Origin of the sequence: Pseudomonas sp. 3MA1, from assembly GCF_029237275.1 — a bacterium.
GTDB classification, from domain to species: Bacteria; Pseudomonadota; Gammaproteobacteria; order Pseudomonadales; family Pseudomonadaceae; genus Aquipseudomonas; species Aquipseudomonas fluorescens_AP.
The window spans coordinates 110,499-152,787 of the sequence record NZ_JAACFX010000013.1; the positions used below are offsets into that span (position 1 = coordinate 110,499).

Genomic DNA, 42,289 nt, shown 5'->3' on the forward strand with positions numbered 1-42,289 from the left:
GAAATGACTTTATTGGAAAATAATTTCTATATCAACTCATTTTAGAATTTTATTCTAAATCAGTTTACCCCCTGTAAAACCGGCGCTGCGACGACTGCTGGCCCAAGACCTGCGCTTCCCGCAAGGGCCCCTTCCGACAATCCTCACACCTCCCCCTGCAGGAGCTGGCTTGCCAGCGAAAGCGCCCCCCAGCCCTGCGCCTACTCCAAGCCCCGCGTCGCCGGCCAGCCGGGAATCAGGCGTAGAAGCCCGGACGCTGGGGCAGCTCGATCTTGACGATCTGGCCGCTGTTCTGCGCTTCGATACAGGCATCGGCCGCCACCGCCGCGGCAAAGCCGTCCCAGGCCGAAGGCCCGCCCACCTGGCCGGCGCGCACGCCGTCGATAAAGGCCTGCAACTCCACGTCATAGGCGGCGATAAAGCGCTCCTTCCAATCCATCAGGATGGCGTTGGACAGCTTGGCTTCGCTGCGCAATTGCACCTGGGACGGCTCCGGCAGCCTGGCGATGCCGCTCTCCCCCACCACTTCGCACTGGATGTCGTAGCCGTACTGGCAGTTGACGAACACTTCGACGTCGATCCGCGTGCCACGGGCGGTTTCCAGCAGCACGATCTGCGGGTCGCGCAAGTGGGCCAGGGCCTTGCTGGTCTTGCGCGGGAACACCACCTGCACCGACACGTAGTCGTCGGCCAGCAGCCAGCGCAGCACGTCCAGTTCGTGGATCAGGGTGTCGGTGATGGCCATGTCGGTCTTGTAGTTCTCACCCACCCGCGGGTTGCGGTGGGCGCAGTGCAGCATCAGCGGCTCGCCGATCCGGCCGCTGTCGATCACCGCCTTCAAGGCCTGGTAGCCGGCATCGTAGGGGCGCATGAACCCCACCTGCACCAGGCGCTTGCCGTGGGCGATTTCGGCCTCGACGATGCGCCGGCAACCCGCGGCGGTCACCGCCAGGGGCTTTTCACAGAACACCGGCTTGCCCGCGGCAATCGCCGCCAGCACGAACTCCTCGTGGCTCGGGCCCCAGGAAGTGACCAGCACTGCCTCGACGTCCGCCGCCTTGATCAGCGCATGGCCGTCCGGGTAGACCTCGGCGCTGAGCTTGAGGTCGCCGAGCACCTTGGCCGCCGACTCAAGGTTGATGTCGGTGACCGCCACCACCCGGCTGCCCAGCAGGGTCTGGCTGCAACGACGGATGTGATCCTGGCCGATGGCGCCAGTGCCGATAACACCAAGTTTCAAAGACATGCAGATACTCCTGTGGTTGTGCGTTGCAGAGCAATCAGTACTGCCGGGCCTGGGCCAGGCGTTGATTAAGGGTCTTGGCCGCCGCATTGGTGCGTTCGCTGGTGGACACCTGGGCCACGCCCACCCGCCACCAGGACAGGTAGCCGTGGATCATGGTCTTGGGCAGGACCTTGATATCGATCAGGGTCGAGACGGTCTGGGTCCGGGCATCGGCCAGGGCCGCCAGCAGTTGCTCCTCAGTGCTGACCTTGTAGGTCTTGCAGCCGTAGGCGGCGGCGCTCATGGCGAAGTCCACCGGCACCAGGCCACCGTCGAGCTTGCCGCTCTGCGGGTTGCGGTAGCGGAACTCGGTGCCGAAGCTGTCCATGCCGTGGCCCATCTGCAGGTTGTTGATGCAGCCGAAGGCCATGTTGTCCAGCAGCAGCACATTGATCTTGCGCCGCTCCTGGATCGAGGTGACCAGCTCCGAATGCAGCATCAGGTAGGAGCCGTCGCCCACCAGGGCGTACACCTCGCGATCCGGCTCGGCGAGCTTGACCCCCAGGGCCGCGTTGACCTCGTAGCCCATGCACGAATAGCCGTATTCCACGTGGTAGCTGTTGACCGCCTTGCTGCGCCAGCTGCGCTGCAGGTCGCCGGGCAGGCTGCCGGCGGCGGCGACGATGATGCCGTCCTCGGGCAAGGCCTGGTTGAGCAGCCCGAGCACCCGGCTCTGGGTCAGGCAGGAGCCGGTCAGCTCGATGAATTCGCGCAGCAGCGCCGGGTCCATGTGGTCGTTGATCTCCGGCACGAAGTCCTGGTCCTGGTATTGCAGCTGGTAGAGCCGATCCACCTCGGCCTCCAACCGGGCCTTGGCCTCAGGGATCTGCCCGCCCCAGTCCGCCTGATAGCCGCTGCGGCCCAGGGCTTCGCCGAGGGCCTGCAAGCCGACCTGGGCATCGGCCAGCAACTGCACGCCCTCCAGCTTGAGGCTGTCGCCAGGGCAGACATTGAGGTTGAGAAATTGCACCCCGGGGTGCTGGAACAGCCATTTCGACGAGGTGGTGAAATCGCTGTAGCGAGTGCCGACGCCAATGATCAGGTCGGCCTCCCTGGCCAGCAGGTTGGCCGCCAGGCAGCCGGTTTCGCCGATCCCGCCGACGTTCAGCGGGTGCGCGGAAACCACCGCGCTCTTGCCCGCCTGGGTTTCCGCGAAGGGGATGCCGAAGCGTTCGGCAAAGGCCTGCAACGCCCGGTTGGCCGCGGAATACTTGACCCCGCCGCCACAGATGATCAGCGGCTTGCGCTTGCCCTGAAACAGCGCCAGGGCATCGCCGAGCATGGCCTCGGTGGCCGGGCGGCGGTCGATGCGATGCACGCGCCTGGCGAGAAAGGCGTCCGGGTAATCGTAGGCTTCGCCCTGCACATCCTGGGGCAAGGCCAGGGTCACGGCGCCGGTTTCCGCCGGGTCGGTGAGCACGCGCATGGCGTGGATCGCCGCGCTCATCAGTTGCTCGGGGCGGTTGATCCGGTCCCAGTATTTACTCACGGCCTTGAAGGCATCGTTGGTGCTGATGCTCAGGTCATGGAACTGCTCGATCTGTTGCAGCACCGGGTCCGGCTGGCGGCTGGCGTAGACATCCCCCGGCAGCAACAGCAAGGGAATCCGGTTGGCGCTGGCGGTGGCCGCCGCGGTCAGCATATTGGCCGCACCGGGGCCCACCGAGGAGCTGCAGGCGTAGATCTTGCGCCGCAGGTGCTGCTTGGCAAAACCGATGGCGGCGTGGGCCATGCCTTGCTCGTTGCGGCCCTGGTGCACCAGCAGCTCGCCGCTGTCCTGCTCCAGGGCCTGGCCCAGGCCGAGCACGTTGCCGTGGCCAAAAATGGTGAAGACCCCGGCGATGAACTTGCTCTGGACCCCATCCACCTCGACGTACTGGTTATCGAGGAATTTCACCAGGGCCTGGGCCATGGTCAAGCGTGTCGTACTCATGGTTTGCACCTTAATGTTGATGTGTCTGCCAACACGTCCGTAGGAGCTGGCTGGCCAGCGAAAGCGCCTTGGAGACTTGCGCCCCGCTGTGGCGCCTCTTCGCCGGCAAGCCGGCTCCTACGCGAGGGCGGCGTCAGGCCAGGGATTGCTGCAGGTGGGCCATGCTCGCCTCCAGCGCCTGCCGGATATCCGCCAGCCCGTGCACGCTCTCGGCAAAGGGCTCGAACGACAGGTAGCCGCGGCAGCCACCGCTCAACAATGTGTCGATCTGCGCCGCAGTGCCGAGGATGTCCGCCTCGCCCACCAGCACCCGATGGCCATCGCGCATGCTGTCGAGAGGAGCCTGTCGGTCCTCGACCCCGGAGATGTGCACCAGCCCGGTCAGCTCGGGGAAGTACTCCTCCTCACCGGCCAAGTGGTGGTGGAAGGTGTCGTGCACCAGGCGCAGCACGTCCAGGCCGTCGCTGGCACGGATCGCCTCCAGCGCCGTGCGCTTGCGCCGCAGCGAACATGCTTCGAAGCCCAGGGGCTCGATAAACCCCAGCAGGCCGTGATCCCGCAGGATCGGCGCCAGCTCGCGCAACGCGCTGTGCAAAGCGCTGCTGCGCTGGGCCTCGGTGCGTGGGTCGGCACGCTCATTGAGCGGGCACAGCACCAGCCCCTCGGCCCCGCAGGCACGGGCATAGGCGGCGAGTTTCAGGGCCTGCTGGCGACGCTCGTGGTTCCACACATCGAAGGGGTACAGGGCGTTGATCGACAACACCTTGATGCCCTGGGCCGCGCACAATTCGCGGACCCGCTGCGGCGGCGTGCCGTCCTCGATTTCCACGCCCGCCAGGTCATTGCGGATCTCAATGGCATCGACCTTCAGCGTCCGCGCCAGGTCGAAAAACGCCGGCAGCGACAAACGCGGTGCAACCATACGATTCAGGGCGAAACGCAGGGGCTGGCTCATTCTTCTTGTTCTCCAAAATCCATCGCGTCGAGACAGTTACTGGGCCGTCGGCATGCTGAATTCCGGGCCCTTGGCGATGCTCTCGGGCCAGCGCTGCATCACGCTCTTGTAGCGGCTGTAGAAGCGCACGCCCTCCTCGCCATAAGCGTGGTGGTCGCCGAACAGCGAACGCTTCCAACCGCCGAAGGAATGCCAGGCCATGGGCACCGGGATCGGGACGTTGATGCCGACCATGCCCACCTTGATGCTGCGGGCAAAGGCCCGGGCCACGCCGCCGTCGCGGGTGAAGCAGGACACGCCGTTGCCGAACTCGTGGGCGTTGATCAACTGCACCGCGCTGGCAAAGTCGGGCACCCGCACAATGCCCAGCACCGGCCCGAAGATTTCCTCGCGGTAGATGCTCATCTCGGGGGTGACCTGATCGAACAGGGTGGCGCCGACAAAAAAGCCCTGCTCCGCCCCCGGCACCTTGAAGCCGCGCCCGTCCACCAGCAGCTGCGCACCCTGGGCCACGCCCTGATCGATAAAACCCTCAACCCGGGCCTGGTGCTCGGCGGTCACCAGCGGCCCCATGTCGCTGTCGCCGTGCAAGCCGTTGCCGACCTTGAGCCGGTCGATGCGCGGCAGCAGCCTGGCGATCAATTCATCAGCCACCTCACCCACCGCCACGGCGATGGAGATCGCCATGCAGCGCTCGCCGGCCGAGCCGTAGGCCGCGCCGATCAGTGCATCGGCGGCCTGGTCGAGGTCGGCGTCGGGCATCACGATCATGTGGTTCTTGGCCCCGCCCAGGGCCTGCACGCGCTTGCCCCGGGCGCTGGCCTGCAGGTGGATGTACTGGGCAATCGGCGTCGAACCGACAAAGGAAATCGCTTCGATGTCCGGGTGCTGGAGCAAGCCGTCCACGGCGCTCTTGTCGCCCTGGACCACGTTGAACACCCCTTCGGGCAACCCGGCTTCGGTCAGCAGGCGCGCCATCAGCAGGCTGGCGGACGGGTCGCGCTCGGACGGTTTGAGGATGAAGCAGTTACCGGTGATCAGGGCGATGGGGATCATCCACAGCGGCACCATCACCGGGAAGTTGAACGGCGTGACCCCGGCGCACACGCCCAGGGGCTGGCGCAGGTTCCAGTTATCGATGCCGCCACCGATGTTGTCGCTGAAATCGGTTTTCAACAGGTTCGGCGCGCCACAGGCGTACTCGACGATCTCGATGCCGCGGGTCACTTCGCCCATGGCGTCGGACAGCACCTTGCCGTGCTCGCGGGTGATGATCTGCGCCAGCTCCTTGTGGTGCTGGTCCAGCAGTTCCTTGAACTTGAACATCACCCGCGCGCGGCGCAGGGCCGACTGCTCGGACCAGGCCGGGAAAGCCTTCAGTGCCGACGCCACGGCTTCATTCACGGTCTGCTGGCTGGCCAGGGCCACGCGGGCCTGGACCACCCCCGTGGCCGGGTTGAACACCGGGCTGAAACGCTCGCCGGCCGCCCGCTCCTGAGCGTCGATGTAATGGCCGATTACCGGGGTGTCGCTCATTGTTCTTGTTCTCCGTAAAGGGTTGCCGTCTGGGTTCGGGGCTTCAGAGATCCAGCAGCCAGCTGTGCTGCGGGTCGTTATGGAACTGCCAGACCCGCTTGGGCCCGGCCATGACGTTCAGGTAATAGGACTCGTAGCCGTAAGGCACGCTGACCGGGTGATAGCCCTTGGGCACCACCACCAGGTCGCTGTTTTCCACGGCCATGGCCTGGTCGATGCTGCGGTCGTCGGTGTAGACCCGCTGGAAGACAAAGCCCTGGGGCGGGTTGACCTGGTGGTAATAGGTCTCTTCCAGAAAACTCTGGTGCGGCAGGTCATCGGTGTCGTGCTTGTGCGGCGGGTAGCTGGAGGAATGCCCGGACGGCGTGCGCACCTCCACCACCAGCAGCGAATGGGCCGGCTCGCTGTCGGGCAGGATGTCGCAGACATAGCGGGTGTTGGCGCCCTTGCCGCGCACGCTGCGCTTGCATTGTTCCGGGCGGATCAAGCGCGGCCCGAGGCCGGCGGCGGCATCACCCGGGGCGGCGCACAGGGCAATCTGCACCTCGCTCAAGGCGCTGACCTGGGCCTGACTGCCCGGCGGCAGATAGACGGCAAAGGGCGATTTGTCTTCGAACACCGATTGCCGGTCGCCCAGGTTGTCCCACTGGAAGGCGCCCTGGGGCGACTCGCCCTGCACGTCGATGCGGCCGCTGAGCAGCACCAGGCACAGCTCCTGGTCGCCGGCGCTGAGCGGCAGGCTGTCCCCCAGGCTCAGGCGGTAGGCACTGAACCCCACGTATTCCAGGGCGCCCTCCGGCAGTTGAACCAGGGTCCGGCCCTGGGTCGCGCTTTTAACCAACAGATTCATTGGCCTGTCCTCGACGATGGCAGCGTGGCGTCCAGTAACCCGCGCAGGGTGTCGTAGCCTTTTTTCGCGTAGACGTAGCTCGGCGCCACGGCCGGGTCCTGCTCGGCTTCCACCACCAGCCAGCCCTGGTAGTCAGCGGCCAGCAGCACATCGAGCAAGGCGGCAAAGTCGAGGTCGCCATCGCCGGGCACGGTGAAGGTGCCGTTGACGATGCAGTCCGGAAAGCTCCACAGGTTGTTGCGCGCCAGTTGCACCACCGGCTTGCGCACGTCCTTGAAATGCACGTGGCAGACCCGCTGGATATGCTTGCGCAGCACCTCCAGGGGCTCGCCGCCGCCCATGTAGCAATGGCCGGAATCGAACAGCAGGCCGACTTCCTCCCCCGTCAGGCGCATCAGCGTGTCGATGTCCGCCGGGGACTCGACGTAGGCCCCCATGTGGTGGTGATAGGCCAGGCGCACGCCCTGGGACAGGGTAAAGCGCGCCAGTTCCGTGAGTTTGTCGGCGTAGTCCTGCCAGGCCTGTGCGCTGTGGAAGCGCGGGCGCTCGATCAGGCGCACCGGTGAGCCCTGGATCGAGTCGGCCACTTCGCCGTAGACCAGCACCGAGGCACCGTTGTGCTTGAGCAACTCGACATGGCTGGCGATGGCGTCGATTTCCTCGGCCGCCGAGCGCCGGGCCAGACGCCCGGAATACCAGCCCGATACCAGCGCCAGCTCATAAGGGCGCAACACATCGCCCACGCCCTGGGCGTCCTTGGGGAACTTGCCGTTGAGTTCAAAGCCTGCGTAACCGATCTCACGCCCTTCGCTGAGGGCGGTGTCCAGGGGTGTTTCACCGCCCAGGGCCGGCAGGTCGTCGTTGCTCCAGGAGATCGGGTTGATGCCAATTCGGATCGCGGGCATGGCTGCACCTTTTATTGTTGTTCCAAGCAATGGTGAAAACGGCCCCTGCCGGCAGGGGCTTCCCGTGGCGAGGGAGCTTGCTCCCGTTCGGGGGCTCAGCCCCCGCAAATCGCCTGGCGCGGTGTATCTGTTGCGACGGGTCGGCCGGGTTGGGGCCGCTGTGCGCCCCAGCGGGAGCCAGCGCCCTCGCCACACAGTCGGCGGCGATTAGCCACGGGCGCTGCGCCAGGCGTTGATCAGTTGTTCGAAGGTGCCCTGCACCTGCCGGATCAGGGTTTGGTCGTCGATCTCCCGCGCCAGCCACGCTCGGCTGGGTTCCTGGAAAATCGTCCGGCCCACGGCAAACCCCCGGCAGGTGCGGCTGGCGGCCGCTTGCCGGAAGCCCTCGGCGAGGGCTTCGGCCGAGGCGTTCAGGCCCAGCAGCACCACGCCACGGCAATACGGATCACGCTCCTGGATCAGCTCATCGAGCTTTTTCCATTCCTCGGCCGACTGCGCCTCGATCTTCCACCACGCGGGGTAGATGCCCAGGTTGTACAGGCGCTTGAGGCTGCGGTAGAGCACCTCGGGATGAGCGCCGGGCAGGTCCTTGGGCGGGATGATCTCCAGCAGCAACTCATGCCCGCTGACCTGGGACGCCTGGTACAGGCCACGGATCTGCGCTTCCTGTTCCAGGCGCAGCAAGGGCTCGTCGTCCGGGTGAAATTGCACCAGGCACTTGATGATCTGCTCCTGGGGCCAGGCGATCAGGTTGCTGCCCACCGAGCGCCCGTGTTCGAAGGCCAAGGGCCGCGAGCCCTGGACTTCCACCGGCCGCGCCACCCACCAGCCGCGCCCGGTGGCGGCGTTCAGCGCGTCCTGGCCGAAGCGCTGGTCGGCCAGCAGACCGACATCGGCCTCGATGCCCCGGCGCCGCAGGTCGGCCTCGACCCGCTGCACCGCTTCTATAAAGAGCTGCTTGAGCTGGGGAATGGCCGCAAGCTCGCGACCGCCCTGCTGGGCCAGTTCCACCAGTTGCCCACGATGATCGAAGGCAAAGACGAACAGTGGCTTCCAGGCCTTGCGCGGCACGCTGACCTGATGCAGGCGTTGCAGCACCGGGTCCTGGTCGGGACGGGTGATCGGCACCGGGCTGCTGAACAGGTAGTCCAGTTCGGCCCGGGTCGGCATCGCCGGGGCGCAGGCATGGCGCGACACCACCAGGCCGCCGCAGGCGTTGGCCAGCTGGCAGCAGCGCTCATCGCTGGCCTCTTCCAGCCAGCCACTGAGGAAGCCGGACATAAAGGCATCGCCGGCGCCCAGTACGTTGAGCACTTCCACGCGCACGCCGGGGTAGAGCGCCGCATCTTCCAGGCGCGGCGGAATCGCGCCGTGGATCACCGTGCAGCCCTGCGGGCCGAGCTTGACCACCAGGGTCGCGGCGCTCAGGGAGCGCACGGTGCGCAGGGCCGTCAGCAGGTCGTCGCTGCCACCGGCAATCAGGAATTCCTCTTCGGTGCCGACGATCAGGTCAAAACGCCCGAGGATGCTCTGCACATGCTGGCTGACCTGCGAGTCGGCGACGAACCGGGTCTCGCCGTCGGCCTTGCCCGCCAGGCCCCAGAGCACCGGCCGGTAGTCGATGTCCAGGACCCGCCGGACCCCGTGCTTTTCGGCGTAGTCCAGGGCCTGCAGGCTGGCACGGTAGACGCCGTCGGTGGAGAAATGGGTGCCAGTGATCAGCAGGGCCTTGCTGGAGGCAATAAAGGTTTCGTCGATGTCGGCGGCGCACAGCGCCATGTCCGCGCAGTTCTCGCGGTAGAACACCAAAGGGAAGGTTTCGCGGTCCTTGAGGCCCAGCAGGACCAGGGCGGTGAGGCGCTGCGGATCGACCTTGACCGCGCTGACGTCACAGCCTTCGCGCGCCAGCGATTCCACCAGGAAGCGCCCCATGTGATCGTCGCCGACCCGGCTCAGCATCGCCGACCTGAGGCCCAGGCGCGCGGTGCCGAAGGCGATGTTCGCCGACGAGCCGCCCAGGTACTTGGCAAAGCTTGCGACGTCCTCCAGCCGCGCCCCGACCTGCTGCGCGTAGAGATCGACGCCCAGGCGTCCGAGGCAAATCAGATCCAATTGACGCCCACTGGCAAAACGAGTCTGGCCCATGCTGGCTCCTGTTATTTTTATCAGCCTGCGCTCGTCGCCGTGGTCAGGTGCCGAGCACTCTTGGTCGGCCCAGACTAAAACGTCTCCCAGCCTCAATCAATATTTTTTCTATATATTTTTTACATGGAATATATTTTCCATTAAACTTTTTTCAAGCCTGAGCCAGACGCCCTGCATCGTTTCAGCAACGCCGCGGCCGGCAGGGGCCCGAAGATTTTATCGGCCCCTACCCTGTAGACTGCCGGCTGCCCACCTATTGTCAGGGGACGGCCCCACAGCCTGCCCCACCCGTACAAGCCAGAAGGATTGTCTATGTCCCGCACCGATCAGCCGGCCTTGTCCGAGAGCACGCCCGAGCGCGACCTCGCCAGCCCTCCGGCGAATGCCGAGCGGCTGCTGCAGTTGATCACCGAGGAATACGAAGGCCTGCCGCGCCAGCTCAAGCGCATCGCCAGCTACATGAGCCAGCAGAGCGACCGGATCATGGTCGACCGCATCAGCGACATCGCCCGGGAGTGCGAGGTCCATCCTTCGGCCATCGTGCGTTTCTCCCAGCGTTTCGGCTTCAGCGGCTTCAGTGAAATGCAGGCGCTGTTCCGCCAGGCCTACACCCACAAGGCCACGCCGGTGCAGAACTACCAGCAGCGCATCCGCAGCATGATCGCCAACAAGTCGCAGAAGGCCAGCGGCGGCGACCTGGCGCGCGAATGCATCAATGCCACCCTGTCGGGGATCGAGCGCCTGGGCCTGGAACTGGACGACGCCGCCTTCGAACAGGCGGTGGAGCTGGTGGTCAATGCCGACAACATCTACGTGGTCGGGGTGCGCCGCTCCTTCGCCGTGGCCGACTACCTGGTGTACAACCTGCAGCACACCAACAAGCGCATTCACCTGGTCTCGGGCCTGGGCGGCAGCTACCGCGAGCAGATGCGCAGCATCCGCCCCAACGACCTGGTGATCGCCATCAGCTTCACCCCCTACGCCAAGGAAACCCAGCACTGCCTGCGCATCGCCCAGCACAACCAGGCCCAGACCCTGATCATCACCGACAGCACCCTGTCGCCCCTGGCCAAGCGCGCCAACAGCGTGCTGCTGGTCAATGAAGGCAGCTCCTTCGCCTTCCGCTCACTGAGCGCCACCCTGTGCCTGTGCCAGGCGCTGTTTATCGCCGTGGCCTACCGCCTGGAACTGAAGATGGACGAGATTCACGAACAGGGCGGCTTCGACGACTAGCCGGACGCCGGCCCATGACTATGGGCCTGCAGGGCATCGGGCACGCCCCGGCGCTGCAGGCCGCCCTGCTCGACCCAGTCCAGGGTCTGGCGGTACGCCCGCTGCAGCAGCGCTTCGGTCTGGTTGAAGTCGAACACCGATACCCCCAGCGGACACAGGGGGTCGACCACATGGATCGCCACCCGCGACGCGTAGAGTTCGATGTCGCGCACCAGCTGGCGCATGCTCAACAGGTTCAGGGTGTGCAGGGCCAGGGCCAGCATCCCCGACGGCGGCGCCGGGCAGGCGCAGCCGAAACCGGTGGGCAGGACAATCACCCGAGTGGCCCCCAGGCCCACCGCGGCGGCAATCGGCGTATTGCTCGCGACCCCGCCATCCACCAGCAGCTTGTCGCCGATGCGCACCCAGGGAAACACCAGGGGAATCGCCGCGCTGGCCAGCAGCGCCTGTTCGGTGTCGCCACTGGAGAGCACTTCCTGGGCGCCGGTCAGCAGGTTGGTGGTGACGATATGCAGGGGCAGCCGGCTGTCTTCGATGCGCTTGACCGGCAACGCCCGGCGCACCAGCCGGGACAGGGCCGTGGACGGCAGCAGGCAGCCGCGATGGCGTAGCAGGCCGGTCAGACTGTCGAACCAGGAAAACGGAAACACGTCGCCCTTGCGCAGGCCGCGCCAGAAGTCCGCCAGCTCGGCCACGCCCCGGGCATCGGGCCGCGCGGCGAAATAGGCGCCATTGATGGCGCCCACCGAGGCCCCCACCACCAGATCGAATTCCAGTCCCAGTTCCACCAGGGCTTGCAACATGCCGACCTGGACCGCCCCGAGACTGCCGCCTCCGGAAAGCACCAGCGCGGTTGTGTCCTGACTCATGGCTGATCTCCCGCGCCGTTATCGACGCTCTAGAAGCTCAGCATAGTCGCCCGTCAACTCGCCCCAGCGGCGCTATTGGTAGATCTTGCCGCAGTAGAGGAACACAGCGAAACGCTGTCAGGGCGAGGCCTGTGCCAGGCCCTGGGTGGCGCCCATGCCGGTGGCTTCGGCCCGGTTCAGGGCGTTGCCTGCAAAGCCAGGCCCTTGCGCAGCAGTTCCTTGCGCAGGATCGGCCGGGCCAGGCAATGCACGCCGTCCAGGGTGCTGCACTCCAGCAGCCGCTCAAGCTTGCGGGCACTGCCCGGGCTGCCGGTCAGCAGGTAGCTTTTGCCCTCGCTGAGGCTGATCAGGTTCAGCAGCCAGTCATCGCCCCACTGCCCCAGCACCTGCTCGATCAGGCTGCGCTGGCGCGCCAGCAGGTCCTCGCCATTCCACAGGGTCAGCTGGGCAAAGCGCCGTGGCAGGTTGCTGGAAGGTTCAAGAACCTTCAGGTCCTTGAGCAGTGCTTGCGCCAGTTGCGCTTCGATCTGTTGCTGGCATTGCTGGAAATACGCCTCGGGCCACTGCGGCCCCAGGCCGGCATGGGCGGCCAGGGCGGCATAGGCCTGGCGGTCCGCTGCGGTGCATCCCTGATCGGTGAAGTTCAGGGTGTTGTCGAGAATCCCCGCCGCCAGCAATTGCGCGCTGTCGCGGCTGATCCTGGGCAGCAGCCCGGAATCGCGCCAGCGCTCATAGACCTGGGTGCAGGCGGCGCCGATCGGGCGGATATCGGCGTATTTGCCCAGGCGCTCGTCCCAGAAGGCCTCGAACCCCGGGTGATGGTCGATGACCTCCACCACCCGCGCGAGGTCCACCAGCGGGTCCAGGTGCAGGTGGTTGGAAATGTCCACCAGCACGAACTGATCGGCGCCCTCCGGGACGTGGCTGTCCAGGCCCTTGAGGGTGTCCCTGAAACGCTGGGGAATGCTCTCGTTGAGCGGCGCGCTGCTCAGGGCCCGGGCCGGGCGGCCGCTGAGGTTGAGCAATTCGGCGTAGGCGATGCAGCCGGCGTAGGCGTCGATATCCAGATAGGCCGCGCCGGAAGTGACAATGAGCATGACGTCCGTGTAATCCACAAAGGCCAGGGGCCGGGGCGGCGAGAGTGCCCCAGCGACATGACAGGCAGATGACAGCCCCTGCTCAGGGTTCTTGCCCCTGCCGCGCCTCGGCCACCAGCAGCGCCGCCAGCCGCGATCCACTGAAACGGATCTGCGCCAGGCTCAGGGCCGCGTAGCCGATGATCACCGCTGGTGGCCGGCGCACGTCCTGGCAATGTTCAATCACCCCTTGCAGCAGCAGCCCCTGCTCTGCCGCGCGCTGGCGAAAGCCCGCCTCGTCGCTGCCCGGCGGCAGCTCCAGGAGCAGATGCAGCCCGGCCTGCTGGCCACTGATGCGGTAACAGCCGGGCGCCTCCCGCGCGAGAATCGACAGCAGCAGGTCGCGGCGCTCCTGATAAGCCTGGCGCGCCGCCCGCAGGTTGCGCAGGAAGGCGCCGCTGGCGATGTAGTCGGCCAGGGCCAGTTGCTCGATCACCCCCACCGAGCGCCCGGTGTTCTGCAAGGTGGCCAGCAGCCGGGCACGCAGCGCCTCGGGCAGCAGCATGAAGCCCACCCGCAAACCGGCGAACAGGGTCTTGTTGAAACTGCCGCAGTAGATCACCCGGTCATCCCGATCCAGCGACTTGAGGGCCGCCAGGGGCGCGCTCTGGTAGTTGAACTCGCTGTCGTAGTCGTCTTCCACCACCCAGGCCTGGCTGTGCCGCGCCCACTCCAGCAGCGCCAGGCGCCGCGACACCGGCATGGTCATGCCCAGGGGCGCCTGATGGGCCGGGGTCACGTAGACCATGCGTGCATCGCGGTGCTCTTGCAGTTGCGCCACGTCGATGCCCTGGTCATCCATCGGGATCGGCACCAGGTGCGCCCCGGCCAGGGCAAACAGGCTCTGGGCCGAGAGGTAGCCGGGGTCTTCGATACAGATCTTGTCCCCCGCTTTGAGCAGGCTGCGGGCCAGCAGGTCGAGGCCATGGCGGATGCCGGTGGTGATCATCACTTGCCCGGCATGGCAGGCGATGCCCCGGTGCTGCCCCAGGTACTCGGCGATCTGCTGGCGCAGGGCTGGCAGGCCCGCGGGGTCGGCATCGCACAGCGATTGCGCCGTGGCACTGCCCAGGGCTCGGGTCAGGGAACGGGTCCAGCGCTGCAGGGGAAACAGCGCCGGGTCGGCCAGCCGCGCGACAAAGGGCTGGCCGGCGCGCACGCTGAGCGCTGGGTACGGCGGCTCGCTCTCACTGACGGCGGGCGCTAGCCCCTGTGCCGGGGCGCTCAGGTAGAGGTCCGGCACCACGGCGCAGACCCGGGTTCCGGAACCGCTGGCCCGGCTCACATAGCCTTCGCTGCGCAGGCGGTCAAAAACCACCTCCAGGGTGCCCCGGGACAGGCCCCAGCGCTGGGCCAGGGTGCGGGTCGAGGGCAAGCGGCAGCCGGCCGGCAGGCGTTTTTCCAGGATCGCCTGGCGCAAGGCAGCGTAGGCGCTGTCCTGCTTGCCCAGGGTTTCATCCATGCGCTCCGGCAGCGGCAGGTCGAGGGGCACGGGGTGTTTTCCACGGCTCATTGTTTTCCACGACTCATAGTGGTCCAGTCAAAAGCGCTCTAAACGGTGCTCGGCATTAAACCATAAAGACCTTAATTTCAGCGCCGTCCCCCCTTGCGCCGAGCCTGACATGCCACCCGTTGCCCCCTCCACCACCCGTTCCATCGCGATTGAACCCGCCCTCGCCCCCTGGCTCTGGACCCTGTTGCTGCTGGTGGTGGTCTGCCTGCCGCGGATCAGCATCGACCTGTACCTGCCGGCGCTGCCGGCCATGGCCGACGACCTGGGCGCCAGCGACGCCCAGCTGCAACTGACCCTGAGCCTGTACATGCTCGGCTATGCCCTGTCGATGCTGCTGGGCGGGCCGCTGTGCGACCGCTATGGCCGGCGCCCGGTGCTGCTGGCGGGCACCGCGCTGTTCCTTGTAGCCAGCCTGGCTTGCATGCTCGCCACCAATGTCGAAATGCTGATGGCCGCGCGCCTGCTGCAAGCGTTGGGCGGTTGCTGCGGCACCCTGGTCGGCCGGGTCATGGTCCGCGACCGCTGCGCACCCGAGGAGCAGCCGCGCCTGCTCGGGCTGCTGTCCATGGGCATCGCCCTGTCGCCGATGCTGGCGCCGCCACTGGGCAGCCTGATCGACCACCTGCTGGGCTGGCGCGGGTTGTTTCTGTGCCTGAGCCTGGTGGCCGCGGCGGCCTGGTTGCTGATGTACAAACGGCTGGCCGAAACCCGTCCGCCGCAGCTCGCCCCCCTGCTTGGCAAACACCTGCCACGCCTGTACCTGCGCCTGCTGGGCGAGCGCTACTTCATGCGTTATTCCCTGGCCATCGGCTGCCTGTACTGCACCTATTTCCCCTTCATCCTGCAATCGTCGGCGCTGTTGCAGCGCCAACTGGGGCTGTCACCCACGGCCTACGCCCTGGTATTCGCCGCCACCGTCGCCGGCTACCTGCTGGGTTCGCGGCTGTTCCAGCGCCTGGGGGCCCGCCACGGCGCCGACCGCCTGATAGCCCGGGCCTGCCTGTTGAACCTGGCCGGCGCCGGCCTGTTGCTGCTGGCTCGCAGCCTGTGGCCCGACAGCCTGTGGGCGATCGTCCTGCCGATGCTGGCGCTGATGTTCTCGGTGGGCCTGGCGATACCCGCCTGCCAGCTGGCGATCCTGCAACCCTATGCGGCGGTGGCGGGCAGCGCCTCGGGGCTGTTCTTCTTTATCCAGATGGCCCTGACCGCCGGCTGCGGGTTGCTCGCCAGCCTGCTGGCGGACAGCCTGGCCGGCTCGCTGCAGGCCCTGACCGGCCTGTTCAGCCTCGCCCTGAGCCTGGTCTGGTGGGGCCTGCGACCACGGCAGCGCTAGGCGTCGGCGCAGAACGCCTTCCTGCACGCCTGTAGCCGCTGCTGAGCCTGCGAAGCTGCGAAAAGGCCCGCAGGGCCTTGCTTGGCGGCCTCCTGCCGAACCTCTGGCGCCCTCAAGCGCCCCGCGTCTCCTTCGGAGCCGTTCGCAGCCTGCGGCAGCGGCTACAGGCTTGCACTGTGCAAGGCCGCTTCAATACCGCTAAATTGGCCGCGCCGTTCCCATCCGTTGTGCCGTTCAAGACAAGGAAATACGTGATGAAGCTTATTGGAATGCTCGATTCACCCTATGTGCGCCGCGTCGCCATCAGCCTCAAGAGCCTGGGCCTGCCCTTCGAGCACCACTCGGTCTCGGTGTTCAGCACCTTCGAGCAGTTCAAGGCCATCAACCCGGTGGTCAAGGCCCCGACCCTGGTCTGCGACGGCGGTGAAGTGCTGATGGATTCGAGCCTGATCCTCGACTACCTGGAGGCCCTGGCCGGCCCGGAGCGCAGCCTGATTCCCAGCGCCCTGCCCCATCGGCTGCACGAATTGCGCCTGATCGGTCTGGCCCTGGCGGCCTGTGAGAAGTCGGTACAGATCGTCTATGAACGCAACTTGCGCCCGGCGGAGAAACAGCACGGCCCCTGGCTGGAGCGGGTCGGCGGCCAATTGCAGGCCGCCTATACCGAGCTGGAGCGCGAGTTGCAGAAACAGCCCCTGCCCCGGGATGGAACCCTGAGCCAGGCCGGCATCAGCCTGGCGGTGGCCTGGAGCTTCAGCCAGATGATGGTGGCGGACCAGTTCGGTCCCGAGTCATTCCCGGCGGTGCGCGGTTTTGCCGAATACGCCGAACAGCTGCCGGTGTTCCTCGACACCCCCGCCGCCTGACCTCCACACCGCCCTCACCGTAGGAGCCGGCTTGCCGGCGAACAGGCCCGTGAGCCTTGCGGCGCCCTTGAGGCCGCCTTCGCTGGCGAGCCAGCTCCTACGCCAGTCCGACCGATCCCCGTGGGGATCTGTCAGGCCGGTTCGGGCTGTTTCTTCACCGGGGCGGTGGCGAAACGCCGGGCCAGGAACGGGGTGATGTCCAGCGGCAGGGCTTCCTCGTTCACCAGTTTGTCGAGCAACACGCCGGTGATCGCCGAGGTCAGGATGCCGGTGCGGAAGTGCCCGCAGGCATTGAGGTAACCCTCGACCCCGTCCATCGGCCCAAGAATCGGCAGCTCGTCCGGCGAGCCCGGGCGCAGGCCGGCCCAGCAGCGCTTGAGGTTGACCTGGGCCAGCTCGGGAATGCAGCGCACCGCGCCCTGCACCAGGCCGTTGATTTCCGGGTAGGTGGTGCTGACGTCGAAGCCCTTGTCCTCGGTGGTGCTGCCAATCAGGATCTCGCCGTTGTCCTTCTGCGCCATGTAGCAGTCGCTGGTGGTCAGGCAGCCATTGAGCAGCTTGGGCATGCGTTCGGTGAGGAGGATCTGGCCCTTCACCGGCTTGACCGGAATCTCCACCCCGGTGGCCTGCAGGCTCAGCTCCGCCGCCCAGGCACCGGCGGCGTTGATCAGGGTCGAGCAATGGAACAGCCCGGCCTCAGCGGTCTGCACCCCGCTGACCCGGTTGCCCTGGTGCAAGACCCCGGTGACGTTGGTGTTGAAGTACACATCCACGCCGTTCTGCCGCGCCCCTTCGGTGTAGGCATCGGTCAGGCGGAACGGGTTGACCTGGTGATCGCAGAGGAACTCCAGGGCGCCCTGGGCCTCGTGGCTGACCTTGGGTTCGGCGGCGCGCAGGGCCGCCTGGTCGAGCCAGCGCACTTGATCGGACAGGTGCGGGATGCAACCGACAATGTGTTCGGCGTACAGGCGGTCCTCGTCGTCATAGATGACGAACTTGAGCCCGGTCTGTTCGAACTTGAAATCCATGCCGTGCAGGCCGATCAGCTCGCGGTGCAGGCGCGGGTAGATCTCGTTGGACTGCAGGGCGAAGTCGAAGAACGACTGCGGCAGGATATGCGGGGTGCTGGAGTCGACCACCACGGCCGAGCCCTGGGCCTCGCGCTTGCGGTTGGCCGACATCATGCGAAAGAAGATCACCCCACAGCCCAGGCCCACCGACTCGCCGATGGCCCACAGGCCGCCGGCCGAGGCGCGGCTGGCGTTGCCCGGACGCTTGGCGTCGATCAGCGCCACCTTGAGGCCTTTGCGCTTGGACAGCTGGTAGGCGCAGGACGCCCCAATCACGCCGCCACCGGCGATCACCACGTCGTAATACTTACTCATGTTCGGGGACCTCCTGGTCGGGTGCGACAAAGGCGGAAAACGGAATCGGGTCCAGCGGGAAGCGCGGGCGAATCCAGCCCACGTCCTTGCGCCCGGTGGCCTGGCGCAGGCGGTCGCTGCAATAGCCCACGCACATGCGCCCCTGGCAGTCGCCCATGCTCACCCGGGTGCGCATTTTCAGGCTGGCCATGTCCTGCACGCCCTGGGCCAGGGCGCGCTCGATATCGTTACGGGTGGTGTGTTCGCAACGGCAGATCACCGTGTCGCCCTTGGGCAGTTCTATCTGCCCGGTGCCACGCGCGGTATAGCGGTCCACCGCACCGCGAAAGCGCAGGATCGAGGCCAGCTTGCGCTCGTAGCCCTCGCGCCGCTGCAGGGCGGCCTCGTTGCTCAGGACGTTGCGCTGCATGAGGATCGACAGCGCGGCGATACGGCCGCTGAGCATCGCCGCTTCACCGCCGCGGATCCCGCCCATGTCGCCGGCCAGATGGATGTGCGGCTCGCTGCTTTGCTGCCAGACATTGGCGTTGGCCCGCAGGTAGCCGTCGTCGCTGAAACCGTGGTCCAGGCCCATCTGCTGGCTCAGCTGGGTGCGCGGAATGAAACCGTAGCCCAGCGCCAGGGTCTGGGCGGCTATGCGCTGGGCCTTGGACATGTCCGGCTGCCAGTCGCTGGAGTACGGCGCCACGGTGACCACGCTCAGTTCGTCCTGCCCCTGGGCCTCCACCACGCCCCAGCCATAGCGCAGGCTGATGCTATGCAGCTTGAGGTAGGCCAGCATGCTCAGGCCGTCGAGGAACAGTTGCGGCTTGTTCAGCAGGGCCAGGCTCTGCTTGGCGATCTTGCTCAGGGCGCTGGCTTCAAAGACCCCGGCCACGCGCACGCCCGAGGCATGCAGCTGGCAGGCCACCAGTGGCAGCAGCGGCCCGGTGCCGGCGATCACCACCGGCCCCTGAGGCTTGACCACCCCGCTCTTGATCTGCAATTGCAGGCCGCCCAGCAACTTGACCCCCGGCAGGGTCCAGCCGGGAAACGGCACGCTGCGCTCATGGCAACCGGCGGCCAGGAGCAATTGCGCGTAATCGACCTGCTGCACCTGCTCGTCGGCGTCCAGCAGCATCAGGCTGTGCTGGCCTTCGGCGCCGATCACCCGGCTGTTGAGGCGCACCTCGATCATGTGTTCGTGGTCGGAAAAATCACCGTGCAGCTTGGCCAGCATTTCGCAGTAGCGCGGCCCCAGGTAATCCAGTTGCACGCCATCGCGCAGCGGCCCGCGATAGACCACCCCGCCCAGGCGCGAGGCTTCTTCGATCAGGGTGCTGCGCACGCCGTGCTCGGCCAGTTCGATGGCCGCCGCCATGCCCGCCGGCCCACCGCCGACGATCACCGGGTTCTGGCTCATAGGCTGGGCTCCGTTTCAGCGATGCGGTTGCTCAGGGTCTGCACCTGCATCCCGGGCTTGACCAGGGTCTGGCAGGCGCGGCGCTTGTGGCGACCGTCGATCTGCACCAGGCAGCAATGGCACACGCCCATGCCGCAGTAGGCACCGACCAGCTGCCCGTGATCGTTGCGCGCCACCTGGCGCAGGCCGGTGGCCTGGATCACGCTGAGAACTGTTTCACCCAGGGCGGCAGTGACCGGCTGGCCATTGAGGCTGATGGTCATGTCCGCATGCTGCAGCGGCTGAATATCAAAATTGCGGTCTATCTGACGCATTGCGGTTCATCCGTGAGAAGTGAGTGGAGTTGCCGGCATCCTGCCGCTCAGAGTCCTGGCGCGAGGACGTGGCAACACCGCGGTTCCGAAAACTCTGTCAGAACCGAGCGCGGGCCAATCTAGTGCTTTTGTCCGACAGGAATATTGATCTGGGCCAAGCAAAAGGCCGGCGCGCATCCCGGCACTGTCCCCCTCTCCCAGACTTGCGACACAAGCCACAAAAAAGCCGCGGCCGGCACAAGCCGGCAGCGGCGCATGGACAACGGGCAAGCCGTGTCGCCAGGGTGCTAAGTGGATCAAGAGTGCTTAGTGCACGAAAAGGGCGATCAGGATAATCACCGGGATCGGCACACCAAGGAACCACAACAGTAATGAGCGCATGGGAAATCTCCTGGATCAGTGAACGGGGGTCGGGGCCACGGTGCGCGGCTGCAGGTCGGTTTCAAGGCTGATCACGGCGTCCCGGCGACGGCCACCGAAGGTCGCCGCCAGGCTGGCGAAGAACGCCCCGCACAGCAGCGCGATGAACATCCACAAGGACGACCAGGCGGCCAGCTTGGCGGCGCTGTCGGCGGCCTCCCTGGCGGCTTGCTTGGCTTCATTCACGGCTTGCTGGGTCTTGGCGAACACCTCGTCCACCCGCTGCTCGGCTTCGGCCTGGCTGAGGTTGGTGCGCTGGGCCACCACTTGCGCCAGGTAACGGCGGTCCTCAGGCAGGAGCTGACCGCCGTTGCTCAAGCTGCGCACGAAGATCCGCGACACCGTGCCCCGCGCCGCATCCTCACTGACCGCCACCGGGCGATCGTCACGCAACAGGCTGTCGACGAAATAGCCGTAGTCGTCCGGGGCGCCCTGGGCAGCGGCGTGGCCGGCCACCTGGGTGGCGGCGCCGGCGGCCGCGGAAGCAACCTGGGCCCCGGCCCGCACACCACCGCCAATGACGCTGCTGACCGAGCCCACCACCAGGGTCGCGGTGACCAGGGTCGCCACCGCCCAAGCCAGGAAACCGTGGGCGGTGTCGCGGAAATACACTTCATCGCCGTGCAGGTTGGCCCACTTCACCCGCAGGCGTCCGGCGATGTAGCCACCCAGGCCGGCGGCCAGAATCTGCGTCAGGGCCAGCCAGAGGATGCTGGAGATTCCCAGGCCCTTGGCGCTGATGCCGTTGCCGGCCCAGGGCGACACCGCGGAAAAGCCCAGGCCGAAGCCCAGCAGCAAGAGGATCAAGGACAAGGCAGCGGCCGCCGCGGCGCCGGCGAAGATCGCCGCCCAGGACACGCCCGAGTGATGACTCGAAGCGTCCGCGGTGGCCAGCAGGTGTTCAGAGGGTCTGTTCATTGTTGTTCTGCTCCAGGCATGAAAAAGGCTGTTGCACGTCTCCAGGGGACCAGTGCAGTCAGCGTGCCAGTTGCACGAACTTTATAACTCGATGTATTTCAATGACTTGCGATCAACTCATAGGCCAGGCTCGTGCAATTTGCCGACCTGGGGGTTTTGTAGCGGGCGTTCTGCACGGGGTCCCTTCAGGCACGCTTGCTCAGGTAAAGCTCCCGGCCCCGGGTGTAGCACCAGTGCAGCAGCAGCCCAAGGCCCCACAGCGCCAGCAGCAGGTGGCCCGCCAGGGTCAATGGCGCGATGCCCTGCCCCCACAAGATAAAGATCGGCAACGCCAGCCAGGCCGAACGGCGAAAATCCAGCAGGCGCATGATACCCGGCACGATCACCGCGATCAGCGCGATGACCAGCACGTCCAGCCCGCGATACCCCAGCATCCAGCGCGCATAGCGGGGATCGGCGGCATAGGCCTCCAGATAGCCCGGCAGGCGCAAGGCCAGATCCATGGCCAGACTCAACAGCAGGCTGCCCACCAGCAACCACAGCAGCCCCTTGAAACGTGATGCGTATTTCATTGCATGACACCTTGATCCAGAGAAGCTCAATCGGGGGCTTCAACGCCGCTTGTAGCTTTTATTGCCGCTGGGGGTCAGGCAGTAGACCCCGCCCCGCGGCCCGGTGCAGAAACTGCCGCTGCCGCAGGTGCAGCCCTGGGCGTCGCGCAGCAGCGGTTCGGCGCGGGGGGTGGAGGCTGGCTGGCCGAACATCAGCGCGCAGTTTTTCTTCGAGGCGCTGATGGAGCCGTCGTTGCACAGGAACAGCTCGCCATCGCAGCGGTCGATGCCGCCTTTCTTTCCGGAACAGGGTTGATTGGCCGCCTGGGCCGCCGCGCTGCACAGCAGCATCAGGCACACAGTGACAAAGGGCTTCCAGCCGACCCGAGTCAGGGCACTCATGGTGACGCCTCCTGGCAAAAAAGTGGCCGGATGATATCAAGCTTCAACGCTGCTGACTCCAACTGCGCGGACCAGACGACCGGCCAGATGAAAGTTTTTTTAGAATCCCGCCGCTGGTTTCTTGGCAAAATGCCCGCCTGTGTCACGAACCGCTAAGCAGGTAACGCCTATGACCCGCATTCTGACCATCGAAGACGATGCCGTGACGGCCCGGGAAATCGTCGCCGAACTGAGCAGCCACGGCCTCGACGTGGACTGGGTGGACAATGGCCGCGAAGGCCTGGTGCGCGCCGTGAGCGGCGACTACGACCTGATCACCCTGGACCGCATGCTGCCGGAGCTGGACGGCCTGGCCATCGTCACCACCCTGCGCACCATTGGCGTGTCGACGCCGATCCTGATGATCAGCGCCCTCTCCGATGTCGACGAACGGGTGCGCGGCCTGCGTGCCGGCGGCGACGACTACCTGACCAAGCCCTTCGCCTCCGACGAGATGGCGGCCCGGGTCGAGGTGCTGCTGCGGCGCAAGGACACGGTCAAGGATTTCGCCACCAGCCTGCGGGTGGCCGACCTGGAGCTGAACCTGATCAGCCGCGAGGCGACCCGCGCCGACCAGTTGCTGAGCCTGCTGCCCACCGAATACAAGCTGCTGGAATTCCTCATGCGCAACACCGGGCAGATCCTCTCGCGGATGATGATCTTCGAAGAGGTCTGGGGCTATCACTTCGACCCGGGGACCAACCTGATCGACGTGCACATCGGCCGCCTGCGCAAGAAGATCGACCCGCCCGGCATGACCCCGTTGATCCGCACCGTGCGAGGCTCGGGTTATGTCATTGCTGAACCCCTCTAAGGGCTGGCGTTCCTCCAGCAGCCGCCTGCTGGCGCTGTACAGCACGCTGTTCGTGGCCTGGAGCTGCATCCTCATGGGGGTGCTGTACTACGAAGTCTCGACCTACCTGGACAGCCTGGCCAAGCACTCGCTGATGCAGCGCCAGCACCTGTTCGCCCGCTTCGAGGGCGAACAGCTGGTGGAAGCCCTGGCCACCAGCATGACCTTCGACATGCGCGCCATCGACGCCTACGGCCTGTTCGACGAACAGCGCCGGCCCTTGAGCGGGCCGATCCGGCAGATCCCCGACGACCTGCCCCTGGACGGGCAGATCCACGAATTGAAGAACTGCATCGACTCCGACGACCCGAGCCTGCCCCGGGACAGCTGCGACGCGGTGGCCACCCACACCCGCGACGGCCGCTGGCTGGTACTGGTGCGCGACAACGGCTCGCTGTTCGCGGTGACCCGGATCATTCTCCATGCGCTGCTGTGGGGCATCTCCCTGACCATCATTCCCGGGGTCGCCGGCTGGCACCTGCTGCGCCGCCGGCCGTTGCGGCGCATCCGCCAGATCCAGGCCAGCGCCGAAGCCATCGTCGCCGGCGACCTGACCCGGCGCCTGCCGCTGTCGGACCGGCGCGACGAACTGGACATGCTGGCGGCCATCGTCAACGCCATGCTCGAACGTATCGAGCGGCTGATGCACGAGGTCAAGGGCGTGTGCGACAACATCGCCCACGACCTGCGCACCCCGCTGACCCGCCTGCGGGCCCAGCTCTACCGCCTGCAACAACAGGCCGAGGACGGTTCGCCCCAGGCCCTGCAAATGGACCAGCTGCTGGCCGAGGCCGACACCCTGATGGCGCGTTTTCGCGGCTTGCTGCGCATCTCCGAACTGGAGGACCGGCAACGGCGCTCGGGGTTTCTCGAACTCGATCCCCTGCCGCTGCTGCAAGAGCTGTACGACTTCTACCTGCCCCTGGCCGAAGAAGGCCGCCTGACCCTGCTGCTCGACGTGCCGCCGAGCCTGCCGCGGCTGACCGGCGACCGCGCCCTGCTGTTCGAGGCCCTGGCCAACCTGCTGAGCAATTCGATCAAGTTCACCCCGCCGGGCGGCGAAGTGATACTGCGCGGCCTTGACGATGGCGGCAGCCCGCGCCTGGAAGTGCTGGACTCAGGCCCCGGCATTCCCCCGGCGGAACGGGCGGCGGTGTTCCGACGCTTCTACCGGGTCGACGAAAACAACGCCCAGGGCGGCTTCGGCCTCGGCCTGTCGATCGTCGCGGCGATTGTCAGCCTGCACGGCTTCAAGCTCGAAGTGGGCAGCAGTGAACGGGGCGGCGCACGCCTGAGCCTGGATTGCCGGCCAAGCCTGATCGCCGACAACTGACCCACCCAGCCCATCCCGGTAGCCGCTGCTGAGCCTGCGAAGCTGCGAAAAGAACCGCAGGGCCTTCAGGCAGCCTCAAAAGCAGCGCCTCCTGCGGCAGCGGCTACGGCTGGCCCAGGGAGTTGCTGTCCAGCTCGTAGAGCAACTCGTCGATAAGCCGCAATACGTCGGCCTCGCTCTGCAAGGACTTGATGCGCAACCCGCTGACCACCAGGTCGACCCGGCCGCTGTCGGGCTCGAACACCCGCAGGGTCAGGGTGCCGTCGCCGGCATGGCTGAAACTGCAGGCCAGGGGCGCCAGGCGCTGTTCGATGCAGGCGCGCCATTGGGCCTGGGTGAGCACCGCCGGTGCCTGGTCGGTCGCGGTGCCCTTGCTCTGTTCATCACCCATGCGGGCTGTCCTTGTGCTGTGGTTGTGCTCTGCCACAGCCCCATTGACCGGACCTGTGGCGGCTCACAGGGTAGAAAACCCCCACCAGGCAAAGAAGGCGCATTTGCACGGGTTGCCCTGGTGCATTTGCACCGGTTCAGCGTCCCCGGTTGCCGGCCGTACCGACGAACAGCCCGCGCTCCCGGGCCCAGACGATGGCCTCGCCGCGGCTGTGCACGCCGAGCTTGGAATACAGGGTGGCGACATGGTTGCGCACGGTGTTGGGCGCCAGTTGCAAGCGCGCGGCAATCTCCTTGTCCGCCAGTCCCTGGTAGATCAGCCCGAGCACGTCGCGCTCGCGAGCCGTCAGGTCGGCGGAGGACACGCCAGGGCTGTCCAGGGTTTTCGGACGTCTGACGTTGGCCAGCCTCTCGATCAGCGTCTGGCTGAACCAGGAGGCGTCGCGCATCACTTCCTCGATGGCGCTCACCAGTTCCAGTTCCGAGCGCTTGCGCTCGCTGATGTCCATCAGCACCAGCAGGTAGCAGGGGCTGTCCTGGATGACCAGGGTGTCGGCATAGGCCGCGCAGTCGAGCAGCTCGCCGCCCTTCTTGCGGACCTTGAGGTCCAGAGCGTCGACCTTGCCGTCCTTCTCCAGGCGGCTGAACAGTTGCCCGCTCGCCGCATCGGCCATGCAGCCGGTGGCGTCGATGGTCTTGCCCAGCAGTTCTTCGCTGCTGTAGCCAAAGGTGTTGAGAAAGGCATCGTTGACATCGACGATCTGCTGCTCGGCGCTGCACACCAGGGTCGGCACCGGAGTCAGGCGGAACGACTTGGCAAAGCGCTCCTCGCTCTGGCGCAGGGCAATCTCGATCTTGCGCCGCGGCTCCAGGTCCATGAAGGAAAACAGCATGCCGTCTTCATCGTTGATGTCCAGGGGCTGGCCGGCGACGATCACCAGCTTGCTGCCGCCGTCCGGCAGGCGCAGCTCGGCCTGCATCTGCGGGATGGTCGCGCCCTGCCCCAGGCGCTCGATGGCCAGGTCCCTGTGCTCGGCATCCTCCAGCACATCCAGCTCGTACACCGAACGGCCGATCACCTGATCCCGGGCATAGCCGGTCATTTCCAGGAAGCCCTGGTTGACCTTGATGTAACGCAGGTCGCTGAGGCGGCAGATCACCGCCGGCGCCGGGTTGGCATTGAAGGTCTTCTCGAAGCGCTGCTCGGCGCCGGCCCAGTCGCTGGCGTCGCTGAGGATCAGCACCAGGGACTCCGGAGCGCCGCTGCGATCGGTGAGGATCATGCTGCGCACCCGGTGCACCCAGTGCCGCTGCTCGCCGTCGATCTCGGCCTGTACCTCGACCACCACGTCGCTGAAGGTTTCCCCGGCGGCCACCCGGTTGATCGGGTAGGCGTCCAGGGCCAGGGGATGGTTGTTGCGGTAGCGCAAGGCATAGCGCCGGGCGTACTCGCCGACATTGGCCCCCAGCTCACCGACCTCGCTCACCCCGTGCATGGCCAGCGCCGCCTCGTTGGCCCAGAGCAGGCTGCGGGCCTGGTCGGTTTCGATCAGGATCACCCCGTCGGACAGGCCGGCGATGATCTGCTGCAATTGGCGGCGATTGGTTTCGGTGGCAAGTACGGCCTGGCTCATGGCATCTCCAGTCAGGTCCGGCGCGACAGCCCATAGCTGTGCGCCGGAAAAAAGGGGGCTGAAGACTACGACCACGAGCGCTCGCCATCGTGCCCTGCGCCTTCACCGCCACGCACTGGAGCCGCCCCGCGCCAGGGGTTAAGCTGCTGCGCCCGGTCCGACCGCCCTCAAGGAGTGAAGCATGATCAGCATCCGTGAAGCCGACAGCCGCGATATCGATGCCCTGCAGGCCATAGGCTGCGCCACCTACCGCGAACACTTCGCGGCGATCTGGACGCCTGACGGCATGCAGCGGTTTCTCGACCAGGACTTCGCCCCCGCCAGCCTCGAAGCCTCCGTAGCGGCCCGGGACCGGCACCTGTGGTTGCTGGCCCTGGACCGCCAGCAACAGCCCATCGGCTTTGCCAAGCTCAACTGGGCCCGGCCGGTTCCGGGTAGCGAGCGCTGCGGGGCCGAACTGCAGAAGATCTACCTGCTCAAGTACCAGGCTGGCCAGGGCCATGGCCGGCGCCTGCTGGAGCAAGTGATGCAGCGCGCCGCTGGCGCCGGCGAAAGCTGCCTGTGGCTGGACGTGCTCAAGAGCAACAGCGGCGCCCGGCGCTTTTATGAAAGCGCCGGGCTGCGGCAGATCGGCGAAGTGCCGTTCAGCACCGACCTGGAACAGATCGGCATGTGGGTGATGGCTTGCGACCTGCCCCTCAAGGGGCCCTCCGCCCAGGGCTGAGGCTGCATTCCCCGCGCCCTGCCCGCCACTACAAGCCCAGGGCCTTGAGCCGCCGGTACAGAGTCCGCTCGCTCAGCCCCAGGGCCTTGGCCAACTCGCTGCGCGAGCCATCGAAGACCTCCAGGGCATGGGCCAGTTGCTCCAGGTCCTTGCTGGCGCGACGGCGGGTCACCGGGGCCTGGGGCTGGGGACTGCGCAGTTCCGCCGGCAGGTCCTGCAGGCGGATCACCCCGTCGTCGCTGAACAACCGCGCCCGTTCGAGGATGTTGCGCAGCTCGCGGATGTTCCCCGGGTAGGTGTACAGCTGGAGTTGTTCCAGGGCCTGGGGGTCGACCCGCGGCACCGCCCCGGGATCGAGGCGGCGCAGCAGGCTGTCGATCAGCAGCGGCAGGTCGTCGCTGCGTTCGCGCAGGGCCGGCAGGCGGATCGGGAAGGCGCTGATGCGGTAGTACAGGTCCTGGCGGAAGCTGCCGGCGGCGACCATTTCCTTGAGCGGCTTGTGGGTCGCCGCCACCAGGCGAAAATCCGAGTGCACGGTGCGCAGGCTGCCCACCGGGCGGAAGCTGCCGGACTCGATCAGGCGCAGCAATTTGACCTGCATGGCCAGCGGCACCTCGCCGATCTCGTCGAGAAACAGGGTGCCGCCGTGGGCCGCTTCCGCCAGGCCGATCTTGCGTTGCAGGGCGCCGGTGAAGGCGCCCTTCTCGTAGCCGAACAGTTCGCTTTCCAGCAGGGTTTCGGTGAGCCCGGTGCAGTCCACCACCACCAGCGGCCCGCTGGCCCGGGGGCTGCCGTCGTGCAGGGCACGGGCGAACAACTCCTTGCCAGTGCCGGATTCGCCCTGCAGCAGCACCGGAATCGGCGCCGGGGCCGCCCGCTGCAAGGCGCTCAAGGCTTCGTTGAAGGCCGGCGAGCGCCCCACCAGGCCCTTCTGCTGGGGCTGCACCGACGCCACCGCCACTGAACTGAGGCGTTCGACATAGGCCACCACGGTTCCGGCCTCGCCGATGATCGGCCGCAATTCCACGTCCACGTGCTCCGGGCCGCGCGGCGTGTGGTGGATGTGCAGCATGCGCTCCGGTACCCGGCTGTCATGGGCCTTGCGCATCGGGCAATGCTCCCCGGCCTGATCGCAGGGCACGGCGAACTGGTGGGATACGCGGTAGCACTTGGCGCCGACATGGGGCTTGCCGGCCACGCCGAACTGGCGCTGGTAGGCAGTGTTGGCGGCGATGATGTTGTAGTCGGTGTCGAGCACGATGGTCGGTTGCGGATCGTGTTCGAGGTAGGACACCAGGGCAGACATGGACGGCTGGGCACGGTCGGTGGCGATCAGGGACATGGGGCGACTCCGGGGCAGTGGCGGCAGCTTAAAGCACGGCGCGGCTTTCTGCCATTTTCTGCCACTAACTGCCATATCACTGCCAAATGCCGCTGGCAGTCGCGGCGAAAAACGCCTGATGGCAGCCTCTGCAACCTTCTACTGCAATGAACAGGTGGCCAATCCGAATGTTTGAGGTTGGCACGTTTATTGACAGTCCAAGGGACGAGCGACAGCGCAGACTGCCCTCACCTTCATTGCCTGGAGTGCCCCATGATCATCCGCGACACCCTGCGTGTAGAAGCCTTTTTCGACCCTCAGACCTGGACCATCAGCTACCTGGTGATGGACCAGGCCAGCCGCCGCTGCGCGCTGATCGACAGCGTGCTGGACTACGACCCGAAATCCGGCCGCACCCGCACCGAGTCCGCCGACCGCCTGATCGCCCGGGTGCGCGAGCTGGACGCCCGGGTCGACTGGATTCTGGAAACCCACGTGCACGCCGACCACCTGTCCGCCGCGGCCTACCTCAAGGACCAGCTGGGAGCCCGGGTGGCCATCGGCAATCAGATCACCCGGGTGCAGAAAGTCTTCGGCGCGCTGTTCAACGAGGCCCCGGCCTTTGCCCGCGACGGCAGCCAGTTCGACGTGCTGCTGGAAGACGGCGCCGAATTCAGCATCGGCGGCCTCAGCGCCCGAGCCCTGCACACCCCGGGGCACACCCCGGCCTGCATGACCTACCTGGTGCAAGTGGGCGATGAGTGCGTGGCCTTTGTCGGTGACACCCTGTTCATGCCCGACTACGGCACCGCCCGCTGCGACTTCCCCGGGGCCGATGCGCGAACCCTGTACCGCTCCATCGGCAAGATCCTCGCCCTGCCCCCAGAGACCCGGCTGTTCATGTGCCACGACTACCTGCCCAACGGCCGCGAACTGCAATACATGACCACCGTCGCCGAGCAGCGCGCCAACAACATCCATATCCACCAGGGCGTCGACGAAGACAGCTTCGTGAAGATGCGCGAAGCCCGCGACGCAACCCTGGACATGCCGGTGCTGATCCTGCCCTCGGTGCAGGTCAACATGCGCAGCGGGCACTTCCCCGAGCCTGAAGACAACGGCGTGAGCTACCTGAAGATTCCCCTGAACACCCTATAACTATTACCGACTCCACACGGAGACCTTGCCATGCGTCCCTTCAACCCGGCCCTGCGCCCCGTCGACGGCAGCCACCAGGTGCTGATCGTCGGCGGCGGTGCCGCCGGCATCGCCGTTGCCGCCAGCCTCTTGACCCGCGATCCGCACCTGGACGTGGCGCTCATCGACCCCGCCAAGCACCACTACTACCAACCCGGCTGGACCCTGGTGGGCGCCGGGGTGTTCAGCGCCGCGTCCACCGAACGGACCCTGGCCGAACTGATCCCCCAGGGGGTCAAATGGATCCAGCGCGCGGTCAGCCAGTTCGAGCCGCAACACAATGCCCTGGTACTGGACAACGGCCACGTGCTGGCCTACGACCAGTTGGTCGTCTGCCCCGGGCTCAAGCTCGACTGGGCGGCCATCGACGGCCTGCCCCAGGCCCTGGGCAACCACGGCGTGACCTCCAACTACCGCTACGACCTGGCGCCCTATACCTGGCAACAGGTGCAGCAGCTGCAACAGGGCGAGGCGCTGTTCAGCCAGCCGCCGATGCCGATCAAGTGCGCCGGGGCGCCGCAGAAGGCCCTGTACCTGTCCTGCGACCACTGGCTGCGCCACGGGCGCCTGGGGGCGATCAAGCCGCGCTTCCTGAATGCCGGCGGCGTGCTGTTCGGCGTCGCCGACTATGTGCCGGCGCTGATGGAATACGTGAAGAAGTACGCCATCGAACTGGATTTCGGCCATAACCTGGTGGCGGTGAACGGCCCGGCCAAGCGCGCGACCTTCGTCCGCACCCTGGCCGACGGCAGCCAGCAGACCCTGGAGCGCGCCTTCGACCTGCTGCACGTGGTGCCGCCGCAATGCGCCCCGGACTTCATTCGCCACAGCCCGCTGGCGGACGCCGCCGGCTGGATCGATGTCGACCCCCATAGCCTGCGCCACAAGCGTTTCGTCAACATCCACGGCCTGGGGGATGCGACCAACACCAGCAATGCCAAGACCGCCGCGGCGGCGCGCAAGCAGGCGCCGGTGGTGGCCAACAACGTGCTGGTGGCCCTCAAGCGCCTGACCCGGCTGGCCAGCTATGACGGCTACGGTTCCTGCCCGTTGACCGTGGAACGGGGCAAGATCGTCCTCGCCGAATTCACCTACGGCGGCAAGCTGGCGCCGAGCTTCCCCCGCTGGCTGCTGGACGGCCGCCAGCCGACCCGCCGCGCCTGGTGGCTGAAGGAACGGATCCTGCCACCGCTGTACTGGCGCGGCATGCTCAAGGGCCATGAATGGCTGGCGCAACCGAACCTGGACACGGACACCCCGCAAGCATGAACGAACACAGTCTTTTGGGCGCCGGGCTGGGGGCGATCATTGGCGCGATCCTGGCCCTGACCGGGGCCGGCGGCGGCATTCTCGCGGTGCCGCTGCTGGTGTTCGGCCTGGGCCTGAGCATGGTCGAAGCCGCGCCCATCGGCCTGTTGGCGGTGGGCCTGGCCGCCAGCGTCGGCGCGGTGCTGGGCTTGCGCCAGGGCATCGTGCGTTACCGCGCGGCGGGGTTTGTCGCCAGCATCGGCATCCTCATGGCGCCACTGGGGCTGTGGCTGGCCCACCGCTTGCCCAACCTGCCCCTGGCGCTGCTGTTTTCCCTGGTGCTGCTGTATGCCTGCGGACGCATCCTGCGCAAGGCCAGCCTGGAATTGAAACAGGGCCGGGCGGCGCCGCGTCCGGCGTTCCTGCCCTGCGTGCTCAACCCGGCCCAGGGTCGCCTGCGCTGGACCCTGCCCTGCGCCCGGGCACTGACCTTCACCGGCATGCTCTCGGGCCTGCTGTCGGGGTTGCTCGGCGTGGGCGGCGGCTTCGTGATCATTCCGGCCCTGAGCCGCTACACCAACCTGGACAGCAAGAGCATCGTCGCCACCTCATTGGCGGTGATTGCCCTGGTGTCCCTGGGTAGCGTGATCACCGCCAGCCTCAGCGGGGTGATGCACTGGGCGGTGGGCGCGCCCTTTGCCCTGGGCGCGGTAGCGGGACTGGTGCTGGGACGGCAAGTGGCCAGCCACCTGGCCGGTCCGCGCCTGCAACAACTGTTCGCCGTCACTGGCCTGCTGGCGGCGCTGCTGCTGGCGGGCGGCGCCCTGGGCTGGCTGCCCCATTGAACCCATACACCGCGTAGGAGCTGGCTTGCCAGCAAAGGCGGCCGCGCCGACGCCGCTGTCCAACGCAATACTCATGGCGCCCGGACTGGCCCTTTCGCCGGCCAGCCGGCTCCTGCAGGGAACTCGATATGCTTTTGGACTATCTGCATTTCACACCGTGGTCGGCCCTGGCCGGGGGCGCGTTGATCGGCCTGGCCGCCGGGCTGTTGATCGTCGCCAACGGGCGCATCGCCGGAATCAGCGGCCTGCTCGGCAGCCTGCTGCAACCCGGCAGCGACGGTTGGGGCGAGAAAGCCCTGTTCATCCTCGGGCTGTTGCTGGCGCCGCTGCTCTGGGGCCTGTTTCACGCCCTGCCCGTCGCCGAGTTCCAGGGCGGCCTGCTCGGCCTGATCAGCGCCGGCCTGCTGGTGGGCCTCGGCACCCGCTACGGCGCCGGTTGCACCAGCGGCCACGGCGTCTGCGGGATCTCCCGACTGTCGCCGCGCTCGATCGTCGCCACCCTGTGCTTCATGGGCACCGGTTTCGCCACAGTCTGGGTACTGCGGCATCTGCTGGGGCTATTGCCATGAGAAAGCTCAGCGCATTTGTCGCCGGCCTGCTGTTCGGTATCGGCCTGCTGCTGGCGGGCATGGCCAACCCGGCCAAGGTCCTGGGCTTTCTCGATCTGGCCGGCAACTGGGACCCCTCCCTGGCCCTGGTGATGCTCGGCGCCATCGCAGTGGCCTGGTGGCCTTTCCATTGGGCCATGGGCCGCTCGCGCTCGCTGCTCGGGGCGCCCATGCAGATCCCGGCCAAACGCAGCGTGGATCGGCGCCTGATCGGCGGCAGCCTGCTGTTCGGCGTCGGTTGGGGCATCGCCGGGATCTGCCCGGGACCGGCCCTGGTGCTGTTGCCGGGCGGCCACTGGCAAGCCTGGGTGTTCGTCCTGGCCATGCTCCTGGGCATGCTGCTGTTCCAGCGCCTGGAGGCCCGTCGCCAGCCCTGACCCGTACTCCCTGCGGCACTGTGGCAGCTGGCTTGCCAGCGAAGGCGTCCTGACAGGCACCGCCGACCTGACCCAGGATTCACGGCGCCAGGGGCGGCCTCTTCGCCAGCAAGCCGGCTCCTACCTGGGCAACCACCGGGGAAATATTGGCCTCTGCCGGTCCAGCGCCCGGGTGGCGACCATGACCTGGCCCCATGTCCTCCAGGAGTGCGCCATGTCCACCGCCCAGTCCCTTGAACTCTGTTTCTGGCGCAAGATCGGCCGCTACGCCTCGCGCATCGGCCGGGCCTTGATCCAGAAAGCCCTGTGGCTCTACTACGCCGCGCAACGACCGCAAACCCCGATCTGGGCCAAGACCACCATCTACGCTGCCCTGGGTTACTTCGTGCTGCCGCTGGACCTGATCCCCGACCTGATTCCCGGGGCCGGGTACGTGGACGACCTCGGCCTGTTGACCGGCTCCGTGGTGACGGTGGCCGCCCACATCAACGCCGAGGTCCGGGAGCAAGCCAGCGCGCGCCTGGCTGACTGGTTCGGCAGCGAGCCGGAATAAGCCGCAGGTCGGCGTCAGGGGGGCGCATACGACTCAACAAGGCCCTGCAAAACCCCGGGGCACCATGGCCGCCCGGCTCACCGCGCCTGGGTGTCCAGGGCATAGAACTCCTGCAGCTTGGCCTGCAGCAGCTTCTTGTCCGGCAGTTGGGTCCGGTACTCGGCGATCAGCGCCGGCGACAGGGAACGGTTGAGGGCATATTCCACCACCTCGTCCTCCTTGCTGGCACAGAGCAACACGCCCAGGGCCGGGTTTTCATGGGGTTTGCGCACCTGACGGTCCAAGGCCTCCAGGTAGAAGTCCAGCTTGCCCAGGTACTCCGGCTCGAAACGCCCGACCTTGAGTTCAACGGCCACCAGGCAATTCAACCCACGATGAAACAGCAGCAGGTCCAGGGCGAAATCGCGCCCGCCAACCTGCAGGGGAAAGCCCGAAGCGACAAAGCAGAAGTCGCGCCCCATCTCGACCAGGAAATCCTTGAGTTGGCGCACCAGCCCCTGGTGCAGGTCGGCTTCGCCATGCCCCTGGGCCAGGTCGAGAAACTCCACCATGTAGGCATCCTTGAACACCTTCAGGGCCTCGGGACGGTCCTGTCTCAAGGTGGCCGAGGCGTTTGCCGGTCGGGTCAGCGTGCGTTCGAACAGGGCGGATTTGATCTGCCGTTCCAGTTCTCTACGCGACCATTGCTCCTGGATCGCCAGACGCAGGTAGAACTCACGTTCGCTGGGCCCTTTGCTCTGCCCCATCACCACCAGATGGTGGCTCCAGGACAATTGTCGCACCAGTGGTGCGACTTTCTCGTCACCGCGATAGGCCTCATAAAACTGGCGCATGCGAAACAGGTTGGCCCGGGTAAACCCCCGCAGCCCCGGCTGCTGCCGCGCCAGGTAGTCCGCCAGTTGCTGGACCACGCCATCGCCCCATTCCGCCGCCTGGATCTTGCGGCTGATGTAGGCCCCGACCTGCCAGTACAGTTCCACCAGTTCAGTGTTCACCGCCCGCACCGCCCGTTGCCGCGCGGCGGTGATCATTTGCGCCACTTCGCCAAATGCCACATCGGTGGCGGTGATTGCCGTTTCAGCCTCTTGCTTCATGACGCACGCCCGCTTGCCAGGATAAAGACCTCTATCATCCCGTGGCTCGCCATGGCGCTGTAGTCGGCCCGGTCTCTTTAGCTTGAGCGAAATGTCCTTATTTCCACGACACAAACAGACCTGTCAGCCGGGCATGCAATTGAAGTCCTGGGTACTGGCCAGTTGCTTGCCCTGGGCGTCATACAAGCGCGCCGACACCTCGTTGCCCAGGCTCGACTCCACCAGCTTGTAATGCTCACCGGCCTTGAAGCCGCTGTAGCTGAGATGACCATTGCAGTCTTGCTGGTTGGCATCACCGACGCTCTCGTCAAACAGGGTCACGTCCAGGCGATGCGCGCCGGGCTTGACCTGAAAATAACGCCCATCGTCGACCTTGCGGCCATCCACCCGTTCGGCCATCAGGTCGTTGGAGCCCTCTTCCTGCAAACCGATCCAGGCCTCGCTGGGATCGGGCTGGGGCATGGGGCCAGCGCAGGCAGAGAGCAGGCACGCGAGGCCCAGGGCGGGAATCAGCAATAGCGGTTTGAGTGTCATGAATATCTACCTTGGCATTGGAAAAAGAAGCCCTACAGGCAACTGAACGGCCGACTCTGGGCCACCTGCCGGCCCTGGGCGTCCAGCAGCGCGGCGCTGACGTCCTGGCCTTCGCTGGACTCCAGCAGTCGGTAATGGCCCCCCGCCTGGAACCCGGCATAGTCCAGGCGCCCCAGGCATTCAGGCTGCGCCGAGTTGCCGTTGGCGCCTTGCAGCAGGGCCATCTGCAAGCGGTGCTGGCCGGGGCTGACCTGGAAATAGCGGCCGTCGTTCAGGCGCTGGCCGTCGACGCTGTCGGCCAGCAGGTCGTTGGGCGACTCCGCGGAAAGATCGATCCAGGCCTGCTGCGGATCGGCCTTGGGCACGGGCCCGGCACAGGCCGAGAGCAGGCACGCCAGGCCCAGGCCCGGCAGCAGCGACAGCGGTTTGAGGGACATGGGAACAACCTCGCAAGTGACAGAAATGAGGGCGACGCCGGCCGGCAACTGTCGGCTGTGTCGATGGCCATCAAGCTTGTCGAGGCTGCGATGCGAGAACAAATGAATCCCCATGAAAGGAATTTCAGGCCTTACCTAAAACTTCCTTCACCTGGCTGAAAGCCGCGTGTTAGGTGGGTCGCTGCAGGCTGCCGAGGTTTGCAATCCCACTCCCTCGGAGGTTTTCGGCATGCTCGGGCTGGTCAAGACCGCACTGCTCAAGCCCTACACGTTCATCGTGCTGGCGATATTCATCTGCATCATCGGGCCCCTGGCGGCCCTGCGTACCCCCACCGACGTGTTCCCGGATATCGGCATCCCGGTGGTGGCGGTGGTCTGGCAATACAACGGCCTGTCGCCGGACGCCATGGCCGGGCGGGTGATCTACACCTACGAGCGCTCCCTGAGCACCACGGTCAATGACATCCAGCACATCGAGTCGCAGTCGCTGCCGGGTATAGGCATCGTCAAGATCTTCTTCCAGCCCGGGGTCGATATCCGCACCGCCAACGCCCAGGTGACGGCGGTGTCGCAAACCGTGCTCAAGCAGATGCCGCCGGGCATCACCCCGCCGCTGATTCTCAACTACAGCGCCTCGACGGTGCCGATCCTGCAAATGGCCTTTTCCAGCCCGACCCTGTCGGAGGCGAAGATCCGCGACCTGGTGCAGAACAATATCCGCCTGCCCCTGAGCGCCCTGCCGGGGCTGGCCATGCCCACGCCCATGGGCGGCAAGCAACGGCAGATCACCCTCGACCTGGACCCGCAAGCCCTGGCCGCCAAAGGCCTGTCGGCGCAAGACGTAGGCAATGCCCTGGCGGCGCAGAACCAGATCATCCCGGTGGGCACCGCCAAGCTGGGCGGCGATGAATACACGGTGCTGCTGAACAACAGCCCGAGCGCCATCGAGGAGCTCAACGACCTGCCGATCAAGACCGTGGACGGCGCGCTGATCACCATCGGCCAGGTGGCCCACGTGCGCGATGGCTCGCCGCCGCAGACCAATATCGTGCGGGTCGACGGACGCCGCGCGGTGCTGATGCCGGCGCTGAAGAACGGCAATATCTCCACCCTGTCCATCGTCGACGGCATCCGCCAGATGCTGCCGCGGATCAACGAAACCCTGCCGCCGGCGCTGAAGACCTCGCTGCTGGGGGACGCCTCGGTGTTCGTCAAGCAATCGGTGGGCAGCGTGGCCCAGGAAGGCATCATCGCCGCCCTGCTGACCAGCGCGATGATCCTGCTGTTCCTCGGCAGCTGGCGCTCCACCCTGATCATCGCCGCCTCGATTCCCCTGGCGGTGCTCTCGGCCATTGCCCTGCTGGCGCTCAGCGGCCAGACCCTGAATGTGATGACCCTGGGCGGCCTGGCCCTGGCGGTGGGGATCCTGGTGGACGACGCCACGGTGACCATCGAGAACATCAACTGGCACCTGGAACAGGGCAAGGCGGTCAAGGACGCCATCCTCGACGGCGCCAGGCAGATCGTCGGCCCGGCCTTCGTCTCGCTGCTGTGCATCTGCATCGTCTTCGTGCCGATGTTCCTGTTGCAGGGCATCGCCGGCTACCTGTTCCGGCCCATGGCCCTGGCGGTGATCTTCGCCATGGCCAGCTCGTTCATCCTCTCGCGGACCCTGGTGCCGACCCTGGCCATGTACCTGCTCAAGCCGCACACGCCAGAAGCCGGCCCCGGGCATCACCCGGAAGATGCCTTCATCAACCACCACGAGGGCGAACAGCACGCCAAGCCGCGCAATGCCCTGGTACGCGGACTACTGGCCTTCCAGCAGGGTTTCGAGGCGCGTTTCTCCAATGTGCGCGACACCTACCACGGCCTGCTGCACCTGGCCCTGGGCCGGCGCAAGAGCTTCATCCTCGGCTTTCTTGCCTGTGTGCTGGCCTCCTTCGCCCTGCTGCCGAGCCTGGGCCAGGACTTCTTCCCCGCCACCGACGCCGGCGCTCTGGCCCTGCACGTGCGCCTGCCCCTGGGCACGCGGATCGAGGAAAGCGCGGCGGCCTTCGACCGTATCGAAGCGCGGATTCGCGAAGTGATCCCGGCCGAGCAACTGGACAGCATCATCGACAACATCGGCATCCCCCTGAGCGGCATCGACATGGCCTACAGCAACAGCGGCACCATCGGCCCCCAGGACGGTGACATCCAGGTCACCCTCAAGCCCGGCCACGCCCCCAGCGCCGACTACGTGAAAAAACTGCGTGAAGCCCTGCCGGAAAGCTTCCCCGGCAGCCAGTTCGCCTTCCTGCCGGCGGACATCAGCAGCCAGATTCTCAACTTCGGCGCACCGGCCCCGCTGGACGTGAAAATCTCCGGGCCCGATGACGCGGCCAACCGCGCCTTCGCCCTGGAACTGCAACGGCGCCTGCAGCATGTACCGGGCATTGCCGACCTACGGATCCAGCAGTCCACCGGCTACCCGTCACTGCAGGTCAAGGTCGACCGCCTGCAGGCCAACGGCCTGGGGATCACCGAGCGTGATGTGACCAACAGCATGGTGGCGTCCTTGGCCGGCAGCTCCCAGGTGGCGCCGACCTTCTGGCTCAACCCGAAGAACGGCGTGTCCTATTCCATCGTCGCCGCCACCCCGCAGTACCGCCTGGACAGCCTGCCGGCCCTAGAGGCGCTGCCGGTCACCGGCAGCAACGGCCAGTCGCAGATCCTCGGCGGCCTGGCGGATATCTCCCGGGTCGAGAGCCCGGCGGTGGTCAGCCACTACAACATCCAGCCCACACTGGACCTGTACGCCAACGTCCAGGGCCGCGACCTGGGCGCCGTGGCCCACGACATGCAAAAGGTCCTGGACGACGCCGCGGCCCTGCGGCCCAAGGGCGCCACGGTCAACCTGCACGGGCAGATCGATGCCCTGCACGAGGCCTTCAGCGGCCTGAGCCTGGGCCTGCTGGGGGCGGTGGTGCTGATCTACATGCTGATCGTGGTCAACTTCCAGTCCTGGGTCGATCCGTTCGTGATCATCACCGCGTTGCCAGCGGCCCTGGCCGGAATCGTCTGGATGCTGTTCTTGAGCGGCACCTCGCTGTCGGTGCCGGCGCTGACCGGGGCCATCCTGTGCATGGGGGTGGCCACCGCCAACTCGATCCTGGTGGTGAGTTTTTGCCGCGAGCGCCTGGCGGCACATGGCGATGCCCTCAAGGCCGCCCTGGAAGCCGGCTACACGCGCTTTCGCCCGGTGTGCATGACCGCCCTGGCGATGATCATCGGCATGCTGCCCCTGGCCCTGTCCGAGGAACAGAACGCCCCTCTGGGCCGTGCGGTGATCGGCGGGCTGCTCCTCGCCACCGTGGCCACCCTGATCTTTGTCCCCGTGGTCTTCAGCCTGGTCCACGGCCGTCGTCCCCAATCCGCTGTTGCTGGAGAAAACACCCATGTCGCCTGATCACACCCCTTCGCGAAAACGCCTGATGCTGCTGGGCATCGGCAGCCTGAGCCTGGCCGCGCTGCTGGTGGCCAACGGCCTGGCCGCGCGCACCCGGCATGAACGGGCCGTGGCCGCCTGGACCGAAACCGCCGCCGTGCCGCAAGTGCTGGTGCTCCAGCCGCAACCCAATGTGCTGGGCGACACCCTGCGCCTGCCGGCGCACCTGGAAGCCTGGAGCAAGGCGCCGATCCATGCCCGGGTCAGCGGCTACCTCAAGGACTGGACCCAAGACATCGGCGCCAAGGTGGCCGCCGGGCAAGTGCTGGCCCATATCGACAGCCCCGACCTGGACCAGCAAGTGGCCCAGGCCCGGGCGCGGATGATCCAGCAGCAAGCCAATGCCCGGCTGGCGCAGACCACCGCCGCGCGCTGGCAGAACCTCTTGGCCAGCCACTCGGTATCGCGCCAGGAAGCCGATGAAAAGACCTCCAACGCAGCTGCCGCCAAAGCCAACGCCGAGGCGGCCGCCGCCGACTACGCACGGCTCTCGGCGCTGGAAGACTACAAGACCATTCGCGCACCATTCGCCGGCACCCTCACCGCCCGCCACACCGACATCGGCCAGTTGATCAAGGCCGACAACGACAGCGACCCGGAACTGTTCGACCTGGCGGACACCCACAAACTGCGGCTCTACGTGCCGATTCCGCAGAACTACGCCAGCGTGATCCGCCCTGGACTGGTGGCGCAGTTGAGCGTGCCGGAACATCCCGGCCAGCACTTCAGCGCGCAACTGCTGGGCGACTCCACCGCCATCGACCCACGCTCCGGCACCCTGCTGGCACAGTTCGTCGCCGCCAACCCGGACGGCGCGCTGATGCCCGGCGACTATGCCGAGGCGACCCTGGCGATTCCCGCCGACACCCACGGCGTGAGCATCCCCGCCAGCGCCCTGATCTTCCGCGCCCAGGGCACCCAGGTGGCGCTGATCGACAGTGCCAAGCGCGTGCACCTGCGCAGCATCCATATCGGCCTCGACCTGGGCGAGCGGCTGGTGATCGACCAGGGCCTGCAAGCCACGGATCAAGTCATCGACAACCCGCCGGACGCCCTGCGCGAAGGCGACCTGGTGCAACTGGCGGACGCGGGAGGCGAACATGCGCCCAAGGCTTAAGCCCCTCGCCGCCCTGCTGTTGCTGGCCCTGCACGGCTGCTCCCTGGCGCCCCACTACCAGGTGCCGGCCATCGACCTGCCGGCGCAGTATCGCGAACAGAACGCCGACGGCCCCTGGCACCCGGCCGCCACGCCCCAGGGGATCGCCGAGCACTGGTGGCGGCTGTACCAGGACCCGCAGCTGGATGACCTGCAACAACGCCTGCTCCGAGCCAACCCGGATCTGGCGGCGGCCCTGGCCCACTACGACGCTGCCCAGGCCTACGCCAGCCAACTGCATGCCGGGCTGTTCCCGCAGATCAGCGCCAGCGCCCAACCGCTGCGCCAACGCCAGTCGGACAGCCGCCCCCTGCGCGGCAGCACGCAACCGTCGATCTACAACAGCAACACCGCCGGTTTTGCCCTGGGCTTCGACCTCGACCTGTGGGGGCGGCTTCGCAATCAAGCGGCTGCCGGAGATGCCCAGGCCCAAGCCTCCGGCGACGACCTGGCAGCCGCGCGCCTGAGCCTGCAAAAGCAACTGGCGAGCCTGTACGTGCAACTCAATGGCCTGGACGCCCAGAGCCGCATCCTCAGCCACTCCCTGGAGGATTACGCCCAGGCCCTGCAACTAACCCGCGACCGTTATCAAGGGCAAATCGCCTCGGAACTGGACCTGACCCGGGCCCAGAGCCAACTGGCCAGCGCCGAAGCCGAACTGGACGAAGTGCGCGCCCAGCGCAACCTCACCGAACACGCCATCGGCGAACTGGTGGGCGAACCGGCCAGCCAATTCCACCTGGCGCCTTCTGCGCAACTCTTGAGCCTGCCGAGCATTCCCCAGCAACTGCCCAGCACCCTGCTGCAACGCCGGCCCGATATTGCCGCCGCTGAACGCCGTGTGTATGCCGCCAATGCCGGCATCGGCATCGCCCGCGCCGCCTGGTATCCGGATTTCAGCCTGACCGGCATGCTCGGTGGCCAGACCCAGGGCGTGGGCAATCTGCTGGCGGCGGGCAATCGCTACTGGGCCCTGGGGCCTTTGGTGAACCTGCCGATTTTTGACGGCGGACGGCTGAGCGCCAATGAGCGCCAGGCCCATGCCGAGTTCGAAGAGGCCGCCGCCCATTACCGTGGACAGGTGCTGCGGGCGGTGCGGGAGGTGGAGGACAACCTGGGACAACTGCGGGATTTGCGTCAGGAGGCGCTGGATCAGCAGGCGGCGGTGAATGCGGCGCTGCATACCCAGACCTTGGCGATGAACAGCTATCAGGCGGGGGCCGTCAGCTATCTGGATGTAGTGACAGCACAGACTGCAGCCTTGCAGGCACAACGGGGGTTGCAGGCGGTGCAGACCAGGGAGTTGCAGGCGAGTGTGGGGTTGCTGGTGGCGTTGGGTGGAGGAGAGTCAGCGGCAAGTTTGTAGCGGCAAGCGGCAAGCTGAAAGCTTGAGGTTTGCCGCCTCGCCCTATGCGTCGCCAACCGTTGCTGATAGTGTTGAGCGGCAAAAAAGTAGTTATCATACCCACCGCAACGACAGGGAGTTGAAAGCGATGTGAACAGCCGGCAACTCATCGCCCAGATCGAAGCAGATGGTTGGTATCTGGTCAGGGTCAAGGGCAGTCACCACCACTTCAAACACCCAACCAAGCCAGGCCTGGTCACCATTCCCCATCCCAAAAAAGATCTACTGGCCAAAACGGTAAGCAGCATATTGAAACAAGCCCGGCTCTAACCACCCAGGCTCGACGCTCCCAGGTCCGAAGGAGGATCAGTCCATGCTCTATCCCATTGCCATTCTCCCCGGTGACGACCAACACGCCTGGGGTGTGGAAGTACCCGATATTCCTGGCTGCTTCTCCGCCGGCGACGACCTCGACGACGCCATGGCCATGGCCCGCGAAGCCATCGAAGGCCACCTGGAATTACTGGCCGAAGAAGGAGCAGCCATTCCCACCGCGCGCACAGTGACCCTCCACGCCGCCAATCCCCAGTATCAAGGCTGCACTTGGGCCGTGATTGATATCGACATCACTCGCTACATGGGCAAGGCGGAAAAACTCAACATCACGCTGCCGGGCTATTTGCTGAATCGAATTGATGAATATGTGAAACATCATCCGGAACAGAAAAGCCGATCGGGCTTTTTGGCTCAAGCTGCGTTGAGGGTCTTGCAGGGCGTTTGAGGGCTTTGCACTTGCTCTCACTCCCACTTCAGGAGCGCGGAACGAGGCGCCGGAAACCGGAGCAGGAACCCTTTGGTTATTTTGGGCAGGACCGGCATTCCGGCTTTGCCAAAGTGATTCGCCCTTACCGCGAGTTCTGGGTACATATCCGTTGCTGCGGTTACGGCCGCTTAGGGTTTCGCTCTTACAGCGAGTCACTTTGAAGAGCCCAAAGTAACCAAAGGCTCCTGCCCCTCCACTCGGTGCCTCGCCTAGGCTCGGCATGCCCTTGTAAGCTAATTTCTACCTGCCTCAGATCGCGGTGCCCTCGGATTTCGAGATCGTGAGTGAGCATGGGTCGAGGCAGGTTCCTTCCTAAATTAGTCCGAACGGTTGCCTG

At 66.3% G+C, this 42,289-nt stretch carries 39 protein-coding genes; 17 read left to right on the forward strand and 22 right to left on the reverse strand.

What is annotated here, in order from left to right; genetic code table 11:
• Nucleotides 1–235: 235 nt before the first annotated feature.
• The 7 genes from GWQ44_RS26930 to iolC form a co-directional block, all read right to left on the reverse strand.
• Complete coding sequence (locus GWQ44_RS26930) at nt 236–1,246, reverse strand: Gfo/Idh/MocA family oxidoreductase (protein WP_275928685.1); 1,011 nt, start codon at nt 1,244–1,246, stop codon at nt 236–238.
• Nucleotides 1,247–1,280: 34 nt separating this feature from the next.
• Nucleotides 1,281–3,218 carry a 3D-(3,5/4)-trihydroxycyclohexane-1,2-dione acylhydrolase (decyclizing) gene (iolD, locus tag GWQ44_RS26935; protein WP_275928686.1) on the reverse strand — a complete coding sequence of 646 codons (1,938 nt, stop codon included), beginning with the start codon at nt 3,216–3,218 and terminating at the stop codon, nt 1,281–1,283.
• A 133-nt stretch (nt 3,219–3,351) separates the two neighbouring features.
• Complete coding sequence (locus GWQ44_RS26940; RefSeq protein WP_275928687.1) at nt 3,352–4,173, reverse strand: TIM barrel protein; 822 nt, start codon at nt 4,171–4,173, stop codon at nt 3,352–3,354.
• Between the two features lie 36 nt (nt 4,174–4,209).
• Nucleotides 4,210–5,709, reverse strand: coding sequence for a CoA-acylating methylmalonate-semialdehyde dehydrogenase (locus GWQ44_RS26945; RefSeq protein ID WP_275928688.1), 1,500 nt, complete (start codon nt 5,707–5,709; stop codon nt 4,210–4,212).
• A gap of 43 nt (nt 5,710–5,752) precedes the next feature.
• Nucleotides 5,753–6,559, reverse strand: coding sequence for a 5-deoxy-glucuronate isomerase (gene iolB, locus GWQ44_RS26950; RefSeq protein WP_047303932.1), 807 nt, complete (start codon nt 6,557–6,559; stop codon nt 5,753–5,755).
• Nucleotides 6,556–7,464, reverse strand: a complete 909-nt coding sequence (gene iolE, locus GWQ44_RS26955; protein ID WP_275928689.1) for a myo-inosose-2 dehydratase — start codon at nt 7,462–7,464, stop codon at nt 6,556–6,558. The genes iolB and iolE overlap by 4 nt, the downstream gene beginning before the upstream one ends.
• Nucleotides 7,465–7,671: 207 nt before the next feature.
• Nucleotides 7,672–9,609, reverse strand: coding sequence for a 5-dehydro-2-deoxygluconokinase (iolC, locus tag GWQ44_RS26960; RefSeq protein WP_275928690.1), 1,938 nt, complete (start codon nt 9,607–9,609; stop codon nt 7,672–7,674).
• Between the two features lie 312 nt (nt 9,610–9,921).
• Between iolC and GWQ44_RS26965 the strand changes: the two genes are divergently transcribed.
• On the forward strand, nt 9,922–10,842 hold the full coding sequence (locus GWQ44_RS26965) for a MurR/RpiR family transcriptional regulator (protein ID WP_047303925.1): 921 nt from the start codon (nt 9,922–9,924) through the stop codon (nt 10,840–10,842).
• Here GWQ44_RS26965 and GWQ44_RS26970 read toward each other — a convergent pair.
• The 3 genes from GWQ44_RS26970 to GWQ44_RS26980 all read right to left on the reverse strand — a co-directional run bounded on the left by GWQ44_RS26970 (nt 10,839) and on the right by GWQ44_RS26980 (nt 14,360).
• The gene (locus GWQ44_RS26970; protein ID WP_275928691.1) at nt 10,839–11,711 is read right to left on the reverse strand and encodes a patatin-like phospholipase family protein; all 873 of its coding nucleotides are present in this window, start codon (nt 11,709–11,711) and stop codon (nt 10,839–10,841) included. The genes GWQ44_RS26965 and GWQ44_RS26970 overlap by 4 nt on opposite strands.
• A gap of 176 nt (nt 11,712–11,887) precedes the next feature.
• The gene (locus GWQ44_RS26975) at nt 11,888–12,808 is read right to left on the reverse strand and encodes a DHH family phosphoesterase (protein WP_275928692.1); all 921 of its coding nucleotides are present in this window, start codon (nt 12,806–12,808) and stop codon (nt 11,888–11,890) included.
• 82 nt (nt 12,809–12,890) lie between these two features.
• Complete coding sequence (locus GWQ44_RS26980; protein ID WP_275928693.1) at nt 12,891–14,360, reverse strand: PLP-dependent aminotransferase family protein; 1,470 nt, start codon at nt 14,358–14,360, stop codon at nt 12,891–12,893.
• 109 nt (nt 14,361–14,469) lie between these two features.
• Here GWQ44_RS26980 and GWQ44_RS26985 point away from each other — a divergent pair, with 109 nt between their 5' ends.
• Together GWQ44_RS26985 and GWQ44_RS26990 are read left to right on the forward strand one after the other, a co-directional pair.
• Nucleotides 14,470–15,693: a multidrug effflux MFS transporter gene (locus GWQ44_RS26985; RefSeq protein WP_275928694.1), complete on the forward strand. Its 1,224-nt coding sequence runs from the start codon at nt 14,470–14,472 to the stop codon at nt 15,691–15,693.
• 254 nt (nt 15,694–15,947) lie between these two features.
• Nucleotides 15,948–16,559, forward strand: coding sequence for a glutathione S-transferase (locus GWQ44_RS26990; RefSeq protein ID WP_275928695.1), 612 nt, complete (start codon nt 15,948–15,950; stop codon nt 16,557–16,559).
• A gap of 131 nt (nt 16,560–16,690) precedes the next feature.
• Here GWQ44_RS26990 and hcnC read toward each other — a convergent pair whose 3' ends face one another.
• The 6 genes from hcnC to GWQ44_RS27020 all read right to left on the reverse strand — a co-directional run bounded on the left by hcnC (nt 16,691) and on the right by GWQ44_RS27020 (nt 21,951).
• Entirely contained in the window at nt 16,691–17,944 is a 1,254-nt protein-coding gene (gene hcnC, locus GWQ44_RS26995; protein ID WP_275928696.1) for a cyanide-forming glycine dehydrogenase subunit HcnC, read from the reverse strand.
• A complete protein-coding gene (gene hcnB, locus GWQ44_RS27000; protein ID WP_275928697.1) occupies nt 17,937–19,346 on the reverse strand; it encodes a cyanide-forming glycine dehydrogenase subunit HcnB in 1,410 nt (469 codons plus the stop codon). The genes hcnC and hcnB overlap by 8 nt, the downstream gene beginning before the upstream one ends.
• A complete protein-coding gene (hcnA, locus tag GWQ44_RS27005; RefSeq protein WP_016967148.1) occupies nt 19,343–19,660 on the reverse strand; it encodes a cyanide-forming glycine dehydrogenase subunit HcnA in 318 nt (105 codons plus the stop codon). The genes hcnB and hcnA overlap by 4 nt, the downstream gene beginning before the upstream one ends.
• Before the next feature lie 396 nt (nt 19,661–20,056).
• On the reverse strand, nt 20,057–20,998 hold the full coding sequence (locus tag GWQ44_RS27010; RefSeq protein WP_275928698.1) for a hypothetical protein: 942 nt from the start codon (nt 20,996–20,998) through the stop codon (nt 20,057–20,059).
• A 185-nt stretch (nt 20,999–21,183) separates the two neighbouring features.
• On the reverse strand, nt 21,184–21,570 hold the full coding sequence (locus GWQ44_RS27015) for a hypothetical protein (RefSeq protein ID WP_275928699.1): 387 nt from the start codon (nt 21,568–21,570) through the stop codon (nt 21,184–21,186).
• A gap of 39 nt (nt 21,571–21,609) precedes the next feature.
• On the reverse strand, nt 21,610–21,951 hold the full coding sequence (locus GWQ44_RS27020) for a hypothetical protein (RefSeq protein WP_275928700.1): 342 nt from the start codon (nt 21,949–21,951) through the stop codon (nt 21,610–21,612).
• A gap of 169 nt (nt 21,952–22,120) precedes the next feature.
• On the opposite strand from GWQ44_RS27020, the gene GWQ44_RS27025 reads away from it, so the two are divergent.
• Together GWQ44_RS27025 and GWQ44_RS27030 are read left to right on the forward strand one after the other, a co-directional pair.
• The gene (locus GWQ44_RS27025) at nt 22,121–22,804 is read left to right on the forward strand and encodes a response regulator transcription factor (protein ID WP_016967144.1); all 684 of its coding nucleotides are present in this window, start codon (nt 22,121–22,123) and stop codon (nt 22,802–22,804) included.
• The gene (locus GWQ44_RS27030) at nt 22,782–24,176 is read left to right on the forward strand and encodes a HAMP domain-containing sensor histidine kinase (RefSeq protein WP_016967143.1); all 1,395 of its coding nucleotides are present in this window, start codon (nt 22,782–22,784) and stop codon (nt 24,174–24,176) included. Before GWQ44_RS27025 ends, GWQ44_RS27030 begins: the two co-directional genes overlap by 23 nt.
• Before the next feature lie 103 nt (nt 24,177–24,279).
• On the opposite strand, the gene GWQ44_RS27035 is transcribed toward GWQ44_RS27030, so the two are convergent.
• On the reverse strand, nt 24,280–24,567 hold the full coding sequence (locus tag GWQ44_RS27035; protein ID WP_016967142.1) for a DUF1652 domain-containing protein: 288 nt from the start codon (nt 24,565–24,567) through the stop codon (nt 24,280–24,282).
• Nucleotides 24,568–24,703: 136 nt separating this feature from the next.
• Nucleotides 24,704–26,200: a helix-turn-helix transcriptional regulator gene (locus GWQ44_RS27040; RefSeq protein WP_275928701.1), complete on the reverse strand. Its 1,497-nt coding sequence runs from the start codon at nt 26,198–26,200 to the stop codon at nt 24,704–24,706.
• Nucleotides 26,201–26,381: 181 nt separating this feature from the next.
• On the opposite strand from GWQ44_RS27040, the gene GWQ44_RS27045 reads away from it, so the two are divergent.
• Nucleotides 26,382–26,924 carry an N-acetyltransferase gene (locus GWQ44_RS27045; RefSeq protein WP_275928702.1) on the forward strand — a complete coding sequence of 181 codons (543 nt, stop codon included), beginning with the start codon at nt 26,382–26,384 and terminating at the stop codon, nt 26,922–26,924.
• Between the two features lie 28 nt (nt 26,925–26,952).
• On the opposite strand, the gene GWQ44_RS27050 is transcribed toward GWQ44_RS27045, so the two are convergent.
• Entirely contained in the window at nt 26,953–28,266 is a 1,314-nt protein-coding gene (locus GWQ44_RS27050) for a sigma 54-interacting transcriptional regulator (RefSeq protein ID WP_275928703.1), read from the reverse strand.
• Between the two features lie 252 nt (nt 28,267–28,518).
• Between GWQ44_RS27050 and GWQ44_RS27055 the strand changes: the two genes are divergently transcribed.
• From GWQ44_RS27055 to GWQ44_RS27080, 6 genes are all read left to right on the forward strand, one after another.
• Entirely contained in the window at nt 28,519–29,403 is an 885-nt protein-coding gene (locus tag GWQ44_RS27055; protein ID WP_016968633.1) for an MBL fold metallo-hydrolase, read from the forward strand.
• A 30-nt stretch (nt 29,404–29,433) separates the two neighbouring features.
• Nucleotides 29,434–30,711, forward strand: coding sequence for an FAD/NAD(P)-binding oxidoreductase (locus tag GWQ44_RS27060; RefSeq protein ID WP_275928704.1), 1,278 nt, complete (start codon nt 29,434–29,436; stop codon nt 30,709–30,711).
• The gene (locus tag GWQ44_RS27065; RefSeq protein WP_275928705.1) at nt 30,708–31,535 is read left to right on the forward strand and encodes a sulfite exporter TauE/SafE family protein; all 828 of its coding nucleotides are present in this window, start codon (nt 30,708–30,710) and stop codon (nt 31,533–31,535) included. The genes GWQ44_RS27060 and GWQ44_RS27065 overlap by 4 nt, the downstream gene beginning before the upstream one ends.
• Before the next feature lie 128 nt (nt 31,536–31,663).
• Nucleotides 31,664–32,104, forward strand: a complete 441-nt coding sequence (locus tag GWQ44_RS27070; protein WP_047303899.1) for a YeeE/YedE — start codon at nt 31,664–31,666, stop codon at nt 32,102–32,104.
• Nucleotides 32,101–32,520 carry a DUF6691 family protein gene (locus tag GWQ44_RS27075; protein WP_016968630.1) on the forward strand — a complete coding sequence of 140 codons (420 nt, stop codon included), beginning with the start codon at nt 32,101–32,103 and terminating at the stop codon, nt 32,518–32,520. Before GWQ44_RS27070 ends, GWQ44_RS27075 begins: the two co-directional genes overlap by 4 nt.
• Nucleotides 32,521–32,734: 214 nt before the next feature.
• Entirely contained in the window at nt 32,735–33,073 is a 339-nt protein-coding gene (locus GWQ44_RS27080) for a YkvA family protein (RefSeq protein WP_016968629.1), read from the forward strand.
• A 77-nt stretch (nt 33,074–33,150) separates the two neighbouring features.
• Here the strand turns inward: GWQ44_RS27080 and GWQ44_RS27085 are convergent, their stop codons facing one another.
• From GWQ44_RS27085 to GWQ44_RS27095, 3 genes are all read right to left on the reverse strand, one after another.
• Nucleotides 33,151–34,167: a PDDEXK nuclease domain-containing protein gene (locus GWQ44_RS27085; protein WP_047303894.1), complete on the reverse strand. Its 1,017-nt coding sequence runs from the start codon at nt 34,165–34,167 to the stop codon at nt 33,151–33,153.
• A gap of 123 nt (nt 34,168–34,290) precedes the next feature.
• Complete coding sequence (locus GWQ44_RS27090) at nt 34,291–34,701, reverse strand: hypothetical protein (protein ID WP_275928706.1); 411 nt, start codon at nt 34,699–34,701, stop codon at nt 34,291–34,293.
• 32 nt (nt 34,702–34,733) lie between these two features.
• Nucleotides 34,734–35,138, reverse strand: a complete 405-nt coding sequence (locus tag GWQ44_RS27095) for a hypothetical protein (protein WP_275928707.1) — start codon at nt 35,136–35,138, stop codon at nt 34,734–34,736.
• Between the two features lie 229 nt (nt 35,139–35,367).
• On the opposite strand from GWQ44_RS27095, the gene GWQ44_RS27100 reads away from it, so the two are divergent.
• From GWQ44_RS27100 to GWQ44_RS27120, 5 genes are all read left to right on the forward strand, one after another.
• Complete coding sequence (locus GWQ44_RS27100; protein ID WP_275928708.1) at nt 35,368–38,589, forward strand: efflux RND transporter permease subunit; 3,222 nt, start codon at nt 35,368–35,370, stop codon at nt 38,587–38,589.
• Complete coding sequence (locus tag GWQ44_RS27105; RefSeq protein WP_275928709.1) at nt 38,579–39,745, forward strand: efflux RND transporter periplasmic adaptor subunit; 1,167 nt, start codon at nt 38,579–38,581, stop codon at nt 39,743–39,745. The genes GWQ44_RS27100 and GWQ44_RS27105 overlap by 11 nt, the downstream gene beginning before the upstream one ends.
• Complete coding sequence (locus tag GWQ44_RS27110; RefSeq protein WP_275928710.1) at nt 39,729–41,150, forward strand: efflux transporter outer membrane subunit; 1,422 nt, start codon at nt 39,729–39,731, stop codon at nt 41,148–41,150. The genes GWQ44_RS27105 and GWQ44_RS27110 overlap by 17 nt, the downstream gene beginning before the upstream one ends.
• Nucleotides 41,151–41,279: 129 nt before the next feature.
• Nucleotides 41,280–41,459, forward strand: coding sequence for a type II toxin-antitoxin system HicA family toxin (locus GWQ44_RS27115; protein WP_092315415.1), 180 nt, complete (start codon nt 41,280–41,282; stop codon nt 41,457–41,459).
• A 43-nt stretch (nt 41,460–41,502) separates the two neighbouring features.
• Nucleotides 41,503–41,910, forward strand: a complete 408-nt coding sequence (locus tag GWQ44_RS27120; protein ID WP_102864418.1) for a type II toxin-antitoxin system HicB family antitoxin — start codon at nt 41,503–41,505, stop codon at nt 41,908–41,910.
• Nucleotides 41,911–42,289 lie beyond the last annotated feature (379 nt).

Bases quoted from the DNA above. Each gene is read 5' to 3' on its own strand.
- GWQ44_RS27110 (WP_275928710.1), top strand. From the start codon at position 39,729: ATGCGCCCAAGGCTTAAGCCCCTCGCCGCCCTGCTGTTGCTGGCCCTG.
- GWQ44_RS27050 (WP_275928703.1), bottom strand. From the start codon at position 28,266: ATGTCCCTGATCGCCACCGACCGTGCCCAGCCGTCCATGTCTGCCCTG.
- hcnA (WP_016967148.1), bottom strand. From the start codon at position 19,660: ATGCGTCAGATAGACCGCAATTTTGATATTCAGCCGCTGCAGCATGCG.
- GWQ44_RS27085 (WP_047303894.1), bottom strand. From the start codon at position 34,167: ATGAAGCAAGAGGCTGAAACGGCAATCACCGCCACCGATGTGGCATTT.
- GWQ44_RS27025 (WP_016967144.1), top strand. From the start codon at position 22,121: ATGACCCGCATTCTGACCATCGAAGACGATGCCGTGACGGCCCGGGAA.
- hcnB (WP_275928697.1), bottom strand. From the start codon at position 19,346: ATGAGCCAGAACCCGGTGATCGTCGGCGGTGGGCCGGCGGGCATGGCG.
- hcnC (WP_275928696.1), bottom strand. From the start codon at position 17,944: ATGAGTAAGTATTACGACGTGGTGATCGCCGGTGGCGGCGTGATTGGG.
- GWQ44_RS26985 (WP_275928694.1), top strand. From the start codon at position 14,470: ATGCCACCCGTTGCCCCCTCCACCACCCGTTCCATCGCGATTGAACCC.
- GWQ44_RS26980 (WP_275928693.1), bottom strand. From the start codon at position 14,360: ATGAGCCGTGGAAAACACCCCGTGCCCCTCGACCTGCCGCTGCCGGAG.
- GWQ44_RS27040 (WP_275928701.1), bottom strand. From the start codon at position 26,200: ATGAGCCAGGCCGTACTTGCCACCGAAACCAATCGCCGCCAATTGCAG.
- GWQ44_RS27075 (WP_016968630.1), top strand. From the start codon at position 32,101: ATGAGAAAGCTCAGCGCATTTGTCGCCGGCCTGCTGTTCGGTATCGGC.
- GWQ44_RS26940 (WP_275928687.1), bottom strand. From the start codon at position 4,173: ATGAGCCAGCCCCTGCGTTTCGCCCTGAATCGTATGGTTGCACCGCGT.
- GWQ44_RS27105 (WP_275928709.1), top strand. From the start codon at position 38,579: ATGTCGCCTGATCACACCCCTTCGCGAAAACGCCTGATGCTGCTGGGC.
- GWQ44_RS27045 (WP_275928702.1), top strand. From the start codon at position 26,382: ATGATCAGCATCCGTGAAGCCGACAGCCGCGATATCGATGCCCTGCAG.
- GWQ44_RS27060 (WP_275928704.1), top strand. From the start codon at position 29,434: ATGCGTCCCTTCAACCCGGCCCTGCGCCCCGTCGACGGCAGCCACCAG.
- iolB (WP_047303932.1), bottom strand. From the start codon at position 6,559: ATGAATCTGTTGGTTAAAAGCGCGACCCAGGGCCGGACCCTGGTTCAA.
- GWQ44_RS27030 (WP_016967143.1), top strand. From the start codon at position 22,782: ATGTCATTGCTGAACCCCTCTAAGGGCTGGCGTTCCTCCAGCAGCCGC.
- GWQ44_RS27035 (WP_016967142.1), bottom strand. From the start codon at position 24,567: ATGGGTGATGAACAGAGCAAGGGCACCGCGACCGACCAGGCACCGGCG.
- GWQ44_RS26990 (WP_275928695.1), top strand. From the start codon at position 15,948: ATGAAGCTTATTGGAATGCTCGATTCACCCTATGTGCGCCGCGTCGCC.
- GWQ44_RS27010 (WP_275928698.1), bottom strand. From the start codon at position 20,998: ATGAACAGACCCTCTGAACACCTGCTGGCCACCGCGGACGCTTCGAGT.
- GWQ44_RS27080 (WP_016968629.1), top strand. From the start codon at position 32,735: ATGTCCACCGCCCAGTCCCTTGAACTCTGTTTCTGGCGCAAGATCGGC.
- GWQ44_RS27055 (WP_016968633.1), top strand. From the start codon at position 28,519: ATGATCATCCGCGACACCCTGCGTGTAGAAGCCTTTTTCGACCCTCAG.
- GWQ44_RS27095 (WP_275928707.1), bottom strand. From the start codon at position 35,138: ATGTCCCTCAAACCGCTGTCGCTGCTGCCGGGCCTGGGCCTGGCGTGC.
- GWQ44_RS26930 (WP_275928685.1), bottom strand. From the start codon at position 1,246: ATGTCTTTGAAACTTGGTGTTATCGGCACTGGCGCCATCGGCCAGGAT.
- GWQ44_RS27020 (WP_275928700.1), bottom strand. From the start codon at position 21,951: ATGAGTGCCCTGACTCGGGTCGGCTGGAAGCCCTTTGTCACTGTGTGC.
- iolD (WP_275928686.1), bottom strand. From the start codon at position 3,218: ATGAGTACGACACGCTTGACCATGGCCCAGGCCCTGGTGAAATTCCTC.
- iolE (WP_275928689.1), bottom strand. From the start codon at position 7,464: ATGCCCGCGATCCGAATTGGCATCAACCCGATCTCCTGGAGCAACGAC.
- GWQ44_RS27015 (WP_275928699.1), bottom strand. From the start codon at position 21,570: ATGAAATACGCATCACGTTTCAAGGGGCTGCTGTGGTTGCTGGTGGGC.
- GWQ44_RS27070 (WP_047303899.1), top strand. From the start codon at position 31,664: ATGCTTTTGGACTATCTGCATTTCACACCGTGGTCGGCCCTGGCCGGG.
- GWQ44_RS27120 (WP_102864418.1), top strand. From the start codon at position 41,503: ATGCTCTATCCCATTGCCATTCTCCCCGGTGACGACCAACACGCCTGG.
- GWQ44_RS26970 (WP_275928691.1), bottom strand. From the start codon at position 11,711: ATGAGTCAGGACACAACCGCGCTGGTGCTTTCCGGAGGCGGCAGTCTC.
- iolC (WP_275928690.1), bottom strand. From the start codon at position 9,609: ATGGGCCAGACTCGTTTTGCCAGTGGGCGTCAATTGGATCTGATTTGC.
- GWQ44_RS27100 (WP_275928708.1), top strand. From the start codon at position 35,368: ATGCTCGGGCTGGTCAAGACCGCACTGCTCAAGCCCTACACGTTCATC.
- GWQ44_RS27065 (WP_275928705.1), top strand. From the start codon at position 30,708: ATGAACGAACACAGTCTTTTGGGCGCCGGGCTGGGGGCGATCATTGGC.
- GWQ44_RS27090 (WP_275928706.1), bottom strand. From the start codon at position 34,701: ATGACACTCAAACCGCTATTGCTGATTCCCGCCCTGGGCCTCGCGTGC.
- GWQ44_RS26965 (WP_047303925.1), top strand. From the start codon at position 9,922: ATGTCCCGCACCGATCAGCCGGCCTTGTCCGAGAGCACGCCCGAGCGC.
- GWQ44_RS26975 (WP_275928692.1), bottom strand. From the start codon at position 12,808: ATGCTCATTGTCACTTCCGGCGCGGCCTATCTGGATATCGACGCCTAC.
- GWQ44_RS26945 (WP_275928688.1), bottom strand. From the start codon at position 5,709: ATGAGCGACACCCCGGTAATCGGCCATTACATCGACGCTCAGGAGCGG.